This window comes from Salinicola sp. CR57 (assembly GCF_003206585.1).
GTDB lineage: Bacteria > Pseudomonadota > Gammaproteobacteria > Pseudomonadales > Halomonadaceae > Salinicola > Salinicola lusitanus.
Genome location: NZ_PZJL01000001.1, coordinates 662486 through 719258, shown reverse-complemented (window position 1 = coordinate 719258; position 56773 = coordinate 662486). Strand labels below are relative to the sequence as shown.

Annotated in this window: 51 protein-coding genes, 1 tRNA gene and 1 other RNA gene (1 of these 53 only partly in view); 21 read left to right on the top strand and 32 right to left on the bottom strand. The window is 65.0% G+C overall.

What is annotated here, in order from left to right:
- The 10 genes from DOM56_RS03300 to rep all read right to left on the bottom strand — a co-directional run.
- A protein-coding gene (locus tag DOM56_RS03300) for a CoA ester lyase (RefSeq protein ID WP_110707446.1) crosses the window boundary here: on the bottom strand, nucleotides 1-69 show its start. The gene continues 834 nt to the left of window position 1, outside the view; 69 of the gene's 903 nt are visible here — the first part of the coding sequence; it begins with the start codon at nucleotides 67-69; its stop codon lies beyond the left edge, outside the window.
- Nucleotides 66-1328 carry a CoA transferase gene (locus tag DOM56_RS03295; protein ID WP_110707445.1) on the bottom strand — a complete coding sequence of 421 codons (1263 nt, stop codon included), beginning with the start codon at nucleotides 1326-1328 and terminating at the stop codon, nucleotides 66-68. Before DOM56_RS03295 ends, DOM56_RS03300 begins: the two co-directional genes overlap by 4 nt.
- Nucleotides 1329-1370: 42 nt before the next feature.
- Entirely contained in the window at nucleotides 1371-2876 is a 1506-nt protein-coding gene (locus DOM56_RS03290) for a tripartite tricarboxylate transporter permease (protein WP_110707444.1), read from the bottom strand.
- Nucleotides 2877-2936: 60 nt separating this feature from the next.
- Nucleotides 2937-3443 carry a tripartite tricarboxylate transporter TctB family protein gene (locus DOM56_RS03285; RefSeq protein WP_110707443.1) on the bottom strand — a complete coding sequence of 169 codons (507 nt, stop codon included), beginning with the start codon at nucleotides 3441-3443 and terminating at the stop codon, nucleotides 2937-2939.
- A gap of 18 nt (nucleotides 3444-3461) precedes the next feature.
- The gene (locus DOM56_RS03280) at nucleotides 3462-4487 is read right to left on the bottom strand and encodes a tripartite tricarboxylate transporter substrate binding protein (protein WP_198655649.1); all 1026 of its coding nucleotides are present in this window, start codon (nucleotides 4485-4487) and stop codon (nucleotides 3462-3464) included.
- Between the two features lie 5 nt (nucleotides 4488-4492).
- The gene (locus DOM56_RS03275) at nucleotides 4493-5257 is read right to left on the bottom strand and encodes an IclR family transcriptional regulator C-terminal domain-containing protein (protein WP_110707441.1); all 765 of its coding nucleotides are present in this window, start codon (nucleotides 5255-5257) and stop codon (nucleotides 4493-4495) included.
- 567 nt (nucleotides 5258-5824) lie between these two features.
- Nucleotides 5825-6634: a LysE family translocator gene (locus DOM56_RS03270; protein WP_232822153.1), complete on the bottom strand. Its 810-nt coding sequence runs from the start codon at nucleotides 6632-6634 to the stop codon at nucleotides 5825-5827.
- 425 nt (nucleotides 6635-7059) lie between these two features.
- Nucleotides 7060-7136: transfer RNA gene (locus tag DOM56_RS03260), tRNA-Arg, on the bottom strand.
- 184 nt (nucleotides 7137-7320) lie between these two features.
- Nucleotides 7321-8163, bottom strand: coding sequence for a serine O-acetyltransferase (gene cysE, locus DOM56_RS03255; RefSeq protein ID WP_110707439.1), 843 nt, complete (start codon nucleotides 8161-8163; stop codon nucleotides 7321-7323).
- Between the two features lie 56 nt (nucleotides 8164-8219).
- A complete protein-coding gene (gene rep / locus DOM56_RS03250) occupies nucleotides 8220-10268 on the bottom strand; it encodes a DNA helicase Rep (RefSeq protein ID WP_110707438.1) in 2049 nt (682 codons plus the stop codon).
- A 96-nt stretch (nucleotides 10269-10364) separates the two neighbouring features.
- Here rep and DOM56_RS03245 point away from each other — a divergent pair, with 96 nt between their 5' ends.
- The gene (locus DOM56_RS03245) at nucleotides 10365-10820 is read left to right on the top strand and encodes a GNAT family N-acetyltransferase (protein ID WP_110707437.1); all 456 of its coding nucleotides are present in this window, start codon (nucleotides 10365-10367) and stop codon (nucleotides 10818-10820) included.
- Nucleotides 10821-10840: 20 nt separating this feature from the next.
- Here DOM56_RS03245 and trmL read toward each other — a convergent pair whose 3' ends face one another.
- The 3 genes from trmL to pyrE form a co-directional block, all read right to left on the bottom strand.
- Nucleotides 10841-11311: a tRNA (uridine(34)/cytosine(34)/5-carboxymethylaminomethyluridine(34)-2'-O)-methyltransferase TrmL gene (trmL, locus tag DOM56_RS03240; protein WP_110602090.1), complete on the bottom strand. Its 471-nt coding sequence runs from the start codon at nucleotides 11309-11311 to the stop codon at nucleotides 10841-10843.
- A gap of 125 nt (nucleotides 11312-11436) precedes the next feature.
- Nucleotides 11437-12006 (bottom strand): YfaZ family outer membrane protein, encoded by a 570-nt coding sequence (locus DOM56_RS03235; protein ID WP_232822152.1) that lies wholly within the window; start codon nucleotides 12004-12006, stop codon nucleotides 11437-11439.
- A 176-nt stretch (nucleotides 12007-12182) separates the two neighbouring features.
- Complete coding sequence (pyrE, locus tag DOM56_RS03230) at nucleotides 12183-12884, bottom strand: orotate phosphoribosyltransferase (protein WP_110601539.1); 702 nt, start codon at nucleotides 12882-12884, stop codon at nucleotides 12183-12185.
- A gap of 139 nt (nucleotides 12885-13023) precedes the next feature.
- On the opposite strand from pyrE, the gene DOM56_RS03225 reads away from it, so the two are divergent.
- Nucleotides 13024-13794: an exodeoxyribonuclease III gene (locus DOM56_RS03225; protein ID WP_110601541.1), complete on the top strand. Its 771-nt coding sequence runs from the start codon at nucleotides 13024-13026 to the stop codon at nucleotides 13792-13794.
- Between the two features lie 135 nt (nucleotides 13795-13929).
- Here DOM56_RS03225 and DOM56_RS03220 read toward each other — a convergent pair whose 3' ends face one another.
- From DOM56_RS03220 to DOM56_RS03210, 3 genes are all read right to left on the bottom strand, one after another.
- Complete coding sequence (locus DOM56_RS03220) at nucleotides 13930-14655, bottom strand: 16S rRNA (uracil(1498)-N(3))-methyltransferase (protein ID WP_110707436.1); 726 nt, start codon at nucleotides 14653-14655, stop codon at nucleotides 13930-13932.
- 9 nt (nucleotides 14656-14664) lie between these two features.
- The gene (gene secB / locus DOM56_RS03215) at nucleotides 14665-15150 is read right to left on the bottom strand and encodes a protein-export chaperone SecB (RefSeq protein WP_110707435.1); all 486 of its coding nucleotides are present in this window, start codon (nucleotides 15148-15150) and stop codon (nucleotides 14665-14667) included.
- 95 nt (nucleotides 15151-15245) lie between these two features.
- Nucleotides 15246-15668, bottom strand: coding sequence for a rhodanese-like domain-containing protein (locus DOM56_RS03210; RefSeq protein WP_110601545.1), 423 nt, complete (start codon nucleotides 15666-15668; stop codon nucleotides 15246-15248).
- A 366-nt stretch (nucleotides 15669-16034) separates the two neighbouring features.
- Between DOM56_RS03210 and gpmI the strand changes: the two genes are divergently transcribed.
- The 3 genes from gpmI to DOM56_RS03195 all read left to right on the top strand — a co-directional run bounded on the left by gpmI (nucleotide 16035) and on the right by DOM56_RS03195 (nucleotide 20373).
- Nucleotides 16035-17609, top strand: a complete 1575-nt coding sequence (gpmI, locus tag DOM56_RS03205) for a 2,3-bisphosphoglycerate-independent phosphoglycerate mutase (RefSeq protein WP_110707434.1) — start codon at nucleotides 16035-16037, stop codon at nucleotides 17607-17609.
- Between the two features lie 45 nt (nucleotides 17610-17654).
- The gene (locus DOM56_RS03200; protein WP_232822151.1) at nucleotides 17655-18833 is read left to right on the top strand and encodes a peptidoglycan DD-metalloendopeptidase family protein; all 1179 of its coding nucleotides are present in this window, start codon (nucleotides 17655-17657) and stop codon (nucleotides 18831-18833) included.
- A gap of 136 nt (nucleotides 18834-18969) precedes the next feature.
- Nucleotides 18970-20373, top strand: a complete 1404-nt coding sequence (locus tag DOM56_RS03195; protein ID WP_110707433.1) for a S41 family peptidase — start codon at nucleotides 18970-18972, stop codon at nucleotides 20371-20373.
- Between the two features lie 458 nt (nucleotides 20374-20831).
- Here the strand turns inward: DOM56_RS03195 and DOM56_RS03185 are convergent, their stop codons facing one another.
- From DOM56_RS03185 to DOM56_RS03170, 4 genes are all read right to left on the bottom strand, one after another.
- Complete coding sequence (locus DOM56_RS03185) at nucleotides 20832-22106, bottom strand: FAD-dependent monooxygenase (RefSeq protein ID WP_110707431.1); 1275 nt, start codon at nucleotides 22104-22106, stop codon at nucleotides 20832-20834.
- Between the two features lie 79 nt (nucleotides 22107-22185).
- Nucleotides 22186-23427, bottom strand: a complete 1242-nt coding sequence (ubiH, locus tag DOM56_RS03180; RefSeq protein ID WP_110707430.1) for a 2-octaprenyl-6-methoxyphenyl hydroxylase — start codon at nucleotides 23425-23427, stop codon at nucleotides 22186-22188.
- A 117-nt stretch (nucleotides 23428-23544) separates the two neighbouring features.
- Nucleotides 23545-24882, bottom strand: coding sequence for a Xaa-Pro aminopeptidase (gene pepP / locus DOM56_RS03175; protein WP_110707429.1), 1338 nt, complete (start codon nucleotides 24880-24882; stop codon nucleotides 23545-23547).
- An 84-nt stretch (nucleotides 24883-24966) separates the two neighbouring features.
- Complete coding sequence (locus DOM56_RS03170) at nucleotides 24967-25584, bottom strand: UPF0149 family protein (protein ID WP_110601555.1); 618 nt, start codon at nucleotides 25582-25584, stop codon at nucleotides 24967-24969.
- Between the two features lie 249 nt (nucleotides 25585-25833).
- On the opposite strand from DOM56_RS03170, the gene DOM56_RS03165 reads away from it, so the two are divergent.
- From DOM56_RS03165 to DOM56_RS03155, 3 genes are all read left to right on the top strand, one after another.
- Nucleotides 25834-26148 carry a cell division protein ZapA gene (locus DOM56_RS03165; protein ID WP_110601556.1) on the top strand — a complete coding sequence of 105 codons (315 nt, stop codon included), beginning with the start codon at nucleotides 25834-25836 and terminating at the stop codon, nucleotides 26146-26148.
- A gap of 67 nt (nucleotides 26149-26215) precedes the next feature.
- Nucleotides 26216-26400: non-coding RNA, 6S RNA (ssrS, locus tag DOM56_RS03160), on the top strand.
- Between the two features lie 63 nt (nucleotides 26401-26463).
- On the top strand, nucleotides 26464-27084 hold the full coding sequence (locus tag DOM56_RS03155; protein WP_110707599.1) for a 5-formyltetrahydrofolate cyclo-ligase: 621 nt from the start codon (nucleotides 26464-26466) through the stop codon (nucleotides 27082-27084).
- Between the two features lie 464 nt (nucleotides 27085-27548).
- Here DOM56_RS03155 and ilvA read toward each other — a convergent pair whose 3' ends face one another.
- The gene (gene ilvA / locus DOM56_RS03150; protein WP_110707428.1) at nucleotides 27549-29066 is read right to left on the bottom strand and encodes a threonine ammonia-lyase, biosynthetic; all 1518 of its coding nucleotides are present in this window, start codon (nucleotides 29064-29066) and stop codon (nucleotides 27549-27551) included.
- A 197-nt stretch (nucleotides 29067-29263) separates the two neighbouring features.
- Between ilvA and rpiA the strand changes: the two genes are divergently transcribed.
- Nucleotides 29264-29935, top strand: coding sequence for a ribose-5-phosphate isomerase RpiA (gene rpiA, locus DOM56_RS03145; protein ID WP_110707427.1), 672 nt, complete (start codon nucleotides 29264-29266; stop codon nucleotides 29933-29935).
- Nucleotides 29936-29944: 9 nt separating this feature from the next.
- Here rpiA and DOM56_RS03140 read toward each other — a convergent pair whose 3' ends face one another.
- Nucleotides 29945-30940, bottom strand: coding sequence for a 2-hydroxyacid dehydrogenase (locus DOM56_RS03140; protein WP_110707426.1), 996 nt, complete (start codon nucleotides 30938-30940; stop codon nucleotides 29945-29947).
- 127 nt (nucleotides 30941-31067) lie between these two features.
- Here DOM56_RS03140 and DOM56_RS03135 point away from each other — a divergent pair, with 127 nt between their 5' ends.
- Complete coding sequence (locus DOM56_RS03135; protein WP_232822150.1) at nucleotides 31068-31979, top strand: histone deacetylase; 912 nt, start codon at nucleotides 31068-31070, stop codon at nucleotides 31977-31979.
- Here DOM56_RS03135 and DOM56_RS03130 read toward each other — a convergent pair.
- Both DOM56_RS03130 and DOM56_RS03125 read right to left on the bottom strand, forming a co-directional pair.
- Complete coding sequence (locus DOM56_RS03130) at nucleotides 31934-32929, bottom strand: glycosyl transferase family 90 (RefSeq protein ID WP_232822149.1); 996 nt, start codon at nucleotides 32927-32929, stop codon at nucleotides 31934-31936. The two genes, DOM56_RS03135 and DOM56_RS03130, sit on opposite strands and share 46 nt — an antisense overlap.
- A gap of 155 nt (nucleotides 32930-33084) precedes the next feature.
- Nucleotides 33085-33480: a helix-turn-helix domain-containing protein gene (locus DOM56_RS03125; RefSeq protein ID WP_110707423.1), complete on the bottom strand. Its 396-nt coding sequence runs from the start codon at nucleotides 33478-33480 to the stop codon at nucleotides 33085-33087.
- Between the two features lie 120 nt (nucleotides 33481-33600).
- On the opposite strand from DOM56_RS03125, the gene DOM56_RS03120 reads away from it, so the two are divergent.
- Nucleotides 33601-34614, top strand: coding sequence for a zinc-binding alcohol dehydrogenase family protein (locus DOM56_RS03120; protein WP_110707422.1), 1014 nt, complete (start codon nucleotides 33601-33603; stop codon nucleotides 34612-34614).
- Here DOM56_RS03120 and waaA read toward each other — a convergent pair.
- The 3 genes from waaA to DOM56_RS03105 are packed head-to-tail and all read right to left on the bottom strand — an operon-like array spanning nucleotide 34611 to nucleotide 38445.
- Complete coding sequence (gene waaA, locus DOM56_RS03115) at nucleotides 34611-35909, bottom strand: lipid IV(A) 3-deoxy-D-manno-octulosonic acid transferase (protein ID WP_110707421.1); 1299 nt, start codon at nucleotides 35907-35909, stop codon at nucleotides 34611-34613. The two genes, DOM56_RS03120 and waaA, sit on opposite strands and share 4 nt — an antisense overlap.
- Before the next feature lie 6 nt (nucleotides 35910-35915).
- Entirely contained in the window at nucleotides 35916-37346 is a 1431-nt protein-coding gene (hldE, locus tag DOM56_RS03110; protein ID WP_110707420.1) for a bifunctional D-glycero-beta-D-manno-heptose-7-phosphate kinase/D-glycero-beta-D-manno-heptose 1-phosphate adenylyltransferase HldE, read from the bottom strand.
- Nucleotides 37336-38445 (bottom strand): glycosyltransferase family 9 protein, encoded by a 1110-nt coding sequence (locus DOM56_RS03105; RefSeq protein WP_110707419.1) that lies wholly within the window; start codon nucleotides 38443-38445, stop codon nucleotides 37336-37338. Before DOM56_RS03105 ends, hldE begins: the two co-directional genes overlap by 11 nt.
- Nucleotides 38446-38570: 125 nt before the next feature.
- Between DOM56_RS03105 and DOM56_RS03100 the strand changes: the two genes are divergently transcribed.
- Complete coding sequence (locus DOM56_RS03100) at nucleotides 38571-39791, top strand: glycosyltransferase family 4 protein (protein ID WP_157958144.1); 1221 nt, start codon at nucleotides 38571-38573, stop codon at nucleotides 39789-39791.
- Here the strand turns inward: DOM56_RS03100 and DOM56_RS03095 are convergent.
- Nucleotides 39783-40910 (bottom strand): glycosyltransferase family 4 protein, encoded by a 1128-nt coding sequence (locus DOM56_RS03095; protein ID WP_232822148.1) that lies wholly within the window; start codon nucleotides 40908-40910, stop codon nucleotides 39783-39785. The two genes, DOM56_RS03100 and DOM56_RS03095, sit on opposite strands and share 9 nt — an antisense overlap.
- 183 nt (nucleotides 40911-41093) lie before the next feature.
- On the opposite strand from DOM56_RS03095, the gene DOM56_RS03090 reads away from it, so the two are divergent.
- The 6 genes from DOM56_RS03090 (at nucleotide 41094) to DOM56_RS03065 (ending at nucleotide 48555) form a co-directional block, all read left to right on the top strand.
- Nucleotides 41094-41831, top strand: a complete 738-nt coding sequence (locus DOM56_RS03090; RefSeq protein ID WP_110707416.1) for a 3-deoxy-D-manno-octulosonic acid kinase — start codon at nucleotides 41094-41096, stop codon at nucleotides 41829-41831.
- 5 nt (nucleotides 41832-41836) lie between these two features.
- Nucleotides 41837-43678 (top strand): DUF3413 domain-containing protein, encoded by a 1842-nt coding sequence (locus DOM56_RS03085; protein WP_110707415.1) that lies wholly within the window; start codon nucleotides 41837-41839, stop codon nucleotides 43676-43678.
- A 117-nt stretch (nucleotides 43679-43795) separates the two neighbouring features.
- Nucleotides 43796-44584, top strand: coding sequence for a glycosyltransferase family 2 protein (locus DOM56_RS03080; RefSeq protein ID WP_110707414.1), 789 nt, complete (start codon nucleotides 43796-43798; stop codon nucleotides 44582-44584).
- A gap of 4 nt (nucleotides 44585-44588) precedes the next feature.
- On the top strand, nucleotides 44589-45659 hold the full coding sequence (locus tag DOM56_RS03075) for a glycosyltransferase family 4 protein (RefSeq protein WP_110707413.1): 1071 nt from the start codon (nucleotides 44589-44591) through the stop codon (nucleotides 45657-45659).
- A 110-nt stretch (nucleotides 45660-45769) separates the two neighbouring features.
- A complete protein-coding gene (ddlA, locus tag DOM56_RS03070) occupies nucleotides 45770-46867 on the top strand; it encodes a D-alanine--D-alanine ligase (protein ID WP_110707412.1) in 1098 nt (365 codons plus the stop codon).
- A gap of 125 nt (nucleotides 46868-46992) precedes the next feature.
- Nucleotides 46993-48555 carry a sulfatase-like hydrolase/transferase gene (locus DOM56_RS03065; RefSeq protein WP_110707411.1) on the top strand — a complete coding sequence of 521 codons (1563 nt, stop codon included), beginning with the start codon at nucleotides 46993-46995 and terminating at the stop codon, nucleotides 48553-48555.
- Nucleotides 48556-48725: 170 nt separating this feature from the next.
- Here the strand turns inward: DOM56_RS03065 and DOM56_RS03060 are convergent, their stop codons facing one another.
- Nucleotides 48726-49670, bottom strand: coding sequence for a hypothetical protein (locus tag DOM56_RS03060; protein ID WP_198655647.1), 945 nt, complete (start codon nucleotides 49668-49670; stop codon nucleotides 48726-48728).
- Between the two features lie 107 nt (nucleotides 49671-49777).
- A complete protein-coding gene (locus DOM56_RS03055) occupies nucleotides 49778-50950 on the bottom strand; it encodes a glycosyltransferase (protein WP_198655646.1) in 1173 nt (390 codons plus the stop codon).
- Nucleotides 50951-51247: 297 nt separating this feature from the next.
- On the opposite strand from DOM56_RS03055, the gene DOM56_RS19635 reads away from it, so the two are divergent.
- Nucleotides 51248-51502, top strand: a complete 255-nt coding sequence (locus DOM56_RS19635) for a hypothetical protein (RefSeq protein ID WP_157958143.1) — start codon at nucleotides 51248-51250, stop codon at nucleotides 51500-51502.
- Nucleotides 51503-51507: 5 nt separating this feature from the next.
- On the opposite strand, the gene waaF is transcribed toward DOM56_RS19635, so the two are convergent.
- Both waaF and rfaD read right to left on the bottom strand, forming a co-directional pair.
- A complete protein-coding gene (gene waaF, locus DOM56_RS03050; RefSeq protein ID WP_110707409.1) occupies nucleotides 51508-52554 on the bottom strand; it encodes a lipopolysaccharide heptosyltransferase II in 1047 nt (348 codons plus the stop codon).
- Nucleotides 52547-53515, bottom strand: a complete 969-nt coding sequence (rfaD, locus tag DOM56_RS03045) for an ADP-glyceromanno-heptose 6-epimerase (protein WP_110707408.1) — start codon at nucleotides 53513-53515, stop codon at nucleotides 52547-52549. Before rfaD ends, waaF begins: the two co-directional genes overlap by 8 nt.
- A gap of 181 nt (nucleotides 53516-53696) precedes the next feature.
- On the opposite strand from rfaD, the gene glyQ reads away from it, so the two are divergent.
- Both glyQ and glyS read left to right on the top strand, forming a co-directional pair.
- Nucleotides 53697-54656 (top strand): glycine--tRNA ligase subunit alpha, encoded by a 960-nt coding sequence (gene glyQ / locus DOM56_RS03040; RefSeq protein ID WP_110707598.1) that lies wholly within the window; start codon nucleotides 53697-53699, stop codon nucleotides 54654-54656.
- A 2-nt stretch (nucleotides 54657-54658) separates the two neighbouring features.
- Nucleotides 54659-56725: a glycine--tRNA ligase subunit beta gene (gene glyS, locus DOM56_RS03035; protein WP_110707407.1), complete on the top strand. Its 2067-nt coding sequence runs from the start codon at nucleotides 54659-54661 to the stop codon at nucleotides 56723-56725.
- Nucleotides 56726-56773: the final 48 nt, after the last annotated feature.

Below are 56773 nucleotides of genomic sequence, written 5' to 3'. Positions count from 1 at the left end.
CGCCTTGGCGATGAAGCGGTCGTTGTTGGCCGGGACGTATAGCAGGGAGCGCCAGAGCGGTAGGGTCATGGGTGCGGCCCTCCGACGATCCCGTCACGCATCACGCTATCGATCCGTTCGGCTGGAAGACCGTAATCGGCAAGCACGGCGCGCGAGTCGGCGCCGAGTGCCGGCGCCGGACGGGAGATAGCACCCGGCGTGGCGGAGAGCCTGGGTACCGGTGCATGCATCGGCACGCTGCCGAGCTCCTCATCGGGTACGCGCACGTAGACGCCGCGCTCGATGAAATGCGAATCCTCGGCGATGGCCGCGATGTCGTAGATCGGCGAAGCGGTGATGTGTTCGCGCTCGAACAGGGCGACCAGCTCCTCGCGCTCGAAACGTCCGACCCACTCACCGACGATCTCATCCACCTGCTGACGATGTGCCACGCGGGCGGCGTTGGTGGCGTAGCGGGGATCTTCGAGCAGATCCTCGCGCTGCATCAGCCTGAACAGCCGCTCGGCCATGCTCTGCATCGACCCCGAGATGGCGATGTACTCGCCATCGGCGGTGCGATAGACATTGCGGGGGCTAGAGGTGTTAGAGCCGTTGCCGACTCGGGGCTTGGCCATGCCGGTCAACGCGAAATCCAGCGCTTCCGGCCCCAATGTGGAAATGATCGGCTCGAGCAGGGAAAGATCGATGACCTGCCCCTGGCCGGTCTGGTCGCGTACGCGAAGGGCCATGACCGTCGAGAAGGCGCCGTAGATGCCTGCGATCATGTCGGCCAGGGCCAGCGGTGGGAGCAGCGGCCCGCCCCCCGCTTCGCCGTTGCGGTCCGCAAAGCCGGACATGCCTTCGACCACGGTGCCGAACCCGGGGCGCGAACTGTAAGGACCGGACTGACCGAAGCCCGACACGCGCAGCACGATGAGCGAGGGGGTAGCCGCAAGCAGCGTTTCCGGTGCCAGGCCCATCTTCTCCAGCGTGCCGGGACGGAAGTTCTCGATCAGCACGTCGGCGCTGGTGATGAGCTCACGCAACAGTGCCACTGCGCCCTCGCGGCGAAAATCCAGCGCCAGACTGCGCTTGTTGCGCCCGTAGACCTTCCAGAACGAGGAAACGCCTTCACTCTGCCAGGCTCGGAGCGGGTCTCCGGCAGGTGTGGGTTCCACCTTGACGACGTCGGCGCCGAAGTCGCCAAGCTGCATCGAGGTCATGTTGCCCGCGACCAGCCGCGACAGGTCCAGGACCCTGACGCCGGCGAGCGCCGCGCTGGTCTCGCCGGAGAAGAGCTGTTCCTGCCAGCGGTCTTGTGCGGTGTGAGAATCGTGTGTGGGAGACATAGGTAAGCCTTGCCGATTGGATCGAGGGTGTCGTCTCGAGGATCAAGAGGTCGTATCGTTGCGGCGTTTTGCCAGTACTTTCTTCGCGACGCTGGCCGCCACTATCAGGGCGAGGAAGATCAGCAGCCCGAGCGATACCGGACGCGTCACGAAGACGTCCCATGACCCCTGGGCCTGCATGATCGTCTGACGGAAGTAGTTCTCCGTCAGCGGTGCCAGCACGACAGCGAGAATGAAAGGCCCGGTCGGGTAGTCGTTCTTCTTCATCAGATAGCCCACCGCGCCGAAGACCAGCACGATCCAGATGTTGAAGATGTCGTAATTGAGAGAGAACGCGCCAACCACACAGAGTCCCAGCACGATGCTGGAGAGGTGGTTCTGGATCAGGCGCAGGGCGTTGATGAACACCGGGATCAGCAGCACGTTGGAGGCGAGCAAGAACACGTTGCCGACGATCAGCCCAGCGATCATGGCCCAGACGACGTCGCCCGACTGGATCATCAGCAGCGGCCCGGGTTGCATGCCGAACATGATCAGCGCCCCGAGCATGATCGCCGTGCCGCCGGAGCCGGGAATGCCCAGCGTGATCAACGGAATCAGCGAGCCTGGTACGCCGGCGTTGTTGGAGGACTCGGGGCCGGCCAGGCCCTCTATGGCGCCGTCACCGAACTTCTCGGGGCGCCGCGAGAGCTTGCGCTCCAACGCGTAGGAGAGAAAGGTCGCGACCGTGGCGCCGGCACCGGGCAGAATTCCGACCGAGGTGCCGAGTACCCCGCCACGCATCACCGGCCAGAACGAGGTCTTCAGGCTGTCGCGATCCGGGAAGTAGTCGCTGAACCGGAATTCGGGCCTGCCCAGATTCAGGACGATCCGCTTCTCAAGATTGAAGAACACCTCTCCCAGCCCGTACAGGCCGATGATGATGGCGACGAAATCGATGCCCTCGATGAGCTCGGGGGTGAAGCCGAAACGCACGTAGCCCGAGATGTAATCACTTCCGAAGGTGCTCACCAGCACCCCGAACAGGGTGGCGATGACGGCCTTGAAGATGTTGTCGCCCGCGAGCAGGACGATGGTCGACAGGCCGATCACCATCAGCAGGAAATACTCCGACGGCCCGAGAAAGATGGCGTATTCCGCGACCACGGGGGCGAAGAAAACCAGCACTGCCAGGCCGATGGTGCCGCCGATGAAGGAGCTCAGGGCGGACACGCCCAGCGCCAGGCCGCCGCGCCCCTGGCGCATCAGCGGATACCCCTCCAGGGCGGTGATGATGGCCGGCGCGTCGCCCGGGGTGTTGATCAAAATGGCAGTGATTCGGCCCCCGTACATGGTGCCGAGATACACGCCAGTCAGCAGGCACAATCCTGCGGTCTGCGACATGCCGAAGGTCAGCGGCATCATCAGGGCAATACCGGCCGATGGCCCCAGCCCCGGCAGTGCACCGACGACGGTGCCTATCAAACCGGCCACGAAGATGAGCAGCAGATTCTGCGGATTCAGTATGTCCGAAAACCCACCGCCGAGACTCGCCAGTGTGTCTAACATTCACTTATCCTCAATGTTCGATAACGACGCCGGGAGGGACAGCGGCAGGCGCCATGGGCATCAGTGCAGCGGGATACGTAACCAGAGGGCGAAGACGCCGTAGATCGCGAGCATGACCAACAGCGTTACGCCGATGGATCGGATCAGGGAGTGCCCCGCGAAGTACCACGACACCAGGACCATCAGCAGAGCCAGTGGTGCCATGACGCCGATATGGCTCATACTCGCGATCGCCAACGCCATGACGCCCATCAACCCGACGATGCCCAGACCAGCATGAAGGGGGGAGGCCGCCCGCTGCGCGGCCGCCGCGTCTTCGGCGTGTGCGACGCGATCCTCGCTATCGTTCATCCCGGTCTGCGCGCCAGCGCCAGCGCTGGTACGCGAGGTCAGACCGTGCAGCACCTTCATCGCGATGGTCAGCAGCAGCGCACCGGCCATGATTAGGGGCACGAATCCTGGACCGAAGGTCATGCCCGAGGAAAATGGCATGTCCAGGCTATTGAAGAGCAGGACTCCGGCAAATATTGAAATCCCGGTCAGCAACACGATTTCCGAAGTTTTCATGTCGATTCCATGCAGGCGTTACTGGCTGATGATGCCCAGCTCGGTCAGGGAGGTTTTGTAAACTTCGTTCATCTTTTCAAGGTAATGCTCGAAATCGTCCGGGCCGAGAAAGTCCGGCACCACAGAGTTTGGCTCCATGTAGGACGTCTTCCATTCCGGTGACTGACTGAGTTTGGTCACCATGTTCACCAGATAATCCTTGTCCTCTTCGCTGATATCGCCGGCGGCCACGACGCCTCGAAACAGGCTGAGTTCGATGTCGTAATTATTTTCCTTGAAGGTCGGCACATCGGGGAAAAGATGGACGCGCTCTCCGGTGCTGATCCCCAGGGCGGCGAAGCGATTCGAGGCGATGAAGTCCTTGACCGGACCGGGGTTGGTGATCACGAAATCGACCTGACCGCTCAGCAGGGCCGAAGTCACGTTGCCGTCACCCTGGAAAGGGATGTAGTTGAACTTCTTGCCCATGGCTTCGCCCAGTTGGACTGCAACGATCTGTTCGATTGAGCCGGTGCCGGTACCGCCTACATTCAACGTTTTCTCGGCGTTGGCGATATCCTCGAGGCTCTGATAGGGACCCGAAGCATTGACGACAAGGAGTTCCGGGTCGATGCCAAGGCGAGCGATCGGCGTGAAGTCGCTGTAGTCGAGACCGATGTTCGACATCAAGGGAGTGGTAATGAACGAGGAGGTTGCCGCCATGAGATAGTGCGCGTCGCCTCGATGCGAGTTCAGATACCCCATGGCGACCGATGAACTTCCGCCCGGCTTGTTGACGACGTTGATGGCGGCGTCGGAAATCCCCTCCCGCTGAATGACTTTCGCCATCGAGCGCAGCAGCGTGTCGTGACCGCCACCGGGGCCATAGCCGGCGACGAATTCGATGCCGCGACCGGGAAAGTCCTGCGCCATGACGCTACCCACGGGTACGAGCGCCATGGACCCAGCGAGGCAGAGTCCCATGATCGCTCGGCCGAGGGTGGCCATATGCCCCCCGATGACGGCCTTGAACCTGCTGCCTGGCCCTGTCGTGTTTACTGTCATCGTAATCACTCCTGATGTCTGCCAACTGCTTGATGAGCCGAGGCAGTCGCCAGTGCCAGCGAGATACTCTCGGCGGTAGTAAGCAGAACCTCGAGGATCTTGCTCTGATCGCGAGTCACCCTCTCTTTCGGTCCTGCAATGTTCAGCGCGGCCACGTATCGGCCTGCGTGATCGCGAATGGGGGCCGCCAGTCCGGAGGCCCCTTCCACGCGGCCCTCGAGATTGATCGCATAGCCATCTTCGCTAGTTTTCTCGATCCAGTGCCTGATCTTGTCCGAGTTGTCACTCTCGGCTGCGCGGTCACTCAGATAGGTCTCGAGCCGGTCTCTGTCCATACCCGCTAGCAACACTCGCCCACTCGCCACATGCTCTGCCACTCGCGTCATGGTGATGTCGCGGTCGTAGCGTATTTCCCGCTCGGGCAAGCATTTATTGAGGTAAACGACTCGCGAAGAAGAGTTCAGTACCGCGATAAACGCGCTCTCCTGCGTCTGGGCCACCGCCGCTTCCACGTAAGGCAGGGCCAGTCTCCAGAGCGTGCCGAAGGCCTGGTTTTGCGTGTTGTGCTCGCCGGGGAGCCGGAACAGTCGGTAATGCCCGTCGGCATCCCGCACGACATAGCCCTTGTCGACGAGCGTGCGCAGCAGCATCAAGGCGCTGCTCTTGGGGAGCTCGAGCCCGGCGACGATTTCGGTCAAAGAGCGCGCCTCGACCTGCAACGACAGCCACTCGATCAATTCGAGAACCCGCTCGGTTCCACGTCCGCTCACAAATCACCTCTTGTTCAGTATTATGAACTGAGTTCAATATCTGGAATTCAGCTTGTCAGACAGACATGACGGGGACCATTCGACTTTGGGATATTCGATACGAAAGGGGGAACTACGGTCGGCACTGCCTGAAAGGCGACGGAGGATGGCCGGATCGGCGCATCTTCACGGCAAGGATCCGCGCTAGACCACCGGTTCGAGGATCTGGAAAGCTCTACGGCTCGTAATGGGAATGCCCACCGCAGCCCGGACATGACACTTCGCTGCGCGGGGAGTCCAATGAAGCACGGCATGGCCAGCAGGTAATCCATGCCCGTTATTCTGTCTTGAAAAACAGTGACATAGGTATCAGAGGGCTAATCAAGCGAGAGGAATGCGTGCAGACTCTTCATGCTACACACACGGAGAAATACCATGCCCGATGCTTCCCGCATCGCCCTCGTCACGAGCAGCCGGCGCGGCCAGCGGCTGCCACCGGCCAGCTACCGCCGACGGGGCTGGTTGCTCAGACATTCATGGGCCACGCCCCTGTGGAAAGTCGACGCTGAACGCTACATCGCTCAGCCCTCAGCTATACGGTCGTCTCATCGCCAACAGCCCCAGGCTGAAGAGCAGCATCAGGCTGCCACTGGCACGATTGAACCACTGCATGGCTTTGCCGCTACGCAGATACTTGCCGATCCTGCTGCCCAGGACGGCATACAACGCGACCGCCAACACCTCCATCGCCAGGAACAGCGCCCCCAGGATCGTGAAGCTCAGGGCATAGTGATCGGGCGCGACGAATTGCGGTAGAAAGGCCGTGAAAATCAGAATCGCCTTGGGATTGCCGGCGGCGACCAGGAACTCCTGTCTCATCAGAGAGCCGACTGAACGAGGCACGGAATCCTCGAACGCCACAGCCCGTGGCGCGCCAAGCAGCAGTTTCAGCCCCAGCCACGCCAGGTAGACCGCCCCCACCCATTTGACGACGACGAAAAACCACATCGAGGTCGTCAGCAACGTGCCAAGCCCGATGCCAGCGATCGCGATCATGGGAATAAAGGCAGCGATGCGTCCAAGCGAAGCGATGACCGCCTTGAGCGGACCCACGCGCGCGGCGTTGGTCGTCGCCAGCAGATTGTTCGGCCCGAACGCCATGTTCAAGGCAAAACACGCCGGCAAGAACACGAGTAGGAATTCCCAATTCATGTTGCTCTCCTTGTTGCCAGGCGTTCGAGGCCTGGGCGGCACCCTCGTCTCTTCCACGCTGCGGGCATCAGGCGCGGCGGATGGAACTGCCAATGGGTCGATCGCCTTGGATAGTGTTGTTCGGGCCAAGGGCATTATCTGGCGAAGACGAATCACTAGACTACTTCTTGTCATCGAGTCATTCATCACATCGACTCAAAAGGAGTGCCGTCACGGCCGGCCATACGCTTCAGAGCAAAGTCGTGCTGATTGCCGTGGGCCAAGAATCTGGGAGGCCTGCTGCCTCGCAACGGCGACCAGGCAGTCGCGATCCACTATCACTGCGACGTCATCCGCGACGCTGCCGAGGAAACGGCTCGCGAGGTGAAGGCCCTGGGCGCCGAGGCTGAGCTTTTCCCGGGAGACCTGACTCATCCCGCCAATGCGGATCTACGAAAAATCTTGTGATTTATGCACACGTGGTTCGATACCTGACAGCTTTTCCTGATGACAAGGATCTCCGCAATGGAATGCAGCCGAGTGGCATCCAGCGGTTGGAACCTGATTGGGACTTCGAATCTCACGCAAACAAAAATCGCCGTTGCNNGCAACGGCGATTTTTCAGAAATCTTTGGCGCGCCCAGCAGGATTCGAACCTGCGACCCCTGCCTTCGGAGGGCAGTACTCTATCCAGCTGAGCTATGGGCGCGCGATGACGTGACGTCGTGCCGAATGGCGTGGATAGCCGAATGGCCCGCCAACAGCGCGGCCATCCTACCCGCTCGGCCATTGGCTGTCCAGCCACGGTGCGGCGTTACGGCGGCTTTCGCGATGCGAAGGGCGAGCCAAGTCACCAGCCAGTCGGAGACGCCTTGGGTGCTCGACCCCGTCGGCTAGCGCCCGCAGCGGAGCTTGCCGTTGGCGGGCAAGGGCTGTGCCGAGGTTTCCGGATCCAGGGGCTTGTCGAGGCAATGCTGCATTTCCCGCGAGGGCGCCGCGCAGCCGGCATCGCCGACGATACGCGCCGGAACGCCGACCGCGGTGGTGTGAGGCGGCACCGTCTTCAGCACCACCGATCCAGCGCCGATGCGGGCACCCTCGCCGATCTCGATGTTGCCAAGCACCTTGGCGCCGGCACCGATCAGTACGCCGCGGCGCACCTTGGGGTGGCGATCTCCCGCTTCCTTGCCGGTGCCGCCCAGGGTCACGCCCTGCAGCAGCGAGACGTCGTCCTCGATGACCGTGGTCTCGCCGATCACCACGCCGGTTGCGTGATCGATGAACACGCCGTTGCCGACCCTGGCCGCAGGGTGGATATCGGTCTGGAACACTTCCGAGCTGCGGCTCTGCAGATAGCGCGCCATCTGTCGACGACCGCTCTGCCACAGCACGTGGGCGAAGCGATGCACGGTCAAGGCGTGGAACCCCTTGAGATAGAGCAGCACTTCGGTGACCTGGCGAATCGCCGGATCGCGCTCGATCACCGCGGTCAGATCCTGGCCGATGCCTTCGCCGACCGCGGGGTCGCTGACCAGCAGTTCGTCGAACAGTTTGATCAACTGATTGGCCGCCAGATCTGGGTGCGCCAGGCGCTGGCCCAGGCGATAGGCCAACCCCGCGCCCAGTGTCGAGCGATTGAGCACCGCGCCCAGCATCAAGGGGGTCAATAGCGGCTCCTGCCGCGAGATCGTCATCGCCTCGTCGCGGGCCTGCTGCCATAGCTCGATCGTGTTCATCGTCTCTCCTTGAAGTGCCTACCCGCGACTGTCGCCACCGGCGCCACAGGGAATTTCTAGCCTAGCAGCGAACGTAGCCCGGCGATGGCGCTCTGGCCACGCTCCTGCTTCTTCTCGGGGTTCTCCTTGTCGGCGCGGCCTTCCCACTCCAGATCGTCCGCCGGCAGTTCGTCGAGGAAGCGGCTCGGGGTGCAGTCGAGCAGTTCGCCGTAGGCCTTGCGCTGGCGCGCCAGGGTCAGCGTCAGCGTGCGCCGGGCGCGGGTGATACCGACATAGGCCAGGCGCCGCTCCTCCTCGATGGTGCCGGATTCGATCGAATTGCGGTGCGGCAACAGTTCCTCTTCCAGCCCCATCAGATAGACGTGGGGAAACTCGAGCCCTTTCGAGGCGTGCATCGTCAAGAGCTGGACCCGGTCGGAGTCGTCCTCCTCGGCCTGCTGCTCGAGGATGTCGCGCAGCACCAGCCGCGAGATCGCCGACTGCACATCGTCGGTCTCCTCACTGGCCTCGCCCTCCTCGTCGTCGCGGTGCATCGACTTCTCGAGCTGGTCGATCAGGGTCCAGACGTTGGCCATGCGGCGCTCGGCGATGGTCGGCGCGCTGGCGTTCTGGTAGAGCCAGGCTTCGTAGTCCATGTCGCGGATCATCTCGCGGATCGCGGCGATGGCATCGCCCTGGTCCATGCGCTTGCGCACCCCATCGATGAAGTGAGCAAAGCGCCCTAGCCTTTCGACGGCACGAGTGGGTAGCACCTGCTCCAGCCCCATCTCATGGCAGGCCGAGAACATCGAGCCACCACGCTCGCTCGCGTAGTTGGCGAGCTTTTCCAGCGTGCCGGGGCCGATCTCTCGGCGCGGCACGTTGACGATACGCAGGAAGGCGTTGTCGTCGTCCGGATTGATCAGCAGCCGCAGGTAGGCCATGGCATCCTTGATCTCGTTACGCGAGAAGAACGAGGTACCGCCGGAGAGCTTGTAGGGAATCTGATGGTGCTGGAGCTTGAGCTCCAGCAGCCGCGCCTGGAAGTTGCCGCGATAGAGCACGGCGAAGTCGCGCCACTCGGCACGCTCCTTGATTCGGCGGGTCAGGATCTCGCCGGCCACGCGCTCGGCCTCGGCCTCCTCGTGGCGGTTGACCACGACCCGGATCGGATCGCCCTGGCCCATGTCCGACCACAGCGTCTTCTCGTAGACGTGAGGGTTATTCGCGATGAGCGTATTGGCGGCGCGCAGGATGGTCGCCGTGGAGCGGTAGTTCTGCTCCAGCTTGATCACGTTGAGGCGCGGGAAATCCTCGCCCAACGTCACCAGGTTCTCCGGCCGGGCGCCGCGCCAGGCGTAGATCGACTGGTCATCATCCCCCACCACGGTGAAGGTGGCGCGCTCGTCCATCAGCATCTTCACCAGTTGGTACTGGCTGACATTGGTGTCCTGGTACTCGTCCACCAGCATGTACTGGATACGCTTTCGCCAACGCGCCAAGGCCTCGGGATCGGTCTTGAGCAGCACCACCGGCAGCATGATCAGGTCGTCGAAATCGACCGCGTTGTAGGCCTTGAGATGGCGGTTATAGGCCTCGTAGATCCGCGCGGCGTACTGCTGGTCTTCGTCTTCCGCATGGGAAATCGCCGCCCCGGGTAGCACCAGGTCGTTCTTCCACTGGGAGATCTGGTTCTGCACGCCGTTGATCTGTTCGGCATCGGTATCCGCCTCTTTCTGCATCAGGTCCCGCAGCAGCGCCTTGGCGTCTTCCGGGTCGAACAGCGAGAAACCGGGACGAAAGCCTAGCGCCTTGAGCTCGCGACGGATGATGTTGAGCCCCAGGTTGTGGAAGGTGGAGACGGTCAGGCCGTGCCCCTCGCGCCCCTTGAGCATCTGCCCGACGCGCTCCTTCATCTCTCGCGCGGCCTTGTTGGTGAAGGTGACCGCGGCGATCTTGCGCGCGCTCATCCCGCACTCCTGGACCAGATAGGCGATCTTGGTGGTGATCACGCTGGTCTTGCCGGAACCGGCGCCGGCCAGCACCAGGCAGGGGCCATCGATAAAGCGCACCGCCTCCTGCTGGCGCGGGTTGAGCTTGGCAAGACGTTGGCGAATATCGGACATGAGGGCAGAATCGCAGAGGTGAAGAAAGCGTCGAGAAAGAGCACGACGGAATCAGGACGACAGAGTCAAAACAACAATGCGGGAATGATACACCTCATGCAGATCAAAAGAGACGATCTCCACGGCCCCGAGATTGCCGCCATGCTGGAAGCCCATCTCAAGGACTTCGAGCCCCACTCCCCGCCCGAGAGCCGCCACGCGCTGGATCTCGACGGGCTGCGACGCCCGGAGGTTCACTTCTACACCGCCTGGGAAGAGAACGAGCTGCTGGGCTGCGGCGCATTCAAGCGCCTCGACGATACGCACGCCGAGATCAAGTCGATGCGCACCGATCCGAACCATCTACGCAAAGGCGTGGCGCGGGCGATCCTGGCACACCTGATCGAAGAGGCGCGTGCCGCCGGCCTGCAGCGGCTGAGTCTGGAGACCGGCCCGATGGCGCACTTCGCCCCGGCCCGAGCGCTTTACGAGGCGTTCGGATTCACCTACTGCGAGCCGTTCGGCAGCTACCGGGAAGACCCGTACAGCGTGTTCATGACTCGACGGCTGTAGGCCAACGGATCACGCCGCGCTCAGACATCCACCGCACCGGCGAAATCCATCTGGCGCCACGCTTCGTAGACGATCAGCGCACAGGCGTTCGACAGGTTCAGGCTGCGGCTATCGGCGAGCATCGGGATGCGAAGGCGCTGCGCGGGAGGCAGCGCTTCGAGCATCGATTGGGGCAGGCCGCGGGTTTCCGGACCGAAAACCAGAGCGTCGCCTTCGCGGAAGTGGATGTGATGATAACCGTGGCGACCCCGGGTCGAGACCCCGAACACACGCTCCGGCCCGACGGTTTCGAGAAACGCCGCCCAGTTGGCGTGGACCTGGACCCGGGCCCACTCGTGATAGTCGAGCCCGGCGCGGCGCAAGCGCTTGTCGTCGAGTTCGAAGGCCATCGGTTCGATGATATGCAGGCGAAATCCGGTATTGGCGCACAACCGGATGATATTGCCGGTATTGGGCGGGATTTCGGGCTCGAACAGCACGATATCAAGCATGGCGGCCAGCTCGGAGGCGGGTGACTCTCGCATCATACGCAATCGACACAGCTTTCTACAGCGCCCCCACAACGGCGCCGGCCTCCTCGTTCTACCGCGAAGCCGGCGCCGTGGCCTGGAATGTCCTAGAAGCCGACGCTGACGCCGAGCACCGGCCCGCTGTCCAGCGTACGGCCGTCGTCGTTATCGAAGTCGGTACGCATATAGCGATAGCCGCCGTAGACGTAGGTCTGCGAAATGATGTTGACCCGCGCCTGGGCGCCATACTCGTAGCTCTTGTCGATGTCGCCGTGGGCCAGCCCTTCCGGCGTGTAGAAACCGTAGGCACCGATGGAGGTCAACGGAATGGGCGTGTCGACGAACGCGGAGCCGCCGAGCCCCAGGCCGCCGCCATTGCCGTAGTGGGTGTCCTGGTACTGGTAACGTCCGCCAACGGCGAGATCGATGCCGGGAATCCATGGCGTGAACATCAGCGAACCGGAGTAGGCCTTGGCGTTATGGCCACTGTCGTCGGTGTTCAGGTAACCGACGCCGGCCCGCACCGAGGGCAGGATGGTTTGGCTGGCTTCGACACCGAAGGAGTCGTCACCACCGTTGGCGGAAACGCTCAACGCCATCGCCTGTTGACTGGCGAAGACAAAGGTCGCTGTGGCAAGGGCAAAGCCCCACGGTTTCATCCTGTTGCGCTTGATCATGATACGTCTCCCGAGATTCGCGTCGAAACGCGTTGGACCACTCGCTTAAGCGTGACATAATCTGGGAAATTATCAAACGGTGTTTTTAAACCTTTTGTAACGCCCCGCCGCGAGCCGGCTGCAACCGATCTAGGCGACCGTGAGCACGGCTGCCGGACACAAGATCAGGGCTCGGCTCAGTGGGCGTCGGTGACGCCGTAGCGATCACGATAGGCGCGGATGGCTTCGGCGTGCTGGGCGATGGATGTGCCATCGTCACCATGGCCTGGCCGGGTTTCGAGATAGGCAAGGAGTTGATCGAGGTTGACGATGCTGACAACCGGCATATGATACGTCGCCTCGACTTCCTGGATGGCGCTGTGCGGCTTCAAGCCCTCGTCACCCTGGCCACGCTCCTGACGGTCGAGCGCGATGACGACGCCAGCGGCCCGGGCCCCGGCCGCTCGGATGATCTGCATGACCTCGCGGATTGCCGTTCCGGCGGTGATGACATCGTCGATGATCAGGACGTTGCCGCGCAGTTCGGCGCCCACGATGTTGCCACCCTCACCGTGGGTCTTGGCCTCCTTGCGGTTGAAGGCAAAAGGCAGATCGCGCTGATGGTGATCGGCCAGAGCAACGGCTGTGCTCGCCGCCAGCGGTATACCCTTGTAAGCTGGACCAAATAGTACATCGGCTTCGATGCCGCTGTCGGCGATGGCACTGGCGTAGAAACGCCCCAGGCGAGCCAGGGCACGGCCGGAGCGGAACAAGCCGGCATTGAAGAAATAGGGACTGACACGACCGGACTTGAGCGTGAACTCACCGAAGCGCAACACCCCTTCGGCGATCGCAAACTCGATGAACTCCTGCTGATACGGCTGAATCTCGACGCTCACCCCGGGGTCTCCCTAAGTCCTTATTGCATGGCCTCGTGAATCTTGACTGACCGCTACCGTTTTGGCCAAACGAAGCAGTCATTTACCTAAACCTTTCAAGCTCGGGTATCATACACGCGCGACAAAGAAGGAACACTGTATGAAAATCGCCAGCATCAATGTGAACGGGATCCGAGAGGCCGTCGAGCGGGGCTTCCTCGACTGGCTGGCCGAACAGGATGCTGACGTCGTCTGCGTGCAGAACCTGAAGGCCAAGAGCTTCGAACTCGATGACAGTATCCTTTATCCAGAAGGTTACGAAGGTTATTTCCTGGATGCGGAGAAGGATGGATTCTCCGGCGTGGGGCTCTACTGCCGCAAGATTCCCAAGGCCATCATGTACGGGCTTGGCTTCGAGCAGTGCGACAACGAAGGGCGCTTCCTGCAGGCCGACTACGACCGCTTCAGCATCGCGACCTTCCTGATGCCCAGCGGCGACGACGATCCGGCCGCCAAGCAGACGTTCATGACCCAGTATCTGGAGTACCTGAACAAGATGGCTCGCAAGCGTCGCGAGTACATCATCTGCGGAACCTGGCACATCGCGCACAAGACGCTCGATCTCGCCAACTGGACCGACAATCAGACGACGCCCGGCTTCAAGCCCGAAGAGCGCGCCTGGATGGATCAGGTGTTCGGACCGACCGGCTTCATCGACACCTTCCGCGAGGTCAATCGGGATGCCGACCAGTACACCTGGTGGCCCAAGCTCGATCAGGAAGTGTCGCGGACCCGTCAGGAAGGCTGGCGCCTCGATTACCAGATCGTCGGCCCCAACTTCCGGCGCAACGTGAAGGACGCCTGGATCGATACCGACGCGACCTTCAGCGAGTTCGCCCCGCTGATCGTCGAGTACGATCTCGAGCTGTAGTCGCCCGGCACGACGCACGCCAGCAGCTGTCAGCGATTCAACGTCAAAACACCCCGCCAACCGGATCTTCGGCTGGCGGGGTGTTTTTGTTGGCCGGCATCCGGTGCCAAACCGCGCGACGCACCTGGCCTGCGGCTAAAGATCCCCGTAGTGGTGCTGCAGCAGCGCCAGCGCCACCACCGGCGCCGTCTCGGTACGCAGAATGCGCGGCCCGAGGGTGAGCGGTTGGAAGCCGGCGCGGCGGGCGGCATCGACTTCGGTGGCGCTGAGCCCACCTTCGGGGCCGATCAGCAGCGCGGCAGCGTCGACCGCATCCGCCGGCCGCCAGCTATCGTCGGTGGCGGGATGCAGCACCAGACGCAGCGCTTCGTCACGCTCGCCGAGCCACTCCGCCAGCGTCCGTGGGGGGTGAACTTGCGGTACCGTCGCCCGCCCGCACTGCTCGCAGGCGCTGATCGCCACGCCCTGCCAGTGCGCCAGTTTCTTCGCCTCGCGATCGCCCTTGAGCCGCACATCGCCATGCTCGACATAGAGCGGCGTGATCGCGGCCACGCCCAGTTCCACGGACTTCTGGATCGCATAGTCCATGCGATCGCCCCTGGAGATCGCCTGCCCGAGATGAACCCGCAGCAATGATTCCGTCGCGATCTCCGTCACCGCCTCGATCCGGGCGACGACCCGCTTGCGACCCACCTCGATCAGCCGCGCCTGCGCCTCGCGACCCTCGCCATCGAACAGGATCAACGGCGCGTCCTGGCGAAGCCGCAATACCAGCGCGACGTGACGCGCCGGCCCCTCGGGCAGAACGACATCGCCGCCAGCGATCAGGCTGGCGGCGACATGGATGCGTGGCTTGGCCATGACCCGGGCTTACTGGGTGGTTTCGCTGGCCTGGGCGGTGCGCTGCTTCTTCTGGGCGTACATCGCCTCGAAGTTCACCGGCGCCAGCATCAGCGGAGGGAAGCTGCCACGGCCGACCAGGCTGTCGATGCACTCCCGGGCGTAGGGGAACAGGACGTTGGGACAGAAGGCGCCCAGCGTGTGGTCCAGCTGGTCGCCGGCCAGGCCGGCAATGCGGAACAGACCGGCCTGCTCGACCTCGACCAGAAACGCCGTGGCGCCATCCTCGTTGTTCGAGACCTGAGCGGTCACCTTGACCACGACCTCATAGAGGTCCTCACCCACCGACTGACTGATGGTATCGAGATCCAGACCGACCTTGGGCTTGAACGGCTGCTGAAAGACGCTCGGCGCGTTGGGCGACTCGAACGAGATGTCCTTGACGTAAATGCGCTGCAGGGAGAATTGCAGCTGCGGCTTTTCCTGGGAACCCTGCTGATTGTTGTCTTCCGCCATGATGCGTTTCCTTTACGTTCCTGAATGACTGGCCATGCCGACCGGCCGGCGTGCCGGGCAGCATGGCGATGGCGATTCGGCGAGCGGCGCCCTGCTCAGCGGCGCACCACCGGCAGGCTGTCGGCCTGCCACTGTGCCATGCCGCCCTTGAGCTTGTAGACCCGGGTGAAGCCGGCCTGGGTGAGTTCGGTGACGGCGGCACCGGCAGACTGCCCCTGCTTGCAGACCACGATGACCGGCGTCTCCTTGTACTTCTCGAGCTGCGTCAGACGCTCCTTGAGCCGGGACTGCGGAATGTTCTTGGCACCGGCGATGTGCCCGGCCTTGAACTCGCTGCTCTCGCGGATATCGATCACCACACCGTCTTCACGGTTGATCAGCGAGGTGGTCTCGGTGGTGGAAACACCGGAGGCACCGCCACGCTTGGCCTCGAACGCCAGCCACGCGAGCAGCACGACCAGAAAGGCGCTGACCAGCAGCGGATGGTTTTCGACGAATTCGAACAACTGATCGATCATGGGTCTGCCGACACTCTAAATCTGGGGCCAATGGGATCGCGAAACGCCTTCACGGCGTGCGACTCCGCCCTTGGCGCGTCTGCGTCAAACCGCGTCTTGCACCTCGGCATGGAAGCCTTCGTGGCTCGGGACGCGAACGGCTGAAAATCCTGGCCCGCTAGCGGGCGCCGGCCATTATACACGAGGGCGTCGGTGAAACGAGGCAAGCGCAAGGCAGACGGCTGACCCGACTCGCCCGGTGCGCTATCCTTTGAGGCCTTCGTTCCAAAACGACGAATTCCAGAACGGCAGGTTCCAGCATCTCCGGTGCCGAACGATAGGTTTCGACACGACTCACGCCGCCCATCCGATTTTTCGAGGCTTGTCATGGCAGATACTTCCCGCACTCCGCGTCCCGTCGCACTGTTGATTCTCGATGGCTACGGCCAGAACGACGACAGCGCCAACAACGCCGTCGCCGCCGCCGATACCCCGGTGATGGATCGCCTCAAGCGCGACTATCCCAACACCTTGATCCACACCGATGGCAACTACGTCGGTCTGCCCGAAGGCCAGATGGGCAACTCCGAAGTCGGCCACATGAACATCGGTGCCGGCCGGATCGTCTACCAGGATTTCACCCGCATCACCAAGGCGATCGCCGACGACGAACTGAAGACCATCGAACCGCTCACCGCACCGATCGACGATGCGGTCGCCAATGGCAAGGCCGTCCACCTGATGGGCCTGCTCTCTCCCGGCGGCGTCCATAGCCACGAAGATCATCTGCTGGCCGTGGCCGCCCTGGCCGCCGAACGCGGCGCCAAGCGAATCTATCTCCACGCCTTCACCGACGGTCGCGATACCGCGCCGAAAAGCGCCGGCGCCTCGATCGAGCGCGCCAACGCCCGCCTGGCCGAGCTGGTCGGTGCCGACAACGGCTTCGTCGCCTCGATCGTCGGCCGCTATTTCGCGATGGATCGCGACAATCGCTGGGACCGTGTCGAGAAGGCCTATCGGGTGGTGCGTTTCGGCGAGGGCGAGCACGTTGCCGACAGTGCCGAAGCCGCCCTGGCAGCGGCCTACGAACGCGGCGAGACCGACGAGTTCGTCGCCGCCACGGCGGTGCGGCCGAGCGGCGACAAGATCGCCATGGCCGATGGCGACGCGGCGCTGTTCCTCAACTTCCGCGCCGATCGCGCCCGCGAGCTGACCCGCGCTTTCGTCAATCCGGACTTCGACGGCTTCGACCGGGGGGAAAGGGTCAAGCTGGCCGGCAAGGGGCTGGTGATGCTGACCCAGTATGCCGACGACATCGACACGCCGGTCGCCTTCCCGCCGCGAGACCTGGTCAATACCTTGGGCGAGGTGGCGGAGAGCCACGGTCTCACCCAGCTGCGCATCGCCGAAACGGAGAAGTACGCCCACGTGACGTTCTTCTTCTCCGGCGGTCGCGAGGCGAAGTTCGACGGCGAGGATCGTGCCCTGATCCAGTCGCCCAAGGACGTCAAGACCTACGACGAGAAGCCGGAGATGAGTGCCTTCGAACTCACCGACACGCTGGTCGAGGCGATCGAGGGCGGCAAGTACGACCTGATCATCTGCAACTACGCCAACGGCGACATGGTGGGGCATACCGGTGACCTGGGCGCAGCCACCAAGGCGATCGAGGCCGTCGACACCTGCCTGGGCCGCGTCGTCGAGGCGATCGAGAAAGCGGGCGGCGAATGCCTGGTCACGGCCGATCACGGCAATGCCGAGATGATGGTCGACCCCGAGACCGGCAATCCGCACACCTCCCACACCACGTTCATGGTGCCGCTGGTCTACGTCTGCCGCGACAAGGCCGCCAGGCTCAAGTCGGATGGTCGGCTTTGCGACCTGGCGCCGACGCTGCTGCACATGCTGCGCCAGCCGGCTCCCGAAGAGATGACGGGTGACGTGCTGATCGATGATGCGTAACGCAGGCTCGTCTCAGACCATCGTCCACACCAGGATTCGCCCGACGTGAGACCCAGCGAGGACACCCTCTCCTGTCGGCGCGGGCAACGCAGAATCGGGCTCTCTCTCCTGCTGGCCGGCAGCTTGCTGCTGGCCGGCCCCGTCTTCGGCCAGGCCAACCCCCAGGAGGCCCGTGCGCGACTGGACAGCCTGGCGACCGATATCCAGGCGCTGCAGGGCAAGCTGGAAAATACCCAGGCCGCTCGCGGCGACGCCCAGGATGACCTGAAGCAGGTGGAGACGGCGATCGGCCAGACCCACCAGCGTCTCGACTCGCTGCAGGCGGAGCGACGGCAGCTGGACGACGAGGTCGCCGATCTCGAACGGCGTCGCCAGGGCCTGGCCGCCGATCGCCAGCGGCAGCGCGAGGCGCTGGCGCGGCAGTTCGATGCGCTCTATCGCCTCGGCACCACGCCGCAGCTCAAGCTGCTGCTCAATCAGGACGATCCGGCCGAGGTCGATCGACTCCAGCACTATCTCAATGCGCTGTCGTCGGCACGCCGGGAGCGCCTCGACCAGCTCCGGGAGATCAATCGTCAACTGGACGACAACCTGGCGGAGATCGATCAGCGGCGCTCACGCCTGGATGACGTCCAGGCCGATCTCGAACAGCAGCAGCAGCGCCTGGCGAAGAACCTGAAGGAGCGTCAGGCCCTGGTGGCCAAGCTGAACGGCCGCTACGACAGCGAGCAGGCTCGTCTCGAGGATCTCAACCAGGATCGTGCCCACGTCGAACGCCTGCTGGACCGGATGCAGAAAGAGCTCGCCAACCTGAAGAAGCCGCCCCCTTCGACCGATATCCGTCAGACCAGAGGCGGCCTGCCATGGCCCGTCCAGGGAGCGATGCTGTCGAGTTACGGTAGCGGCGAGGGCGTCAATCGCAACGGCATTCTGATCGGGGCGCCCACGGGGACGGCAGTCAAGGCCGTGCATGCCGGCCGGGTGGTCTTCGCCAACTGGATGCGCGGCTTCGGCAACCTGCTGATCCTCGACCATGGCGACGGCATTCTCACGCTCTACGCCCATCTCCAGCAGATCGACGTCGATCCCGGGCAGCAGGTCTCCAACCGGCAGACGGTCGGGGCCGTCGGCGATACCGGCGGTCAATCGAGGCCGGCACTCTATTTCGAGGTGCGTCAGAACGGCAATCCGATCAATCCCGGCAACTGGATTGCCAAACGCTGATCGGCAAGCTGGATCATCGGCCCGACGAAACGCTATGCTGGGTTATCAAACGCCGTTCCTTCACGGATATCGGTATCGCCAGACGCCTCGGGTATCGGCGCCAGCGAATCCACCCAGCTCGAGTCGCGGAGACCGCATGAATTCAAGCCGCCTGAAGCCAGGGCCTGCCCGCGCGGATCTTCTCGCCCGGAGAGCCGCCTTCGTTCCCACGCTGGGCGCCGCGCTGATACTGATCCTGGGTCTGGCCCCGGTCGCCCAGGCCCAGCAGGACAGTACCGTCGGCGCTCCCACCCAGGCCGAGCAGGATGCCGCCAACGGCTTGCCGGTGGAGGACGTCCAGACCTTCGCCGAGGTCTTCGAGCGCATCAAGCGGACCTATGTGGAGCAGGTCGACGACAAGACCCTGCTGCGCAACGCCATGCGAGGCATGCTCAGTCAGCTCGACCCCCACTCCGAATATCTCGACGCCGATGCCTTCCAGAACCTGCGCGAGACCACCGAGGGCGAATTCAGCGGCGTCGGCATCGAGATCGGCCTGCGTGACGACCAGCTCACCGTCATCGCGCCCATCGACGACACCCCGGCCGCCCGTGCCGGCATTCAGCCGGGCGACCGCATCGTGGCCATCGACGGTACGCCGACCAGCAATCTGAGCCTGCAGGAAGCCGTGGACCTGATGCGCGGCGAGGCCGGTACCGATATCGAGCTGTTGCTGCTGCGGGACGGCGAACAGGAGCCCCGCAACCTGACGCTGACCCGCGAGTCGATCCAGTCCGAGAGCGTCTCCAGCCGCCTGCTGGAACCCGGCTACGGCTATCTGCGGATCAGCCAGTTCCAGAGCCGGACCGGCCAGCAGACGCATGACGCGCTGGAGTCGTTGCTGAAACCGGGGCCGCTGAAGGGGCTGGTGCTCGACCTGCGCAACAATCCCGGCGGCGTGCTCTCCAGCGCCGTCGACGTGGCCGATCAGTTCCTCTCCAGTGGCCTGGTGGTCTACACCAAGGGCCGGCTTGTCGATGACGACATGCGCTTTACCGCCCACGCCGATACGACCGCTCCCGACGTGCCACTGGTGGTGCTGATCAACGGGGGCAGCGCCTCCGCCGCCGAGATCGTCGCCGGGGCACTGCAGGATCAAGGACGTGGCGTGCTGATGGGCACCCGCAGCTTCGGCAAGGGTTCGGTGCAGCAGGTGATGCCGCTGGGCAACGGCGACGGGCTCAAGCTCACCACGGCGCGCTACTACACCCCCAGCGGGCGTTCGATCCAGGCCGAGGGCATCGCACCCGACGTCCGCGTGGTCAGCGGCCGCCTGGAGGTCGAGGAGAACAGCAGCTTCCAGCTTCGCGAGTCCAACCTGCGCGGGCACCTGCTGAACGGCAATCCCGACCAGGCGGCGGACAACCCCGACACCCCGGTCGCGGCCAACGACTACCAGTTGGGGGAGGCGCTGAACCTGCTCAAGGCGCTCAACGTGGTGCAGCGACCCAAGGCGGCGTCAGGTGCCGCTACCCAGGGAAGCGCCGAGCCCGCTCCCTGACACGCCGCGAGCCGGCATCGAGCGGATGAGAACCGCGAGACGGCTGCCCAGAAGGCAGCCGTTTCACGCTGGGGGGCCGATGGGCGCTCCCTGATGGAATCGCAACTGCCAGCCATGTGGCGTCAACCACCACAACGAGCAGCGTCTGGCCCAGCGCTCGCACGACCCATCGGAACGAAGATTGGCGGAACGATAGAAAAGCAGCGCGGAATCTCTCGAAAGACGCAGACAACGATCTCCTTCTGCATGGATTCTGATATCCAGGCTCGCCTGCTCCTCGTACGCTGCTTTGAGCACGTCGTCACGCGTGTAATGCTGCCCGGAGCGACCCACTTCATAGAAATCAGGATGCAAATACCGGCAAATGGCCATCGGCGAGCGTCTGACGGTTGGCTGATGCAACCTTCTCTCTCGCTCAGCGAGAACTGTCAGAAGTGTCGAATCCTCAGGCCAGTCCTTCATCGACAGCGCTCGGGAAGATCGCCGTACTCCCCCAGCGCCTGACGGATCAGCAGCCGCTTCACCGGCGTGAGGCGATTCACGCCGGAGAGCCCCCAGTTGCGGGCGAGCCGAAGCGCCGGTTGCCGGCTGCCGAACAACCGCTGGAAGCCCTGCATGGCGGCGAGCATGGCCGCGTTCTCGTTGCGGCGGCGGCGCTCGTAGCGAACCAGGATGCGCCGATCCCCCGGCGGCGCACCGCGCCGTCTGGCACGCACCCACTCCTCGGCGAGCACGGCGGCATCCATCAATCCGAGATTGACGCCCTGCCCCGCCAGCGGATGCAGGCTGTGGGCGGCATCGCCGATCAGCGCCAGGCCGTCGTCGACATAACGCTGCGCATGGCGCTGGGTGATCGGGAAGTGCGGCGCGGCATCGATGACCTCGACGTCGCCCAGCCGCTCCCCCAACCCGCGGGCGAGTTCGATGCCCAGTTGCGCTCGCCCCTCGTCGGTGGCGGCCAGTGCCGTCAACCGCCGGGCCTCGCCGGGGGTGGTCGACCAGACGATCGAGCAGTGATCGTCCCGCCCGTCGACGGTCAGCGGCAGGAAGGCCAACGGACCGGTGGCGAGAAAAGCCTGGCGTGCAACGGCGCCATGGCCGACAGCGGTGCGCACGGTGGTCACCACGGCAGCCTGGCCGGTCTCGCGTTCGCTGACCGGGATACCGGCCATCGCCCGCAGCGGGGAGTTGGCGCCGTCGGCACCGACTATCAGCGGTGCCCGCCGCTGGGTGCCGTCGTCCAAGGTGATCACGGCGTCACTGGCATGGCGGGTGCCGGGGCGAGCCGCACTCTCTCGGCGTTCGTAGCCGGTCACTCGAACCTCGTGCAGCCACTCGACGTTGGGTAGCGACTGCAGGCGTCGGGCCAGTCCGGCCAGCAGCAGGTCGTTCTCGACGATATGTCCCAGCGCATCGACACCGACCTCGTCGGCATCGAAATCGATCTCACCGCTACCCTCGGCATCCCAGACCTGCATGCCCCGGTAGGCCGACACCCGGCGGGAGGCGATCCAGGGCCAGACGTCCAGGGCCATCAGCAGACGCTGCGAGGCCGCCGTCAATGCACTGACGCGAAGCGCCGGTTTGCCCTGCCCCAGGGGCGCATCGCCTGCGGGCGCCGGCGCCGCATCGACCACGGCCACCTGCCAGCCGGCTTCGCCCAGCAGCAGGGCCAGCGTGGAGCCGACGACCCCGCCGCCGACGATGATGACATCACTCTCGCTCTGGTCCATTACTACGCGTACTCCTTGTCTCGTCGCATGCCGCATCACCTGCCCGCCCGATCACGCCCAGGCTCGTCCACCGGCGGCGCTAGCGCTCGATGCCCATTGCGTGTCTCGCCAGGGTCCGGCGCAACGGCCCCAGCGCGTTGAGGCCGACCAATCCGGCGGCACGAGCCGGCCCCAACGCGGCATGATCGATGCCGAACAGCCGGATCAGCCCGTCGCTGAAGCGCACGATCCGATGCGTGTCCGCCGTTCGTCTCGCCTCGAAGCTCGCCAGCGTTCGGGGGTCGCCGGCGGCGACGCCCTCCGCCCGCGCCGCATCGATGGCGCCGGCCAGATCCATCACCCCACGCAGGGCCAGGTTGAAGCCCTGCCCGGCAACCGGATGCAGCGCGTGCGCCGCGTTGCCCAGTATGGCCAGATGCGGGCGAACCGTCTCCCGCGCCGTGATCAACGACAGCGGATAGGTGTGCCGCTGCCCCACCCGTCGAAAGCGGCCCGCCCGATCGCCGAAGGCCTGCTGCAGGCGCTCCAGAAAGGCGCCGTCGGAGAGCGCCAGGGTCTCGTCGAAGGCGCCCTGGCGGTGGGTCCAGACCAGTTCCATCCGGCGCCCGTCGAGCGGCAGCAGGGCCATCGGCCCTTCGCGGGTGAAGCGTTCGAAGGCCCAGCCGCCGTGGGCACGGCTGACCTCGACGTTGGCGATCAGCGCGGTCTGCTCGTAGGGGTGATGATCGCTCTCGATACCGAGGCGCTCCTTGAAACCGGCTCGTCCACCGTCGGCCAGTACGGTCAGGCCGGCGTGAATGACCTCGCCGCTGTCCAGCGCGAGCCGATAGCCCCCGCTCTCGGGCTCCAGCGATTCGACGCGTGCCGGACAGCGCCAGTCGATGGGCAGCGACTCGAGGCGAGCATGCAGCGCTCGCCCCATCCAGACATTGGGGATGACGTAGCCCAGCGCCTCGACGCCCAGCTCGGAGGCGTGCAGCCGGGTCGCGCCCAGCCGGCCACGCTCGCTGACATGGATATGGCGGATCGCAGACGCCTCCGCCGCCATCGCCGACCACACGCCGAGCCGCTCGAAGTGGCGTCGAGAGCCGTAGGCAATGGCGCTGGCCCGGGCGTCGAAGCTGGGTTGATACGTGCTCGCCTCGACGCTGCTAGGCAGCGGCCGAGGCTCGATGATGGCAACGCGCAGGGGCGCCCTCTCATCGCCAAGCTCGCGCTCCGCCGCGATGGCCTCGCCCAGGGCGCAGGCGAGACTGGCGCCTACCAGGCCACCGCCGATGATGGCCACGTCGACCGTGGTGGATTGCCGTGTCTGAGACATCTGCACCAGCCACTCCCTTACGATTGAAAATTTAGAAGCCAGTTTTCACGCGCCCTACACTGCCATTACATCGGTTACGTAATTTTCTGGCTCGATTCGGGATCGATCAAAAAACGATCAATTCGGCCCTTGCATCAGCGCCTCGATATCCTCCGGCGCCTTGGGTACGTCCGAGGTCAGGACCTCGCGGCCGAACTCGGTGACCACGACATCGTCCTCGATGCGAATCCCGATGCCGCGATAGGCCGACGGCACGTCTTCGGCATCCGGGATGTAGAGCCCGGGCTCGATCGTCAACACCATTCCCGGCTCGAGCCGGCGGGGTTCGCCATCGACCTGATAACTGCCGACATCGTGGACATCGAGGCCGAGCCAGTGCGAGGTCGAGTGCAGATAGAAGCGCCGGAAGCGCTGAGACTCGATGTTCTCTTCCAGCTCACCTTCCAGCAGGCCGAGCTCGATCAGGCCCGCGGTCAGATCGCGCACCACGCCTTGGTGAATGGCCTCCAGCGTGACGCTGGGTTCCACCGCGGCGACGGCGCGCTCTTCCGCCGCCAGCACGACGTCGTACAACGCCCGCTGAGCGTCGCTGAAACGGCCGTTGATCGGAAAGGTACGGGTGATGTCGCCGGCGTAGAGGTCGAACTCGCCACCCGCGTCGATCAGTACCAGCTCGCCATCCTTCAGCGGCGCGGCATTCTCGATGTAGTGCAGCACACAGGCGTTGGCTCCGCCGCCGACGATGGTGCCGTAGGCGGGCGAGCGCGCACCGTGCCAGAGGAACTCGTGCTCGAGCTCGGCCTGCAGCTGGTATTCGAAGCGCCCGGGGCGGCTCGCCTGCATGGCGCGGCGGTGCGCCAGCGCGCTGATCTGCGCGGCGTGTCGCATCAGCGCCAGCTCGGCCTCGCTCTTGGTCAGGCGAAGTTCGTGGATCAAGGCGCTGACGTCGGCAAACCGGGTGGGGGCGACGGCACCCCGTCGTGCCCGGGCGCTCAGCTGTCCGCGCACGCCCTCGGCGATGCTCATGGCGGCGGTGTCGGCCAGTGGCAGGTAGAGGGTTTGGCGACCATCCAGCAGTTCGGTGAGGTCGTGGCGCTGGGTGTTATCGAACGCCTCGTCCATGCCGTAATCGCGCACGGCCCCTTCGGGGCCGATACGAATGCCGGTCCAGGCCTCCTTCTCGGGATCCTTCTCTTGGCAGTAGAGGATGGCCTCGCCGGCTTCCCGGCCGGGCAGCAGCACCAGCAGCGCGTCGGGTTCGGGAAAACCGCACAGATAGTGGAAATCGCTGTTCTGGCGGAACGCGTACTCGCTGTCGTGATTGCGCGTCCTGAGCGCGGCACCCGGCAACAGCACGGCGCTGTGCTCCGGCAATTCGGCCATCAGGCGCTCGCGACGGGCCGCGAACTCCTCTGGCGAGATGGGGGCGGGACGCGGCAACGGCTCGGGTCGCATGTCTCTCTCCTTGAGCGAAGCGTCCCGGGATTCGCCGGGACGCCTGGAATATCGTCGATCACGCGCCTCGCGGCGCGGGCGGACTCAATGCAGCGCCGGCGGTGTCTCGTCCTCACCGCCGGCGGTTTCGCCACTCTCGTTCTCCACCTGCTCCACCTGGGGTTCTCCAGGGTGCTGTTCGGTGTAGAGCAGCATCGCCGCCATCCGGGCATGTTCGGTCAGCGCGAAGAGATCGTTCTCGTTTTCGGGGTCGTCGGCGATATCGATATCGATCGCCGACAGCTGACCGAGATCCTCCAGCGCCTCTTTCAACGGCGAGGACCAGTTCTCGTAGGTTTCGCCATCCACTTCGTTGACGACCTCGAGAAAGCCCTGGGTCCACTCCTTGAGCCCCTGGGCGCGCTCGGAGAGCGAAAACAGCTCGTCCGGCAGCAGCGGCTCGAAGTTGAGCTCGGCGGCGGAGAGCGCGTCCAGTGTCTGGCGGCGCCAGCCCAGCAGCACGTCCGCATCCTCGCGGTTTTCCGGCTGTTCCACGTTGAGCGACAGGCAGACTTCCTCCAGCCACCCCTCGGCACTCAGATCGTGCAAACCGAGCTCGGCGCACAGTCGGCCGTCGAGAAACGCTGGCGACTGCATGCTGCCATGGGCCAGAAAGACATTGGCGACGGTGGAAAAGTCGAGCTGGTCGTTGATGATCGACATGTCGGCATCCATGATTGGGTGATCGCAAGAGCCGGCGGGCGCGTGACGCCGGCGAGGCAGCGCGTTGACCGCCAATAACCGGCTCTCTATAGTGATTCCTCAATCGCGGCGGCACGCTCCCCGGGCCTTCGACCCCGCCCGGCGCAGCCGGTCACCGACCGCAGGCAGGGTAACGAATCCGGACGCGCTCGGCGCGAATGCCTGCCATCTTACCGCATCGATCTTCACCGCCCACCCCGGAGCGACAACATGAGCGACACGTCTCGCCCGACGACCGAAGTCACCCTGCTGGGCAAACCCTACGTGATCGCCTGCCCGCCCGAGGAGCAGGATCAGTTGAAGCGCTCCGCCCGCTACCTGGATCGCGCCATGCACGGCATCCATTCGCGGGGCAAGGTGCTGGGTGCCGAAAAGATCGCGATCATGGCCGCCCTCAATATCACCCACGAGCTGCTGACGGCACTGGACTCGCATCGCGCCGGCGAGCAGAGCCTGAGTGATCTGAGCGAGAGGCTGGAACGTGCACTGGCCAAGGCGGGCGAACCCGGCCGGCAGGCACCGTGATGTCGAAAGCGCCATCGGTATCGCAATCCGCCATTGGGCAACGGAAGCCGCTCTGCTACGATGGTGGGGTTTCCTGGAGTGTGCGCCAGTCATTACAAGTCCCTCGAGCCTATGCGCAGTACCCAGGGGGCCAATTGCTAGGCAGGCCCGTGTGCATGTCCGCGCGTCGGAAAGCCTGAAGGCCTGCCTGCGGCCACCCACCTTGAACCAATAGGTTCAGGGCCAGAATGACAGCGGCACTCTGGGGAACTCTTCTTGTCGTTCAATAATCCCATCGCCACGATCGACCCTGACGCTGCCCAGGCTGCCACGACCCTGTCGTCGGCCGTCGATGGTCGTCTCGATCGGCGCGAGCTTCGACGTGAGCTGCGTCGCCGCCGTCGCGCACTGACTCCGGATCAACGACGCCGGGCCTCCCGCGAGCTATGCCGTCGCCTCAGGTGCCTGCCCGAACTGCAGCGCGCCCGCCGCGTGGCGCTCTATCTGCCCAACGATGGCGAGATCGATCCGCGCCCGCTGATCGACTGGTTCACCGCCCGTCGCGCCCATGTCTATCTCCCGGTATTACGCCCCCTGGTCGAGAACCGGCTGTGGTTTGTGCGCTATCGCGCCGGCACCCGGATGACCCGCAACCGCTTCGGTATCGCCGAGCCGGACACCCGCTTCGGCGCCCATCGCGCCAACCGTTTGCCCGCCTGGGCGCTGGATACCGTGCTGCTGCCACTGGTGGGGTTCGACGACGACGGTCAGCGAATCGGCATGGGCGGTGGATTCTACGATCGCACGTTCGCCTTTGCCCGACGCCAGCGCCCCAGGCCTCGGCTGATCGGGCTCGCCCACGACTGCCAACGGGTCGACTCGCTGCCCGTCGAGGGCTGGGACGTGCCGCTGGACGCCATCGTCAGCGACCGGCGCATCGTCCGGCCCGATCGCTGAAGCACGAGGCCAGCCGACACCGAACGGCTGCAACGAAAACGGCCGGCAGCGTTTCCGCTACCGGCCGTTTCGAGCCACACCCCACCAGCTGATCCTCTTCACTACGTCGTCATTCGCCGACCGTCGCCAGCCGAATGATCCGGCGTGTTCCTGGGCCTCAAGCGCCCAGTAGCGTCTGCGCGTAGCCTGTTGCCACCACGCCGACGCCGAAGATCAATACCAATGCCATTACCAAGTCGGGCTTGCGTCTCATGTCGACTCCGCTGCGTTGGGTTCGGTCGCTGCCCCCCGCAGCGACGCGCACGACTATAGGGTCAGGCCAAAAACTTGACAAGAGTGTTTCCGGCCCGGATGACACCTTTTTTCGTTACCCAATAGTATCGGCACTAACACAAAAAGTTTGAGATCGGATTCAGGGACTTTTAGCGCCTATTTCATCCTTTCACGACGACTACCGGCGAAGTCTAGGCCATGAACAGCCGGTAGGCCGTATTGTCGGTCTCCTTCCAATAACGATAGCCGATGCGATCGAAGTGTTCCTCGGCGTGGGCGCGGTCGCCATTGGGCATCTGCAATCCCACCAGCACCCGGCCGTAGGCGGCGCCGTGATTGCGGTAGTGGAATAGCGAGATGTTCCAGTCCGCCGGCAGGTGGGTGAGGAAGTTCATCAGCGCGCCGGGGCGTTCGGGGAATTCGAAGCGATAGACCTCCTCCTCGAAACGCTCCCGAGGTCGACCGCCGCCCAGATGGCGGATGTGAAGCTTGGCCAGTTCGTTGTCGGTGAGATCCTCGACCGGATAGTCTGCCTCGCGCAGGCGGCGGATCAGCTCTTCGCGATCCTCGCCCCCCGGTTTGACCTGAACACCGACGAAGATGTGCGCGCTCTCCGGATCGGCGTAGCGATAGTTGAATTCGGTCACCATGCGCCGCCCGATCACCCGGCAGAACTGCTTGAAGCTGCCCGGTCGCTCGGGGATCTCCACCGCCAGGATCGCCTCGCGCTGCTCGCCCAGCTCGGTGCGCTCGGCAACGTGCTGGAGCCGGTCGAAATTGATGTTGGCACCCGAGTTGATGCACATCAGTGTCTGGTCGCGCGCCTGGGTCTGCTGGATATACTTCTTGAGCCCCGCCAGCGACAGCGCCCCGGAGGTTTCCGCCACCGCCCGGGTGTCATCGAAGGTGTCCTTCACCGCCGCGCACATCTCGTCGGTATTGACGGTGATCACGCCGTCGACGTGATGACGCAGGATCTCGAACGGCGCCTCGCCGATCTGCGCCACCGCAACGCCCTCGGCAAACACCCCGACCTGGTCCAGCGTCACCCGCTCGCCGGCCTCCATGGCCGCCTTGAGGCAGGCGGAATCCTCGGCTTCGACACCGAACACCTTGATCTCCGGGCGCAGATACTTGATGTAGGCTGCGATACCCGCCAGCAGCCCGCCGCCGCCGACGGGGACGAAGATCGCATCGAGCGGACCGGCGTGCTGGCGCAGGATCTCCATCGCCACCGTCCCCTGACCGGCGATCACGTCGAAATCGTCGTAGGGCGGGATATAGGTATAGCCATGCTCGGCGATCAGCTCCCGGGCGTGGCTCAGCGCTTCACCGAAGGCGTCGCCCTTGAGCACCACCCTGGCGCCCCAGCCCCGGACCGCCGACACCTTGATGTCCGGCGTGACCCGCGGCATCACGATCACCGCCTTGACCCCCATCTGCTTGGCCGCCATCGCCAGCCCCTGGGCATGATTGCCCGCGGATGCCGCGATCACGCCCTTGGCCTTCTGCTCGTCGCTCAGCTGCGCCATCTTGTTGTAGGCACCGCGAATCTTGAACGAGAAAACCGGCTGCAGGTCTTCGCGCTTGATCAGAATCCGGTTGGAAAAGCGGCGGGAGAGCGCAGGCAGCGGGGAGATCGGGGTCTCCCGGGCCGCCTCGTAGACACGGGCCTGGAGGATCTTCTTGACGATGTCTTCGAGTTGCATTCGGGTATGTCCTGGCGAACAGCTGGGGTGCAGCGCTCCCGCCGCGAGAGCGGCGGGCTTTGATGGACCCGTATTGTTAACAGACCCCGGCCCCGAGCGTCCAGCGACATCGGCAGCGTGTGCCGCTTGCTTTATACTGGCCGCGCTCCGAGCGTACCCGAATCGAACCCTTCTCCACTCAGCCTGCCGGAACCGACATGACCCAGGACGATCTCAAGCGCGCCGTCGCCGCCGCAGCCCTCGAAGACATCGACAACCTGCTGACCCCGGATGCGGTGATCGGCGTGGGCACGGGCTCCACGGCCAACCATTTCATCGATCTGCTGGCCACTCGCCGGCACGATTTTCGGGGCGCGGTCGCGAGTTCGGAAGCGACGGCAGCGCGGCTGAAATCACACGGGATCGACGTACTGGAACTCAACCATGTCGGCACCGTCCCGGTCTATGTCGACGGCGCCGACGAGATCGACGCCAGGCTGCGCATGATCAAGGGCGGCGGCGCGGCACTGACCCGGGAAAAGATCGTGGCCGCCTGTGCCGAGCGCTTCATCTGCATCGCCGATGCCAGCAAGCGGGTCGAGGTGCTGGGTGGCTTCCCGCTGCCGGTCGAGGTGATCCCGATGGCGCGCTCCTATGTCGCCCGCGAAATGGTCAAGCTGGGCATCACGCCGGTCTATCGGGACGGCGTGCTGACCGACAACGGCAACCGCATCCTCGACGGTTACGACAAGCTGTTCGACGAGCCCGAGGCGATGGAAGCGGCGCTGGATGCGCTGGTCGGCGTGGTCACCAACGGCCTGTTCGCCAAACGCCCGGCTGATGTGCTGATGCTGGGCAGCGACGCCGGGGTGGAGCGCCTGACCCGCTGACCCGGCCCGCTACAGCCGGTTGGGGCACTCGATGCCCTCGGCGTAGGCAATCAGGTTGGCCCGGGTCACCTGGGCGATCTCGCGCAGCGCCTCGACGGTGAAAAACCCCTGGTGTCCGGTGATTAGTACATTGGGGAAGCTCGCCAGACGCGCGAACACGTCATCGTCGATGATCTCCGCCGAGTGGTCGCGGAAGAACAGTTCGCTCTCCTGCTCGTAGACATCGATGGCCAGCGCCCCCAGCTGACGCGATTTCAGCGCGCCGATGACCGCGGGCGTATCGATCAGCGCTCCTCGTGAGGTATTGACCAGCATGGCGCCCGGCTTCATCGCCGCCAAGGTCCCGTCATCGATCAGGTGATGGGTCTGCTCGGTCAGCGGACAGTGCAGCGAGACGATATCGGAGCGAGCCAGCAGCGCCTCGAGCGGGACCGCTTCCCCGTAGGCCTGGAACGCGTCGGCGGGATAGGGGTCGTAGCCCAGCACCTCGCAGCCGAGCCCCTTCAGGATGCGTGCCATGCACAGCCCGATCCGACCCGTCCCGATCACGCCCGCCGTCTTGCCATGAAGGGTGACGCCCAGCAGCCCGTCGAGTGCGAAGTTGCCCTCGCGCACGCGGTTGAAGGCCCGGTGAGTCTTGCGGTTCAGGGTCATGATCATCGCCAGCGCGTGCTCGGCCACCGCCTCCGGCGAGTAGGCTGGCACTCGCGCCACGAACAGCCCGAGTCGATGGGCTGCCGGGAGATCGATGTTGTTGAAACCAGCGCAGCGCAACACGATCGCGCGAATCCCGAGGGTGGCCAGGGTGTCGAGCACGGCGGCGTCGAGGCAGTCGTTGACGAACACGCAGACCGCCTCGCTGCCCGCCGCCAGCGCTACGGTGCCGGCATCGAGACCGGCTTCCTGGTAGTGCCACTCGATGTCGTCATCGGCATCTTGTACGGCAGCGAGTTCGTCGAAAAAGCGGCGATCGTAGGGCTGGGCGCTGAAAACGGTAACTCGCATGGCGAAAAACTCGCGGCAATGGAGGGCATCTACCAGCGTAGCGATCCCTGGCGCCGCCGCCAGGGACCAAATGCCGCGGCCCAGTACCCACGGCGCTTCCAACGACCCGAGCGGAGGTCACTCGAGCGTGCTCCCCATCGTTCACCACCCCGGCTACAGCATCGAATGGCCCGAGCGCCATCCGTTCCCGATGGCAAAATTCCGAGTCCTGCGCCGACGCCTGTCGACGCTGGCGTTCGACGACCGTGACGACGTTGGCTGGATCACCCCTGCCCCGGCGACCAGCACGGCGCTATTGCGTGGGCACACCGCCGACTACCTGCAGCGTTTCTATCTGGGCGAGATCGCGACCACGCGGCGCACGCCGAGCGGCTTCCCCTGGTCACCTGCGCTGGTCGAACGCACCCTGCTGGAAGTCGGCGGGACGCTGGCCGCGGTGGACAGCGCCATGAAGACCGGGCTGGCGCTCAACACCGCCGGCGGCACCCATCACGCCTACGCCGATCGTGCCAGCGGCTACTGCCTGCTCAACGATCTCGCGGTAGCCGCACACCATCTGCTGGCCGAGTATCGCCTCGAGCGTGTCCTGATCGTCGACTGCGACGTGCACCAGGGGGATGGAACGGCCTGGATCTTCCGCGACGAGCCACGGGTCTTCACGCTGTCGCTCCACGGCGAGGCCAACTTTCCGTTCGAGAAGCGCCAGAGCGATCGCGACGTGGCGCTACCGCGCGGTACCGGGGACGAAGCCTACCTGGCGCGCCTCGAGACGGCGCTGGACCCGATTCTGAACGACTTTCAGCCGCAGTTCGTGCTGTTCGATGCCGGCGCCGACGTCCACGCCGACGATCGGCTGGGCCACCTGGCGTTGAGCGACCACGGCCTCTACCGCCGCGATCACCGGGTACTGGCGGCCTGCCGCAGGCGCGGCATTCCCGTTGCCGGCGTCATCGGCGGCGGCTATGACCGCGACCTCGAAGCGCTGGCCGAGCGTCACGCCCAGTTGTTTCTCGCCGCGCTGGCGCTGACCTCCGAGTGAAGGGGCAGCGGCGCGGACCGGGGCGAGAGCTGCCCGGAAAGCACGAAATACCGGTGCATCACCAGCAGTGAGATCAGGTGCTCAAGACGCGTGTCGCGAAATCGATCCACGTGGGCGTTGGCGTTGCGGATGATCGCTTCGGCTTCCTCCGGGCGCGCCGAGTAGTAGTCCATCTTCTCCTCGAGATCGTGGCAATCCTCGGCCAGCGGCACGTAGTGGACATAGGGTTCCAGCGTGCCTTCCATGAACCAGGTCTCGTACCGCGGAGGCGGCATCAGGCAGAGCGAGTTCGACGACAGGATCCACTTCAGATTGGTGGCGACGTCCTTGCCCTCGAGGCTCAGCACGAACTTGTACTGCAGCTGCGCCTCGATCGACAGGTAGGGTCGATAATCCGACTGCTGGCGCCGCTTGGCATGGCTTTGGCCGATATCCATCCGCGGGTGCCGGCAGAACTGGCGCAGCACCGCTGCCCGGTGCTCATGGAAACACTTCCCCCGCCAGACGACGCCCGTCTTCTTGTCGGTGTGCCGTAACCGGTCATTGGCAAAATGGAAATGGCGCACGCTGTTGAGTTTCAACAGCAGGTTGTTGGCGTTGCTCGGCGGGGTCTGGCGACAGATCGGACGGCTCTTGACGATCGTTGGCGTCTCGGCCACCCAGGTCACATCGCCGAAACGGTAGTTGAAGCGCAGCTCGGGATCGAAATGACGAACCACCCGTTTGGCATCCAGATAGTAGGCGCCGCGTCGTTCGTAGCGGAAATCACCGATGCGCACCGCGGCCTCGTCGAGATCGAAGGGGTTCTGCTGGCGATGATAGTAGTCGACCCGTGCCAACACGGCCTGCCGCTGCATGGGAGAGAGCGACTCGGCCAGCCGGTCCAGGCGCTGGCGATACAGGCTGTCGGGCAGTAGCAGGCTGGCGATGCCGCCAGCGTAGAATCGCAATTTGCGACTCCTGAAGCGCAGGTTCATGGAGTGATACCGGAAGAGGGATTCAGGTCATCCCACGATTGTCGTCGCTGCCGATGACAAGCGTCTGACACATCGGCCCGGCATCCGCCCGACGATTCAGCGCCTGTCGACAGCTCACGGAGGCACGCTCACGTCTGCTCTGCCGCTTCCCCTTCACGGGGCTCTGCTGGCGCCCCCGACGGCCCGAACAGATCGAGATGCGCATCGCCCCAGGTCTTGAGCGCCATCAGCACCGGCGTCAGCTCGCGCCCCAGGGCCGTCAGACTGTACTCCACCCTGGGCGGCACCTCGGCGTGGACCTCGCGATGGATCAGGCCATCGACCTCGAGTTCGCGCAACTGGTTGGTCAGCATGCGCTGGGTGACGCCACCGATGCGCCGCCGCAGCTCACTGAAGCGCAGCGTGCCCTCGTCGAGCAGATACCACAGCACCACGCCTTTCCATTTACCGCAGATCAGACTCACCGCCGCCTCCACGGCGCAGCCGGGGCTGCCATCGAAACGGGAAAATCGCGCTTTGGCCATCCGGGTATCCTTTTTGACACTAGGGTAACGACAGGGAACTAACAGCGTTCGTTGTACGTACGTTGCCTCCGCGATTTTACTCTAGGATTCACGCAGACACCTCATGACTGGAGAACCCGAATGAAAGCCGTCGCCTATCGCAACGCCGGGGCCATCGACCGCGATGACGCCCTGATCGACATCGAACTCGACGAGCCCACGCCCGGTGATCGCGACCTGCTGGTCGAGATTCACGCCGTATCGGTCAACCCGGTCGATACCAAGGTGCGCGGCAACATGGCGCCCGAGGCCGGCACGGCCCGGGTACTGGGCTGGGACGCGGCCGGCGTGATCAAGACCGTCGGCCGCGACGTGAAGGGCTTCACGCCGGGAGACGAGGTCTGGTATTCGGGCGATCTGCAGCGCCCGGGGACCAATGCCGAATATCACCTCGTCGACGAGCGACTGGTGAGCAGGAAGCCGACATCGCTGAGCTTCGCCGAGGCGGCTGCCCTGCCGCTGACGTCTCTCACCGCCTGGGAGATGCTGTTCGACCGGCTCGACGTGACGCGCTCCGTTCCCGGTGCGGCCAACGCCGCTCTCATCGTTGGCGGCGCCGGCGGCGTGGGTTCGATCGCCATTCAACTGCTGAAACGGCGGACAGATCTCACGGTCATCGCCACCGCCTCGCGTCCGGAGACCCGTGAGTGGGTGCAAAGCCTGGGTGCCGACGCCGTGGTCGATCACCGCCAGCCGCTGCCCGCGCAGATCGAGGCGTTGGGGTTCGGCGCCCCCGGCCTGGTCTTCTCGACCACCCACAGCGACAAGCATCGCGATGACATCATCGCGCTGATGGCGCCCCAGGGCCGGTTCGGATTGATCGATGACCCGGTCGGCTTCGTGATCGACGACTTCAAGCGCAAGTCGATCTCGATCCACTGGGAACTGATGTACACCCGCTCGCTGTTCCAGACACCGGACATGCACGCTCAGGGTGACATTCTCGAGCGGGTGGCGGCGATGGTCGATCGTGGCGAGATTCGCACGACGCTGACCGAGACGCTGGGCACCATCAACGCAACCAATCTCAAACGAGCCCATGCCCTGATCGAGAGCGGGCGGGCGCGAGGCAAGGTGGTGCTGGAAGGCTTCTAGGCCTCGTTTGCCGAGGTGGCGAGCATCGCCGCCACTGCCCGGCGGGTCTGCTGGAGCGCTCCCCGATTGGCCTCGACCACGACCCGCCCGGCCGCGCCAAGCCGGTGACGGCGATCGTCGTCCTCGAACAGCGAGATCAGCGTGGCGCCGAGCTCCCCGCCATCGGCGACCTCGAGCCTGGCCTCGCTGGCCGCCAGGGTGTCGGCGATCTCACGCAAGTTGTCGAGATAGGGGCCGCTCACCACCGCCACACCCAGCGCCGCCGGTTCGAGCAGGTTGTGACCGCCGATCGGCTCGAGCGAGCCACCGACGAAGGCGACGTCGGCGCAGCCGTAGAGCCGCATCAGGTCGCCCATGGTATCGCCCAGCAGTACCGTGGTTTCCGCGGTGACCGGCTGCTGCGTGCTCAATCGCACGATCTGCTCCTCCCGCTCGCGGCAGATCGCGTCGACGGCATCGAAGCGCTGGGGATGGCGCGGCACCAGAATCAGCAGCGCATCGGGGAAACGGCGTCTGAGCGCGGCATGCGCGATCAGCGCCTGCTCGTCTTCCCCCGGATGGGTGGAGCCCGCGATCCAGACCGGCCGCGCCCCCCAGCTCGCCCGTAATCGCCGGCTCGCGGCCACCGTCTCGTCGTCGACGGCGAGATCGAATTTCAGCGCCCCGGTGACCGTCACCCGCGTCGCCGGAGCACCCAGCGAGACGAAACGCTCGGCGTCCAGTGGCGACTTGGCACCGATCCAGGCCACCGTTTCGAGCATGCCCCGGCTCAGGGCCCCGAAGCGCTGGTAGAGCCGGAAGGCACCGGCGCTCAAGCGGCCATTGGCCACCACCACCGGCACGCCCCGGCGTCGGCACGCCGCCAGCAGGTTGGGCCAGAGCTCGGTTTCGGCGATGACCGCCAGGCGAGGATTCAATCGGGCGATGAAACGTCGCGCGCTGATCGGAAAATCCAGCGGCAGGAAGTGGTGGGAGACCCGTTCGCCGAACGTCTGGCGAACGCGCTCGGCACCGGTGGCGGTCATGGTGGTGACGATCAGGTCGTGATCCGGATGATCATCGAGCAGCGAGCGGATCAGGGGCGCCGCCGTGACGACTTCACCCACCGATGCGGCATGCAGCCAAAGCCGCGGACGATCGCCCTCCACGGTAATGAAGCCCAGCCGCTCGCGCCGGGGGTGAGTGGGCAACCACTCACGCCACACCCGCCACCAGATCAGCGGCGACAACAGGCAGGCGACCAGCGAGTAGAGCCAGCGCGCGAGCCGCGACGGGAGGCCGTGTCGAGCGCGCACCGCGGCTCAGCGCTCGCGGTCGAGAATGGTATCGATCATGGTGGTGGTCGAGACGCCATCCTCGAAGCCCAGCACCAGGACTTCGCCGCCATTGGCGATGACCGCCTCGCCACCGGCGATATCCTCCGGCCGGTAGTCGCCCCCCTTGACCAGCCGATCCGGCAGGATCGCCTCGATCAGCCGCGCCGGCGTGTCTTCGCCGAAGGGAACGACCCAGTCCACCGCGGCCAGCCCCGCCAGCACCTGGGCCCGGCGCGCCAACGTATTGATGGGCCGTTTCGGCCCCTTGAGCCGCGCCACCGAGGCGTCGTCGTTGACCGCCACGATCAGGCGGTCGCCGAGGCGCTTGGCCTGCTCCAGGTACGCCACGTGGCCGGCATGCAGAATGTCGAAGCAGCCGTTGGTCATCACCACGCGCTCGCCGCGGGCCTGCGCGGCACGCACCGCCCCGACGAGCGGACCTTCCCCGATGACGCCGTATTCGGCCAGGCTGTCGCCGTGCAGTGCCGTGTAGAGCTCCGCCACCGACAGCACCGCGGTGCCGGGTTTCGCCACCACCAGTCCGGCGGCGAGATTGGCCAGCATCACCGCCTCGCCGAAGCCGTGGCCGGCGGCCAGCGCCAGCCCCAATACTCCGATCACGGTGTCGCCGGCGCCGGTGACGTCGAACACCTCCCGCGCATGGGTCGGCAGGTGGAGCGGGGCGTGGCCCTCACGAATCAGGGTCATGCCGCGCTCGCTGCGGGTGACCAGCAGCGCTTCCAGCGCCAGCGACGCCCGCAGCGCCTCGCCCTTCTCCGCCAGCTCGGCATCGCCGGCACAGGGGCCGACGATCGCCTCGAATTCGGCCAGGTTGGGCGTGATCACGCTGGCACCGCGATAGCGGCTGAAATCGCTGCCCTTGGGATCGACCAGCACCCGCTTGCCGGCCGCTCGGGCCGTGGCGATCAGCGTCTCGACCCGATTCAGGCTGCCCTTGCCGTAGTCGGAGAGAATCACCACGTCGGCATCGCCCAGCGCCGCCTCGACCTTGGCGATCAGCGGCGCGGTGTCGACGTTCCACAGCGGCGATTCGAAGTCGAGCCGGATCAATTGCTGGTTGCGACTCATGACGCGCAGCTTGGTGATCGTCGGTACTTCGGGGCTGCGCTGAAAGTGAGCGCTCACATTCGCAGCTTCAAGCGCACGTTCGAGATGGTCGGCATTGTCGTCGTGCCCCACCACGCCCGCCAGGCTGGCGTGGCCTCCCAGCGAGGCGATGTTGAGGGCCACGTTGGCCGCCCCGCCCGGACGGTCGTCGGCGTCCTCCACCTTCACCACCGGCACCGGCGCTTCGGGCGATATCCGCGACGTCGCGCCATGCCAGTAGCGGTCGAGCATGACATCGCCCACCACCAGTAGACGGGCATGCTCCAACTGCGAAAGATCAACCTTCATGCGGCGGCTCCGTTACGTCGTCGGCGTTGGCGGTATCGCGTGTCGCGGTCATCAGTCCATCCAGGTGCTCGACCACGTCGTCCAGCGTGATCAATCCCATGGCATCGGCATGGCGCACCCGCGTGCCCCAGTTGACGCTCTCGACGGACTTCTTCAGGTAGCGGCGCACGGCGTCAGGGTAGCGATTGACCACGTGACTGCGCCAGCAGTATGGGGCCGCACGATCCGGATTGGTGGTGGCGTAGAGCCCCAGCGTCGGCGTGCCCAGCGCATTGGCCATGTGGACCGGGCCGGAGTCGGGTGCGATCACCACGCGCGCCCGATCCAGCAGTGCCAGCAGGCCCTTGAGCGAGGTCCGCCCGATGGCGTCGATGATCTCGATCTCGGGCACCAACCGGCGGATCTGCTCGCCCATGTCGCGCTCCTGGGGACTGCCGCCGCCACTCATGACGGTTCTCAACCCGTAGCGCTGCCAGACGTGCTCGATCACGGCGGCGTAGCCCTCGGCGGACCAGTTGCGGAAATTGCGCAGGCGCGGGTTGGCGCAGGGGCTGATCACCAGGTAGGGCCGATCGCCGGTCAACTGGTGCGCTTCCTGGTAGGCGGCATCCGGCACCGGCAGCGACCAGTCGAGCCGGGTATCCTCGACCCCCAGCAGGCGAGCGAAATCCATGAAGGATTCGAGCACGTGCGCACGCGGATGGGGGGCCAGCTGGCGATGGGTGAACCAGTGCTGCCAATCCTTGGCCCGCGCCTTGTCGTAACCTACTCGCACGTCGCATTTCAGCCCCAACGACAGTACGCTTGCGCGCAGTGCCTGCTGCATGTGCAACAGCACGTCGAAGCGGACGTCCTCGAGCTGACGCCAAATCGCACGCATGCCCTGGAAACCGGTGGACTTGTCGTAGGCCACCAGATCGACGCCATCGAGGCCGTCCAGCAGGGCATGTTCGGTCTTGCCGACGATCCAGGTGATCCGCGCCTCGGGCCATTGACGCTGCAGCGCGCGCACCGTGGGCACCAGGTTGCAGACATCGCCCAGCGCGGAGAGGCGCAGGATGCCGATATGTCGCGGACGCTCTGGCAGAGATTGCTTCATGGGCCTGAATGAATTCCCATTGGGTAAAACGCCCATTCTAACGGAAGTTGACCGGGCATGACTCGCAACCCGACCAACGCGCGTCAATCATGGCGCCTCGACCGAACCCTCCAGATAAGACATTCATGATCGAAGAATCTGCTCGCGGCACCACCAGCCGCATCGGCCATCTCGTCAGCCTCAGGAACCTGGGCGGCGTGGAACGCTACTTCACCCGCTTCTACGCCCGTCATACCCCCCAGCACGACCACCACGTGCTGCTGCAGACCGACGAAGTCCATTCACTGCTCGAGCCGGCTTACGCCCCTCACCGCGCGGGGCGGATGCACAGCATCAAGGGCGGGCGCTGGCGGATTCCCAAGTTCCTGCCGAGCGTGCGCCAGCGTTATCAGCTCGCCATGATGCAGCGCCTGGGCCTGGACGCCGTGGTGGTCTGGAACAAGATCGTCAATCATCCGCTGGCGTTCGACGACAACATCCCGCTGATCCACTTCGAACGCGGGAGTGCATGGCTGGCCGCGGATGCACCTGGCCTGAGGCGTTATCTGTCGCGCCTGGACGGCGTGCTATGCAACTCCTACGCCGGCCTGCGGATGCTCCAGCTCAAGTGGCAGCTCGATCCCGGCATTCCCTATCGCGTGCTGCAGAACGCCATCCGCCTCCCGGACCAGGCCGCCACTCACCCCGGCGATCGCTTCAGGCTCGGTTTCGCGGGCCGGATGACGGGCCTGAAGGCGCCGATGGTCGCCCTGGAAACCTTTGCCGAACTCAAGCAGCACTGCCCCGAGGCGGAGCTGTGGATCGCGGGGAGTGGGCCACTGGAGCCGGTATTGAAGCGGTGGACGGCGCAATGGGGACTGAATGACAGCGTTCACTTCAAGGGCCTGGTAGACGACATGTCGGGCTTCTACGCCTCGCTCGACGCCTTCATCTGCCCCTCCTGGCGCGAACCCTTCGGCAACGTGGTCCAGGAGGCCCTGGCTCATGGCCTGCCCACGCTGGTCGGCAATGCCGATGGCCTGCCGGAGCTCGTGCACCACGGCGTCAACGGGGCCGTCCTGACCCCCGGCCGTTCGCGCCAAAGCCTGGCGCGCTACGATCCCCGCTGCGCCCAGGGGCCTGACGAGGTCTACGACCCGACCACCGACCGCCTCGTCGAGGCGGGCGTTCTCGAGCCGACGGAGGCCGCCACGGTCCTCGAGGGCTGGGCCAGGGATCCAGCGCTGCGACGGCGCATGGCGAGCGCTGCCCGCGAGCAGGTCGCACGCGAGTTCGATCTCGACCGCTACGGGGAGACGCTGGTGGATTTCGTCGACAGCGTGATCCGCTCGCACCGCTCACAGTGAGGCGAAGGAGTCCCGCAGCTTCTCGGTCTGACGGCGGTAGGAGTAATCGCCCACCAACTCGGCAAGCTCGGCACCCAGCGACTCGAGGTCCGATGTCGTCATCAGCGCCTCGAGGCGGTCGACCCAGCCTCGGGTGTCGCGACTGTCCAGCATCAGCTCGGCATGGTCGGCCTCGAGCAGTTCGGCGGCACCGGTGGTGGACGAGAGCAACACCGGCGTGCCGCAGGCCATGGCCTCGAGCGACACCCGGCCGAACTCCTCGATGTGCGCCGGCAGCACGAACAGATCGAGCGCGCCATAGAGCGTCTCGACATCGCTGACCGTGCTGCGCCAGAGAAACCGCTCGGCGATGCCGGCTCGTTCGGCCTGGCGCTGGTAGGGGGCGAAATCGTCCTTGCCGACGACGAGGAAGCGGCACCGCCCCGGCAGGCGTTGCTCCAGCCCGGCAGCCATCTCGACGAAGCCGGCCACGTTGCGCTTGGTGAAATTGCCCGAGGTGATCAGCCCGACCAGGCGGGTCTCGTCGGCGATACCCAGCTCGCGCCGGCGCGCCTCGCGGCCTGCAGAGGCCCGCTCGAGGTTGAAGACGTCAGGGTCGTAGCCGGGGTAGCTGATCTCGATTCGCGAGTCGTCGATGCCGTAGCGATCGCGAAAATCCTCCGCCATCATCCGTGAATTGACCGCCAGGCGACGAAACCGGGCCCCGGTCAGCACCTGGTCGTGGATGGCGGCCACCTCGTGACCGGCGGGCAGGTCGCGGCCATGGATGCGCTGGCTGGCGAGGTGCACGCAGTTGTGCATGTAAACGACATCGGGCGTTTCGACATCGCCGTGGCTGACCAGCATCGCCGGCCGATGACGTCGGCACCAGGCCTGCACGCGGCGGTTGAACCAGAACCGCCGAAACGGCCCCTTGAAGGGCCAGCGCTTGAGCCGGACCAGCTCGGCACCGGCGGCCTCCGCCAGCTCGCGACGGCCTCGCTCGGCCAGGATCGTCACCCGATAGCCCAGGACTTTCAGTGCCGCGGCCTGCTCGAAGGCATTGCGGCTGGCGCCGGTGCTCTTCTCCACCTGGCGAATGGCGATCACGGCCAGTGGCGCTTGCGAATCTTCGGTCACGGCAGCTTCCTCGAGTTCATTGGACGCCCGACGGGTCGACGAATCCTCGACGGTCCGAGACGCCGACATGCGACAGCGGGTCCGCCCGGTTACAATGCGTCCCGCGGCTCGTCGCCGCCCGGCATGTCGCCGCGCTTTCGGCGCCATGCCAATCCCGCTTCGGCTCTACGTCAAGGATCGGCCATGTCGCTATCGACCTACCATCATCGGGACGCGCATATCTTATACGATCCGACGCGCCTCGCTCAGCCCGACCTGCCGATTCTGCCCGAATTCGGCGAGGCCTGGCTCGACCCGGCTGCCTGGGCCGAGCGCGGCCTGGTGGTCGGCTCGGCGCCCGGCCGCGGCGACAGCCAGTTCCTGGCCGTCAACGGGGCCGACTGGGTGCTGCGGCCCTATCGTCGGGGCGGCATGGCCGCCAAGGTCAGTCAGAGCGACTATCTCTGGACAGGACTGGAGCGCACCCGCGGTTTCCGCGAGATGCGCCTGACCCGCGCGCTCCACCAGCGGGGCCTGCCCGTCCCGGCACCGGTGGCGACCATCGTGTCGAGACACGCCCTGCGCTACCGCGCGGCACTGATCACCGAGCGCCTGCCTGGCAGCCGGGCGCTGGCGGAGCGCCTGCCCGATGCCTCGCCGGCACTGCTCGCCGATGTCGGCGCCACCATTCGCCGGTTTCACGACGCCGGGCTCGACCATGTCGACCTCAACGCGCGCAACCTGCTGGTTTCAGACGACGATAAGGTCTGGCTGATAGATTTCGACCGCTGCCGACTGCGCCCGAGAGGCGCCTGGCGCCAGCGCAATCTGTCACGACTCGAACGCTCCCTCGTTCGTTTCTCGCCCGCCAACGCGGGATCACTCTTCATCGCCATCGTCGAGGGTTACCACAACGCTCCGGTGGATCACCACGAGGTCTGACCTCCATGCAAGATACGCTGAGGCGCCGTTGGCGCGGCACGCTCCTATTCGCTCTGGTGCAACTGCCGCTGGTGTGGCTGATCGCCCTGCGTTACTCGCCCTACCTCGCCATGCCGCACGACCCCATGGGGATCGCCTATCTGATCCTGACCTGGATCGGGCACTTCGGCATGCTGGTCCTGCTCGGTTGGCTACCGCTGGCCGCACTGGCGCTGGTGCTCAAGGCCCGCTGGCTATGGCTGCCGGCGACCCTGCTCGGGGCACTGGGGTTGAGCGCGCTGCTGCTGGACACGGTCGTCTACGCCCAATACCGCTTCCACGTGAACGCTTTCATGGTGTCGCTGTTCCTCAACGACAAGGATGGCGAGATCTTCAGCTTCACCACCACAACCTGGCTGATGGTGGTCGGCAGTGTGGTCGCGGCGCTGGCACTCGAGGGCTGGCTCGCCCGGCGCCTGATCGTGGCCAACCGTGGCCGCCGCGTGCCGGTGGGGCTCTGCTGCGGCATCGTGCTGGTAACGCTGCTCGGCAGCCACGGTCTGCATATCGTCGCCGATGCCCGCTACCATCGCAGCGTGACCCAGCAGGTCGGCATCTATCCGCTGCTGTTTCCGGCCACCGCCAAGGATTTCATGGAGCGACACGGCTGGCTCGACCCCCGAGCCGCGCGTGCCGAGCGGGCCGATATCGGCGCCACGCAGGCGCAGAATCTCGATTGGCCGAAGAACCCGCTGAGCTGCCAGCCCAGCCACAAGCCCAACGTCATGGTCGTCCTGATCGACTCCTGGCGCGCCGACGAATACGGCCCGCAGAACACGCCCAATCTCTACGCCGCGTTGAACGACAGCGGCCGCCGCTATCTCCAGCACTACAGCGGCGGCAATGCTACCCGCAACGGAACCATGAGCCTGTTCTATGGCCTCAGTGGCAACTATTACGCCTATCTGGACGACACCCAGACGCCCCCGCTTCTGATCACGCAGCTGCAGAAGCAGGGCTATGCGCTGGGCATCTTTTCCTCGGCCAGCCTCGACGGCATCGGCTTCGACCGCACGATCTTCAGCTCGGTCGACCCGCTGCGACTGAGCACGCCAGGGGACTCTCCCGCTAGTCGCGACCGGCGAATGACCGAGGACTGGCTGGCCTGGTTCGACCAGCAGGCGCAGCAGGACGACAACCCCTGGTTCAGCATGCTGTTCTACGATGCGCCCCACGGCTACGACGTTCCCGAAGGCGCCGCCCAGCCCTACCAGCCTTCGGTGCAGGGCATGGATTATCTGGACCTGGGCCCGGACACCGATCCGGTCCCCTACGCCAACCGCCACCGCAATGCCGTGCACTACGATGACGAGCTGCTCGGCCGGGTGATCGACGACCTCAAGGCCAAGGGCGAGTGGGATGACACGATGCTGGTGGTCACCGCCGATCACGGCCAGTCGTTCAACGATTTCGGCAAGAACTACTGGGGCCACAACAGCAACTTCGCCTCGCCGCAGACCCACGTGCCGATGATCGTCACCGGCCCGGGGGTCGAGCCCGGACGCGTCGAGGGCATGACCAGCCATCTCGATGTCGCGCCGATGCTGATGCGCCATGCCCTGGGCTGCACCAACCCGCTCGCCGATTACGCCCAGGGCCAGGATCTGCTGGCACCGGGCATCGATCACCCCTGGGTCGAGGCCAGTAGCTACATCGACTACGGGATCATCGAGCCGGACCGCATCACCGTGGTCGACGGCACCGGCCAGTGGAACATCGTCGACCGGCAGCTCGATCCCATCGACGACGCCGAGTTCTCGCCGGCGGTGTTCGAAGCCATGCAGTGGTTCCGTCAGTTCTACCGCTGACTAACCCCGCGCTACAATGCCTCAGGCGCCGACCGAGGGCGGGGCGTCGCGTGACTCGCGACGCCCCGCCCCCGGTCGCCGAATGACGCTCCACTCCCCGACGACCCAGGACTGCCCATGGCCGCCATTACCGGCGTGGTGATCACGCTCGACGAAGCCGACAACATCGAGGCCTGCCTGGCCTCGCTCGCCCGCGTCTGCGACGAGCTGATCGTGGTCGACTCAGGCTCCCGCGACGACACCGTCATCCGGGCCGAGGCGCTCGGCGCCCGCGTGATCCATCAGCCTTACCTGGGCGATGGCCCCCAGAAGCGGGTCGGACCGCAGGCTGCCAGCTATCGCTGGGTGCTGTCGCTAGACGCGGACGAACGGCTCACCGACGAGGCCGTGGCAGCGATTCTGGCACTCGACCTGGACGACGCCGGCCACGATGCCTACGCACTGCGCCGACGCAACTTCATCGGCAGTCGCTGGATCCGCCACTGCGGCTGGTATCCGGACTACTGCATCCGGCTGTTCGATCGCGATCGCACCGGCTTCTCCGACAGCCACCAGCACGCGTCGGTGCCGGCGACGAATCCGCAGCGCCTGGACGCCGACCTGGAACACTATTCGTTCGCCAACCTGGCCGAACTGTTCGGCAAGGCCAGCGGCCGCTTCTCCAATCGCGCGGCCAAGATCATGTATCTCAAGGGCAAGCGAGCCAACGGCTGGTCGCCGGCACTGCACGGCGCCAATGCCTTCGTGCGCAAGTACCTGTTCCAGCGAGGATTCGCCGGCGGCCTCGACGGCGTCTCGGTGGCGCTGTCGGCGGCGGTCAACGCCTACCTGAAATACGCCAAGCTGCTCGAACTGCAGCGCGATGCCAAGGTGCGCGACGCCGAAGACTTCGACCGGATCTGGTGAATCGATGGAACCTCACCCGCTGCACATTCGTCACGTCAACCTGGCCCGCGGCTTTCGCGGTGGCGAGCGCCAGACGCTGTTGCTGATCGAGGCGCTGGCCCGGATCGACGACGCGCGGCTCGAGATCACCCAGAGCCTGGTCTGCCGGCGCGACTCGCCGATGCGCGCGGCGCTGGCCGATCGGGAACTCGACACCGAGATCGAACTGATCGACGCCGATCACGCCCTCGCCGGGCATGGCCGACATCGGCGGGCAACCCTGGTTCACGCCCACGAGGCCAAGGCGGTGCACTGGGCGTGGATCGAACGTCGCCTGCGCGGCACGCCCTACCTCCTGACACGGCGTGTCCCCCAGCCGGTCAAGGACAAGCGCTTCAACCGCTGGACCTACCGCGCTGCGGCAAGCGCCGTGGCGATCTCGTCGGTGATCGAGCACCATCTTCGCGATCGCGGCTGGTGTCCCGTCATGCGCATTCCCAGCGTGCTCTCCGGCCACCCAGGCGATCCCACCAAGGTAGCCGCACTGCGCGAGCGTTTCGCCGGCCACCGTGTCATCGGCCATATCGGCGCGCTGGTGGATCGCCACAAGGGCCAACGGGTCCTGCTGGCGGCGGCGCGGCGGCTGCGCGAGACGCATCCGGACGTTCGCTTCCTGCTGCTGGGCGAAGGCGACGACGGCGCGGCACTGAAAGCCGAGAGCGCCGATCTGGACAACGTCATCTGGGAGGGCTTTCAGCCCGATGTCGGTGACTATCTCGAGATCATGACCCTGTTCGCATTCCCCTCCCGCAACGAGGGACTGGGCTCCACCCTGCTCGATGCCATGGATCACGGCGTGGCGATCGTGGCCAGCGACGTCGACGGCATTCCGGACCTGATCGAGGACGACGTCAGCGGCCTGCTGGTGCCTGCCGGCGATGCCGATGCGCTGACGGCGGCGCTGATCGCGCTGCTGGAGGACCCCGTCCGCCGGCAACGGCTGGCGGCCACCGCCAGCCAGCGGCTCGCCGCCTTTACCCCCGAAGCCATGGCAGCGGCCTACCTGGCGCTCTACCGCCGGATCATCGCCCGCTAGCGTGGCCTCGGCGCAGGGCGCGATACTTGCGCGGCGGGATCGTGGCATCATGACGCCCGAAAGGCCGCGCCCGAGCGGCACCGAGATCGTCAGCGAAGCGGAGCATAACCATGAGCAAAATTCGGGTCGGCGTCATCTGCGGCGGCAAATCGGCGGAGCACGAGGTCTCGTTGCAGTCGGCCAGGAACATCGTCGACGCGCTGGATCGCGAGCGTTTCGAGGTCACGGTCATCGGGATCGACAAGCAGGGGCAGTGGCACATCAACGATGCCGCCGACTTCCTGCTGAACGCTGACGATCCGAGCCGGATCGCCCTCAACCCCTCCGCCGGCGACCTCGCGCTGGTGCCAGGTCGCGACTACCAGCAGCTGATCGCCACCGAGTCGTCCCAGGGCACGCTGGGACAGCTCGACGTGGTGTTCCCCATCGTCCACGGCACCCTCGGCGAGGACGGTTCTCTGCAAGGCCTGTTGCGCATGGCCAACCTGCCCTTCGTCGGCTCCGGCGTGCTCGGCTCGGCCGCCGGCATGGACAAGGACGTCGCCAAGCGCCTGCTGCGCGATGCCGGTATTCCCGTGGCGCCCTTCGTCACCCTGACCCGCCGCACGGCTGCCGAGGCCGATTTCGACGCCCTCAGCGCGACGCTTGGCTCGCCGCTGTTCGTCAAACCCGCCAACCAGGGTTCATCGGTGGGCGTCAGCCGGGTCGAGACCGCGCTCGAGTTCCAGCAAGCGCTGGCGCTGGCGCTGGCCTTCGACCACAAGGTGCTGGTCGAATCCGCCGTGGTCGGCCGCGAGATCGAGTGCGCAGTACTGGGTAACGACGAGCCGGAGGCGAGCGTCTGCGGCGAGATCGTGGTCGAGAACGGCTTCTACTCCTACGACACCAAGTACATCGACGACGACGCGGCCACCGTCGCCGTGCCCGCCGACATCGATGCCGGCGCGAGTGAAGCGATTCGCGACATTGCGATTCGCACCTTCCAGGTGCTGGAGTGCGCCGGCCTGGCACGGGTCGATGTCTTCCTCACCCCGGAGGGAAACATCGTCGTCAATGAAATCAACACGCTGCCGGGTTTCACTCGCATCAGCATGTATCCCAAGCTATGGCAGGCCAGCGGTCTGAACTACCCGGCCCTGGTAACGCGCCTGATCGAGCTGGGCATGGCGAGGCACGCCGATGACATGGCGCTGAAGAGCGCGCGCTGAAACCGGCGGGAACTCGTCGATAACCTGCTCGTCTCGGATTGGTCATGATAGAGTCTTGATGACTCCTCACGCGGTGCCTGGAATCGGCATCGATAGAATACGACGTTCACGGATCGAAGCGCGTCATGACCATCTCTCGCGACATTCGACGTTGGTGTGCACTCACCTACATCGGCCTCTGTATCGGTTACGCCATCATGGTGGTCTGGGTCCTGCCCTGGTGGACCCCCCTCGTCATCGCGCTCGCCTGGCTCGCCATCGGCCGTCGCTTCCATTGGGGCCACGTCTCCCAGCGCGCCACCCAGCGCAAGGCGTGGCCATGGTCCGCTCTGCCACTGATCCTGTGGTGGGTCTATATCTACCTCGACGACAGCTTCGGCCAACTCGACCTGGGGGCCGTGATCTTCCACCTCCAGGCCGGCATCGAGGAGAACGGCAGCACCGATCGCCAGATCGCCGGGGTCCTCTACACCGTGGCCGCCATCGCCATGCTGGTCGCCGTGACCTGGCTGGTCCGGGCCGATCATCGCTGGCGCCTGTGGGAACGGGTGCTGAGCCTGTTCCTGCTGGCGTTCAATCCGCTGCTGTTCGGATTGTCGCTGCGCGGCGCCTCGGTGATCGACGACGATGAGAGCTGGCTCGATGATCGCTACCGGCCACCGGAGATCGTCGCCGGAGTGCCCCAGCCGCCCAATCTGATCTATCTCTACATGGAGAGTACCGAGCGCACCTACGGCGATACCCAGCGCTTCGGCAACGCCTACGAGGACCTTGCCAGGCTGGGCCAGGAGGGCGTGGTGTTTCATGGCGTCAAGCAGCTCGACAATACCGGTTGGACGATGGCCGGCATGGTCGCCAGCCAGTGCGGAGTGCCGTTGATGCCAGCCGGCCTGATGCACGACAACCAGTTCGAGCCGCTGTCGGACGTGCTGCCGGGGGTCGACTGTCTGGGCGATCTGCTGCACGCGCGGGGCTACGACCTCACCTACATGGGTGGCGCCAGCACCAAGTTCGCCGGCAAGGCGAAGTTCTATCGCGGCCACGGCTTCGATACCGTCCTGGGCCGCGATGAACTGGAGGACAAGGCACCGGCCGGATATCTCAACGACTGGGGGCTCTACGACGATACGCTGCTCGATCTCGCGGAGAAGCGGATCCGACGGCTACACGACAGCGGCAAGCCCTATGCCTTCTTCGGACTCACCCTGGCGGGCCACCCACCGTTCGGCCATCCGTCGCAGTCCTGTATCGACAATCAGGGCGACTTCGACGGTACCGACATTCTCTATTCGGTCAAATGCACGGGCTGGCTGATCAGGAATTTCATCGAGCGGCTTCGAGCCGAAGGGCTGCTGGACAACACCCTGGTCGTGGTCGCCAGCGACCATCTCTCGATGAAGAACTCGGCGTGGGAGGACCTGATCGCGGAAGAGCGCGAAAATACGCTGATGATGCTGGGCAACGGCCTGCGTCCCCGCGTCATCGAACGTCCGGCGAGCATGGTCGATGTCCTGCCGACACTGCTGGAAGCCATGGGTTATACCATTCCGGACCATCGGGCCGGGCTAGGCGTATCGCTGTTTTCCTCGTCTCCCACCCTGATCGAGCGCTACTCGCTGGACGAAATGAACCAACGCATGCGAAGCGAGAACCGTCTGCAGGAGCAGCTCTGGAACGGCGTCAACTGAGACGCCGGGACGATCCGCGCACCTGGATTGGCTCGGTGACACCAGGCGCCGTCTGAACCATCGACGAGCCTAGCCGGACGCGGCGGAGGTCGGTGCAGAGCATCGGGGAGGCGTATCCGTCCACGCCGGACCGATGAGCCTGTTGGCCGGGCTGGCGCGCCAGCCGATGGTCAACGCCGCCCGCTCGAGCGCAGGCTCTCTTCAGACGAGACATAACGGGGCCGTGGCCACTCGATCGGCCCCAGCTCGTCGCCGGGATCCAGCATCCCCGGTTCGGTTTCCGGCGTACACGAGCCCAACGCCTCAGCCACGCGGGTCAGGGCTTCCTCGCCACGGCAGTCGCCGACCACGCGCTCCCACCACTGCCGATGCACGGCGCGGACGACAACGGGTATCGACGCCAGCCCCAGACGCTGGGCCATCGCCAGCCGGTGAAGCCCTCGGTTGACCTTGAGCAACCGACCCTCGCGGGTGACTGCGACACCCAGATCATCCTTTCCCAGCTCGAGGTCGAATCCCCGGACCGCCATATCGTCGAGGAAGCCGAGATAGGTTCGCAGGTAGGCAAGTATCTTCTCTTCCGTGTCGAGCAGGATGCCCTGCTGGTAGGAGGACCAGGGGTGCCCCGACTCGAGCCGGGAGCGGTACTGCCGAAAGCGTTCGGTCTGGGTCAGGTCGTCCCGGTGCTCGTCGATATCGCTGACGAAGCGGTAACGCGAGCCCCGGCGCAGATCGCCACGACTCAAGTCCCAGTCGCCGTCCCAGAGAAAAGCCGAGGAGGAGGGGCGCTTCCCCCCGATCCCCTTGGCGTTGAGGTCGCGGATCAGCTCGCGCGGATCGACGTGAACCACCAGCGCCTCCGCCAGCCTCGCCTCGATCGAGCGCCGTGGCAAGCCGTGACGCTCGATCCACCGGCCACCGACCTTGCCCTGAGCCCAGCGGCGGTAGAGCGCATCTTCCAGGGGCACACCGACGCGCCGTTGGAAACCGTCCCGGAACGCCGCCTGCCACCGCGCCCGACGAACGCCCCACTTCATGCGGGGATCGTGCAGTTCGCTGAACGCGTCGTCCTCGGCGGGCAGACGCGGGGAAGCTGGCGAAGAGGGCCGAGACATGAGCAGTTTACACGGTCGGAGGGGAAGGAATCGGTGTTATCAAACACTGTTCGTGATCGATTCAGTCTAGCATACCACATTAATAAGCATGCTACGCAATTTCCCGGCTACTGCGCCTGCCCGCTCATCGTGTCGGATGTCGTCGGCAGATCGAGGAACTGCTGCATGATCCGGCTATCCCGGAATCGCTCGATCAACTCCAGATCGGCTTCCAGCGATGGCGGATTTGCCAGCCCTTCCCGGATCTTGGCTGCCAGACCGGTGACGCTGTTATCGGCGATCAGGCGGGCCTGATCGTGAATCAACACGTTGCGCACACCGCCTGGGCAGTCGACCGCCACGCAGGGCGTGCCGCAGATCATGCTCTCGGCCAGCACGATACCGAAGGCTTCGCTGCGCGAGCTCAGCACGAACAGCCGGGCGTGCTTCATCCAGGGATAGGGGTTGGGCCGGCTGCCGACGAAATGGATCCGCTCACCCGCCCCCCGCTCTGCGACCAGCGCCTCCAGGCTCTCTCGCTTGGGTCCATCGCCGACGATGACCAGGTCCTCTTCGATCTCTGCCTCCAGATAGGCCAGGATCAGCCACTCCTGGCGCTTGACGTCCGAGAGCCGTGAGACGTGGACGATGAACGGCCTGGCCGGCAGCTCCACCGGTTCTTCGGCCTGGCGGCGGATGGCCTCGATATCGCACGGATTCATGATGGTTGCCCACCGATGAGGGCGAATCCCATGATGACCGAGCTGCTTCTCCAACTGCGCCCGCACGTTGGGCGTGTTGCAGACCACCTGCTTGCCCTCATAGAGCCGGCGGAGATAGAACCCCTTCAGCCTTCCGCCCTCGCTTCCGGGCCAGGAGACCGTCACCTGCCACAGGCGCGGGTCGCGCCAGGACCAGACCGTCTCGAACGCGCCCTGCCCGCGCATAATGACGCGATCGATCGGACCGTGTTCCCGTTCCAGCCTGGCAACGAAACGCTTTAGATAGCGTCCGCCGTAGAAGCCGCGCCACAGGAAACCCGATCCCGGCAGCACGGGCTTCAGCAGCGCCCGCGTGACCAGGTCGTATGCCAACCCCAGTCCGGTCCTGCGAAACGCCTTGTCGAAGTCGAGGCGATGGACCTTCACCGCGTCGTCCGGAGCGAGTTCGTGCCCCCCCTTGAGCACCAGGACGTGCACATCGTGTCCTTCCCGGGCCAGCACGTTGGCCAGATTGACCGTGACACGCTCGATGCCACCGATGCTCAATTTGCGTACGACCAGCAATACTCTTTGGGTCATGATGGGCTCTAGCACTTCTTTGCTTACCGTGGGTGGAACGGGCAATGTGACTCCCCATCCATTTTCGCACATCTCGGTGAAACGATGGCTCAGACGGCTCGAGACCGGGCCGGCCCGGTGCCGGCTAGCGATGAGAATTATGCCCTCTGAATGGGCGTTGTCATCTTCTTGTGTCTGGATAAGGCGGCATATCTGAGCAATTGGATATCTGCATCCTCGACGCGGGTATATCACCATTCATCCAATCACGGCACTACGGGAGCCGGGAATCATCCATTTCCTGGCCAAGAGCAAGCCATGGAAATTCCCTACATTCCACCCCTACAAACAGACCTACCTGGAGATTTCCCATCAGCTTTTCCCCGATGCAATCGAGTCGAACAAGGTTACGGCCATGGAAAAGCTGACTCGCCTCTGGCAAGTCGAAAAACACATCAAGAATTTTTTCCGAAACAGGAAATCGGGCGCTATCCGCTACACGGTACCGCCGCAGAGACAACGCTGACATCCCCCGACAAGGCAACTTCGGTGGCGCTCCAGCGACCTGCGTGACAACGCTAGGTGTGAAGTTTCATCAGCACGCTCTCCGGCGACATCTGCTTGAGGCAGTTGCGATGCCCCAGCGGGCAGGTGCGCTCGAAACAGGGCGAGCAGGACAACGCCAGATAGTGGATATCGGCATTGTCGGTCAACGGCGGCGTATAGGCGGGCGACGACGAGCCGTAGAGCGCCTGGATGCGGGTGCCGACCGCCGCGGCCACGTGCATCAACCCGGAGTCGTTGGTGACCACCTGCTCGCAGGCGGCCAGCAGGTCGACGGCATCCGCCAGCCGGGTCTTGCCGCACAGATTATGCGCGTGATCCAACTCCCGGGTAATGACGTCGCCGGCCTCGGCATCCTTGGGACCACCCAGGACCCAGACGGCGTACCCCCGCGCGATCAACGATTCGGCCAGCTCGCGGAAGTAGTCGAGCGGCCACTGCTTGGCCGGGCCGTACTCCGCGCCGGGCATCATGCCGATGGCGGGCCGCTCGCCCAGTGCCAGCTCGCCACGCAGCGCTGCCTGACGCGACGTGTCGACTCGGAGCCGCGGGTGCGGCGTCTCGAAATCGCCGCTGGCCGCCACGCGGGCATCCAGCCCCAGCGCGACGAAGCGCTTGACGGTCTGATCGAGCACCGTCTTGTCGAGCCTGCGCCGGTCGTTGAGCAGCACGTAGCGCTGCTCGCCGGTGAAACCGGTGCGGCGGGGAATGCCGGCCAGGAACGGCACCAGCGCCGCCTTCAGCGAGCGTGGCAGCACGATGGCGTGATCGAAGCGCCCTTTCAGCGAACGTGCGACCTCACGTCGTGTCTTCCAGCCGAACTCGCCGTGCTTCACGTCCAGCGCGATGGATTCGTCGACCTCCGGCATACGCTCGAGAATCGGCAGCGACCAGCCCGGCGCGAGCACGCCGATCGTCGCGCCCGGATGGCATCGTTTCAGCGTGATGAACAGACTCTGTGCCATGACCATATCGCCGACCCAGGAGGGGCCGACGACGAGAAACCGTGGCGCGGCGTCGATGTCGACGACCTTAGCGTCGGCAACTGGCGAATCAGCCATTCAGCCATTCCAGGTAGGCGGAAACGCCCTCGCGAACGGTCTTGAATTCGGCGCTATAACCCGCGTCGCGCAAGCGACCGATATCGGCCCGGGTGTAGCTCTGGTAGCGCCCCTTGAGCTCGTCGGGGAAGTCGATGTACTCGATCTGCCCCTTTCCATAGAAGTCGATCGCGGTCTCGGCGATCGCCTTGAACGGCTCGGCTCGGCCGGTGCCCAGGTTGAAGATGCCGGAGACCTCCGGGTTGTCCAGAAACCACAGGTTGACGTCGACCACGTCGCCCACGTAGACGAAGTCGCGGCTCTGCATGCCGGCCTCATAGCCATCCCAGGCACCGAACAGCTTGGGATTCTCGCCGCGCTGCACCTGGGTGTGGTGATGGTAGGCGACGCTGGCCATCTTGCCCTTGTGCTGTTCCCTGGGGCCGTAGACGTTGAAGTAGCGAAAACCCACAACCTGGCTGTCGAAATCGTCCCAGCGCGCGCGGACATACTGGTCGAACAGCAGCTTGGAGTAGCCGTAGACGTTGAGAGGCTTCTCGTGCTCGGGCGCCTCGACGAACACTTCGCTGCCGCCGTAGGTGGCGGCGGATGACGCATAGAGGAAGGGAATCCGCTTGGCCTGGCAGTACTCGAGCAGCACCTTCGAGTATTCGAAGTTGTTCTCCAGCATGAAGCGGCCATCCCACTCGGTAGTGTCCGAGCAGGCGCCTTCGTGAAAGATCGCCTCGATCGGGGGCAGGCCGCCGACCCCGCCGCGCATCTCACCGCTGAGTTCTGCCTTTACTCGAGCCAGGAAATCGTCCTTGTCGAGATAGTCGCCCAGCGTGCAGTCCGCTAGGTTGACGAATTTGGTGCCATCGCTGAGATCGTCGACCACCATGACGTCCTGATGGCCGCGCGCGTTGAGTGCCTTGACCAGATTGGCCCCGATGAAGCCGGCCCCGCCCGTGACAACGATCATGTCGTAACTCCTATTCGATCGACCCGGTTATCGGGCGTGACGACTCCGACCCCGCAAGTCGCCCGACGTTCGATGACGCGCCATCAACGATAGCGCCCGATCGTCGCCGGTGCCTATAACCGATTGAGCGCTAATTGTATACTTGGCGGCTCACGAATTCATGGGCAACGGTGCGCAGTCAATGACAGACTCGACGGCAGATGCGAAAACCTTTCAGGGGCTGATACTCGCCCTTCAGCAATACTGGGCGGAACGGGGCTGCGTGATCATGCAGCCACTCGACATGGAAGTGGGTGCCGGCACCTTTCATCCGGCCACGTTCCTGCGTTCGATCGGCCCGGAGAGCTGGAATGCCGCCTACGTCCAGCCGTCGCGCCGCCCCACCGACGGCCGTTATGGGGAAAACCCCAATCGTCTGCAGCACTACTACCAGTTCCAGGTGGTGATGAAGCCATCGCCGAAGGACCTGCAGGATCTCTACCTGGGCTCGCTGGAGCGGCTGGGGATCGATCCGCGGGTTCACGACATTCGCTTCGTCGAGGACAACTGGGAATCACCCACTCTCGGCGCCTGGGGGCTCGGGTGGGAAGTCTGGCTAAACGGCATGGAAGTGACCCAGTTCACCTATTTCCAGCAGGCCGGCGGTATCGAGTGCTACCCGGTGACCGGCGAGCTGACCTATGGTCTCGAGCGGATCGCGATGTATCTGCAGGACGTCGACAGCGTCTATGACCTGGTCTGGACGATCGCCCCGGACGGCACCCGCGTCACCTATGGCGACGTCTACCTGCAGAACGAGGTCGAGCAGTCGACCTACAACTTCGAGCATGCCGACGTGCCTTACCTGTTCGAGGCCTTCGACCACTGCGAGAGCGAGTGCAACAAGCTGCTCGAGGCCAACCTGCCTCTACCGGCCTACGAGCAGGTCCTGAAGGCATCTCACACCTTCAACCTGCTGGACGCCCGTCATGCCATCTCGGTGACCGAGCGCCAGCGCTATATCCTGAGGGTTCGTACCCTGGCCCGTGACGTCGCTCACGCCTACTACGCCTCACGGGAAGCCGCCGGCTTTCCGCTGGCGCCCGAAGCGCTGCGTCGGGAGCTCACACAGGCATCAGAAACTCAACAGGGAGACGCATGAGCATGGCAGTCAACACGCTACTGATCGAACTGGGCGTCGAAGAACTGCCGCCGGGTGCACTCGCCAACCTCGCCTTCGCCCTGCGCGACGGTGTCGTCAAGGGGCTCGACGAGGCCGAGATTCCCCATGGCACGGCACATGCTCTCGCCTCTCCGAGGCGTCTTGCCGTGCGCGTCGAGGCGCTCGCTGACAAGCAGCCTGACCGGGAAGTCGAAAAGCGCGGCCCGGCGCTGGCAGCCGCCTACAAGGACGGCCAGCCGACCAAGGCAGCCGAAGGTTTCGCACGCTCCTGTGGCGTCACGGTGGACGATCTGATCCACCTGGAGACCGACAAGGGCACCTGGCTCGGCTACCGTGAACGACAGCAGGGAGACGCTGTCGAGACACTGCTGCCCGCTATCGTCAATGCCGCCATCAATGCCCTGCCGGTCCCCAAGAACATGCGCTGGGGAGCCTCGCGCATCGAGTTTTCGCGTCCGGTCCACTGGCTGGTGCTGCTTTACGGCGATCAGGTCGTGCCGGCCAACGTACTCGGCCTGGAGTCCGGCCGAACGACACTGGGGCACCGCTTCCACGCCCCGGACCCGATCGAACTCGCCCATGCCGACGACTATGAGCCCGTCCTCGAGAATGCTTACGTGCTGGTGAATCTGGAACGCCGTCGCGAGCGCATCCGCGAGCAGGTACTCGCCGAAGCGGAAGTGCACGACGCCCAGGCGGTCATCGACGACGATCTGCTCGAGGAGGTCAATGGCCTGGTCGAGTGGCCGGTAGCGCTCACCGGCAGCTTCGACGAGCGCTTCCTCGAGGTGCCAGCCGAGTGCCTGATCTCCTCGATGAAGGCCAATCAGAAGTACTTCCACCTGCTCGATGCCGACGGCAAGCTCAAGCCGCAGTTCATCACGCTGGCCAATATCGACAGCGAAGACCCGCAGCAGGTCATCTACGGCAACGAGAAGGTGATCCGCCCACGCCTGGCCGATGCCGCCTTTTTCTTCGAGACCGACCGCAAAAGGACACTGGAGGCCCGCCGCGAATCCCTGGCCAGCGTCGTGTTCCAGCGCGAGCTGGGATCTCTCGCCGACAAGGCCGCGCGCAGTGAGGTCGTCGCACGGTTCATTGCCGGCAAGATAGGCGGTGATTCCCAGGCGGCAGCCCGCGCCGCTCAACTGGCGAAGTGCGATCTGGTCACGGAGATGGTGCTCGAATTCCCCGAACTACAGGGCATCATGGGCACCTACTACGCCCGTCACGACGGTGAATCGGAAGCCGTTGCCGAAGCCATCCACGAGCAGTACCTGCCGCGCTTCGCCAGTGACGGGATTCCGAGCACGCCGACCGGCATGGCGATCGCCCTGGCGGACCGCCTGGATACGTTGACCGGTATCTTCGGTATCGGCCAGCGGCCCACCGGCGCCAAGGACCCCTTCGCCCTGCGTCGCGCCACCATCGGCGTGCTCAATATCCTGATCAAGGGTGAGCTGGATCTGGACCTGCGCGAGCTGCTGGAACTCGCCGCCTCCCAGCACCGGGCCCTGCCCAAGGCCGATGGCCTGGTGGACGACGTCATGGCCTACATGCTCGATCGTTTCCGCGCCTGGGCCCAGGACGAAGGCTTCCCGGTAGACGTCTACCTGGCCGTGCGGGCCCGGCCGGTGACCCGGCCGCTGGACTTCGCACGCCGTCTCCGCGCCGTCCACCGGTTCAGCCAGCGTGAAGAAGCCTCAGCGCTGGCCGCTGCCAACAAGCGGGTCTCCAACATCCTGGCCAAACAGGCACACGCTGCCGGTGCCAACGTGGACACCCACCTCCTCTCGGAAGAGGCCGAGATCGCCCTGGCCAACGCCGTCGCCGATTGCCGGAACCAGGTCGAACCCCTGTTCCGCGAAGCGGCCTACGCGGAGGCTCTCGACATTCTCGCTACGCTGAGGGCGCCAGTGGACCGCTTCTTCGACGAGGTCATGGTCGCGGTGGAAGACGATGCCGTACGGGCCAATCGACTGGCGCTGTTGGCCAGCCTGCAGGCGCTGTTCCTCGAGGTCGCCGACATCTCGGAACTGCAACAGTAGCCTGGGGACTTCACTGTTTCACGTGAAACAGTCAAGCCCGGCATTCTG

What these genes read in the sequence shown, in the direction of transcription:
- DOM56_RS03295 (WP_110707445.1), bottom strand. Translation starts at nt 1,328, where the DNA reads ATGTCTCCCACACACGATTCTCACACCGCACAAGACCGCTGGCAGGAA.
- DOM56_RS03290 (WP_110707444.1), bottom strand. Translation starts at nt 2,876, where the DNA reads ATGTTAGACACACTGGCGAGTCTCGGCGGTGGGTTTTCGGACATACTG.
- DOM56_RS03285 (WP_110707443.1), bottom strand. Translation starts at nt 3,443, where the DNA reads ATGAAAACTTCGGAAATCGTGTTGCTGACCGGGATTTCAATATTTGCC.
- DOM56_RS03280 (WP_198655649.1), bottom strand. Translation starts at nt 4,487, where the DNA reads ATGACAGTAAACACGACAGGGCCAGGCAGCAGGTTCAAGGCCGTCATC.
- DOM56_RS03270 (WP_232822153.1), bottom strand. Translation starts at nt 6,634, where the DNA reads ATGAATGACTCGATGACAAGAAGTAGTCTAGTGATTCGTCTTCGCCAG.
- cysE (WP_110707439.1), bottom strand. Translation starts at nt 8,163, where the DNA reads ATGAACACGATCGAGCTATGGCAGCAGGCCCGCGACGAGGCGATGACG.
- rep (WP_110707438.1), bottom strand. Translation starts at nt 10,268, where the DNA reads ATGTCCGATATTCGCCAACGTCTTGCCAAGCTCAACCCGCGCCAGCAG.
- DOM56_RS03245 (WP_110707437.1), top strand. Translation starts at nt 10,365, where the DNA reads ATGCAGATCAAAAGAGACGATCTCCACGGCCCCGAGATTGCCGCCATG.
- trmL (WP_110602090.1), bottom strand. Translation starts at nt 11,311, where the DNA reads ATGCTTGATATCGTGCTGTTCGAGCCCGAAATCCCGCCCAATACCGGC.
- DOM56_RS03235 (WP_232822152.1), bottom strand. Translation starts at nt 12,006, where the DNA reads ATGATCAAGCGCAACAGGATGAAACCGTGGGGCTTTGCCCTTGCCACA.
- DOM56_RS03225 (WP_110601541.1), top strand. Translation starts at nt 13,024, where the DNA reads ATGAAAATCGCCAGCATCAATGTGAACGGGATCCGAGAGGCCGTCGAG.
- DOM56_RS03220 (WP_110707436.1), bottom strand. Translation starts at nt 14,655, where the DNA reads ATGGCCAAGCCACGCATCCATGTCGCCGCCAGCCTGATCGCTGGCGGC.
- secB (WP_110707435.1), bottom strand. Translation starts at nt 15,150, where the DNA reads ATGGCGGAAGACAACAATCAGCAGGGTTCCCAGGAAAAGCCGCAGCTG.
- DOM56_RS03210 (WP_110601545.1), bottom strand. Translation starts at nt 15,668, where the DNA reads ATGATCGATCAGTTGTTCGAATTCGTCGAAAACCATCCGCTGCTGGTC.
- gpmI (WP_110707434.1), top strand. Translation starts at nt 16,035, where the DNA reads ATGGCAGATACTTCCCGCACTCCGCGTCCCGTCGCACTGTTGATTCTC.
- DOM56_RS03195 (WP_110707433.1), top strand. Translation starts at nt 18,970, where the DNA reads ATGAATTCAAGCCGCCTGAAGCCAGGGCCTGCCCGCGCGGATCTTCTC.
- DOM56_RS03185 (WP_110707431.1), bottom strand. Translation starts at nt 22,106, where the DNA reads ATGGACCAGAGCGAGAGTGATGTCATCATCGTCGGCGGCGGGGTCGTC.
- ubiH (WP_110707430.1), bottom strand. Translation starts at nt 23,427, where the DNA reads ATGTCTCAGACACGGCAATCCACCACGGTCGACGTGGCCATCATCGGC.
- pepP (WP_110707429.1), bottom strand. Translation starts at nt 24,882, where the DNA reads ATGCGACCCGAGCCGTTGCCGCGTCCCGCCCCCATCTCGCCAGAGGAG.
- DOM56_RS03170 (WP_110601555.1), bottom strand. Translation starts at nt 25,584, where the DNA reads ATGTCGATCATCAACGACCAGCTCGACTTTTCCACCGTCGCCAATGTC.
- DOM56_RS03165 (WP_110601556.1), top strand. Translation starts at nt 25,834, where the DNA reads ATGAGCGACACGTCTCGCCCGACGACCGAAGTCACCCTGCTGGGCAAA.
- ilvA (WP_110707428.1), bottom strand. Translation starts at nt 29,066, where the DNA reads ATGCAACTCGAAGACATCGTCAAGAAGATCCTCCAGGCCCGTGTCTAC.
- rpiA (WP_110707427.1), top strand. Translation starts at nt 29,264, where the DNA reads ATGACCCAGGACGATCTCAAGCGCGCCGTCGCCGCCGCAGCCCTCGAA.
- DOM56_RS03140 (WP_110707426.1), bottom strand. Translation starts at nt 30,940, where the DNA reads ATGCGAGTTACCGTTTTCAGCGCCCAGCCCTACGATCGCCGCTTTTTC.
- DOM56_RS03125 (WP_110707423.1), bottom strand. Translation starts at nt 33,480, where the DNA reads ATGGCCAAAGCGCGATTTTCCCGTTTCGATGGCAGCCCCGGCTGCGCC.
- DOM56_RS03120 (WP_110707422.1), top strand. Translation starts at nt 33,601, where the DNA reads ATGAAAGCCGTCGCCTATCGCAACGCCGGGGCCATCGACCGCGATGAC.
- hldE (WP_110707420.1), bottom strand. Translation starts at nt 37,346, where the DNA reads ATGAAGGTTGATCTTTCGCAGTTGGAGCATGCCCGTCTACTGGTGGTG.
- DOM56_RS03105 (WP_110707419.1), bottom strand. Translation starts at nt 38,445, where the DNA reads ATGAAGCAATCTCTGCCAGAGCGTCCGCGACATATCGGCATCCTGCGC.
- DOM56_RS03100 (WP_157958144.1), top strand. Translation starts at nt 38,571, where the DNA reads ATGATCGAAGAATCTGCTCGCGGCACCACCAGCCGCATCGGCCATCTC.
- DOM56_RS03090 (WP_110707416.1), top strand. Translation starts at nt 41,094, where the DNA reads ATGTCGCTATCGACCTACCATCATCGGGACGCGCATATCTTATACGAT.
- DOM56_RS03085 (WP_110707415.1), top strand. Translation starts at nt 41,837, where the DNA reads ATGCAAGATACGCTGAGGCGCCGTTGGCGCGGCACGCTCCTATTCGCT.
- DOM56_RS03080 (WP_110707414.1), top strand. Translation starts at nt 43,796, where the DNA reads ATGGCCGCCATTACCGGCGTGGTGATCACGCTCGACGAAGCCGACAAC.
- DOM56_RS03075 (WP_110707413.1), top strand. Translation starts at nt 44,589, where the DNA reads ATGGAACCTCACCCGCTGCACATTCGTCACGTCAACCTGGCCCGCGGC.
- ddlA (WP_110707412.1), top strand. Translation starts at nt 45,770, where the DNA reads ATGAGCAAAATTCGGGTCGGCGTCATCTGCGGCGGCAAATCGGCGGAG.
- DOM56_RS03065 (WP_110707411.1), top strand. Translation starts at nt 46,993, where the DNA reads ATGACCATCTCTCGCGACATTCGACGTTGGTGTGCACTCACCTACATC.
- DOM56_RS03060 (WP_198655647.1), bottom strand. Translation starts at nt 49,670, where the DNA reads ATGTCTCGGCCCTCTTCGCCAGCTTCCCCGCGTCTGCCCGCCGAGGAC.
- DOM56_RS03055 (WP_198655646.1), bottom strand. Translation starts at nt 50,950, where the DNA reads ATGACCCAAAGAGTATTGCTGGTCGTACGCAAATTGAGCATCGGTGGC.
- DOM56_RS19635 (WP_157958143.1), top strand. Translation starts at nt 51,248, where the DNA reads ATGGAAATTCCCTACATTCCACCCCTACAAACAGACCTACCTGGAGAT.
- waaF (WP_110707409.1), bottom strand. Translation starts at nt 52,554, where the DNA reads ATGGCTGATTCGCCAGTTGCCGACGCTAAGGTCGTCGACATCGACGCC.
- rfaD (WP_110707408.1), bottom strand. Translation starts at nt 53,515, where the DNA reads ATGATCGTTGTCACGGGCGGGGCCGGCTTCATCGGGGCCAATCTGGTC.
- glyQ (WP_110707598.1), top strand. Translation starts at nt 53,697, where the DNA reads ATGACAGACTCGACGGCAGATGCGAAAACCTTTCAGGGGCTGATACTC.
- glyS (WP_110707407.1), top strand. Translation starts at nt 54,659, where the DNA reads ATGGCAGTCAACACGCTACTGATCGAACTGGGCGTCGAAGAACTGCCG.